53 protein-coding genes and 2 pseudogenes (2 of these 55 cut by a window edge) are annotated in these 57671 nt (G+C 39.9%); 37 read left to right on the top strand and 18 right to left on the bottom strand.

Annotated features, from left to right (window positions below; translation table 11 throughout):
- Window positions 1–98, bottom strand: the start of a protein-coding gene (locus FLK20_RS04655) for a YheC/YheD family protein (protein ID WP_152655396.1). Its footprint begins 2356 nt before the window's first position; only the first 98 of its 2454 coding nucleotides appear in the window; the start codon lies at window positions 96–98; its stop codon lies beyond the left edge, outside the window.
- Window positions 99–225: 127 nt separating this feature from the next.
- Here FLK20_RS04655 and FLK20_RS22370 point away from each other — a divergent pair, with 127 nt between their 5' ends.
- Both FLK20_RS22370 and FLK20_RS04650 read left to right on the top strand, forming a co-directional pair.
- Complete coding sequence (locus FLK20_RS22370; protein WP_483310476.1) at window positions 226–498, top strand: DUF6958 family protein; 273 nt, start codon at window positions 226–228, stop codon at window positions 496–498.
- A 392-nt stretch (window positions 499–890) separates the two neighbouring features.
- The gene (locus FLK20_RS04650) at window positions 891–1079 is read left to right on the top strand and encodes a hypothetical protein (RefSeq protein WP_152655395.1); all 189 of its coding nucleotides are present in this window, start codon (window positions 891–893) and stop codon (window positions 1077–1079) included.
- Between the two features lie 258 nt (window positions 1080–1337).
- On the opposite strand, the gene FLK20_RS04645 is transcribed toward FLK20_RS04650, so the two are convergent.
- Window positions 1338–2453, bottom strand: a complete 1116-nt coding sequence (locus FLK20_RS04645) for a nitric oxide synthase oxygenase (protein ID WP_152655394.1) — start codon at window positions 2451–2453, stop codon at window positions 1338–1340.
- A gap of 272 nt (window positions 2454–2725) precedes the next feature.
- Between FLK20_RS04645 and FLK20_RS04640 the strand changes: the two genes are divergently transcribed.
- On the top strand, window positions 2726–4735 hold the full coding sequence (locus FLK20_RS04640) for a putative bifunctional diguanylate cyclase/phosphodiesterase (RefSeq protein WP_194165519.1): 2010 nt from the start codon (window positions 2726–2728) through the stop codon (window positions 4733–4735).
- Between the two features lie 35 nt (window positions 4736–4770).
- Here FLK20_RS04640 and FLK20_RS04635 read toward each other — a convergent pair whose 3' ends face one another.
- Complete coding sequence (locus FLK20_RS04635) at window positions 4771–5073, bottom strand: GGDEF domain-containing protein (protein ID WP_227994853.1); 303 nt, start codon at window positions 5071–5073, stop codon at window positions 4771–4773.
- Window positions 5074–5228: 155 nt separating this feature from the next.
- On the opposite strand from FLK20_RS04635, the gene FLK20_RS04630 reads away from it, so the two are divergent.
- Both FLK20_RS04630 and FLK20_RS04625 read left to right on the top strand, forming a co-directional pair.
- On the top strand, window positions 5229–5390 hold the full coding sequence (locus FLK20_RS04630) for a YjfB family protein (RefSeq protein ID WP_227994846.1): 162 nt from the start codon (window positions 5229–5231) through the stop codon (window positions 5388–5390).
- A gap of 256 nt (window positions 5391–5646) precedes the next feature.
- The gene (locus tag FLK20_RS04625; RefSeq protein ID WP_152655390.1) at window positions 5647–9243 is read left to right on the top strand and encodes an AAA family ATPase; all 3597 of its coding nucleotides are present in this window, start codon (window positions 5647–5649) and stop codon (window positions 9241–9243) included.
- 102 nt (window positions 9244–9345) lie between these two features.
- Here the strand turns inward: FLK20_RS04625 and FLK20_RS04620 are convergent, their stop codons facing one another.
- The 4 genes from FLK20_RS04620 to FLK20_RS04605 are packed head-to-tail and all read right to left on the bottom strand — an operon-like array spanning window position 9346 to window position 13601.
- Window positions 9346–10515: a 2-methylaconitate cis-trans isomerase PrpF family protein gene (locus FLK20_RS04620; RefSeq protein ID WP_152655389.1), complete on the bottom strand. Its 1170-nt coding sequence runs from the start codon at window positions 10513–10515 to the stop codon at window positions 9346–9348.
- A gap of 17 nt (window positions 10516–10532) precedes the next feature.
- Window positions 10533–10976: a tripartite tricarboxylate transporter TctB family protein gene (locus FLK20_RS04615; RefSeq protein ID WP_194165518.1), complete on the bottom strand. Its 444-nt coding sequence runs from the start codon at window positions 10974–10976 to the stop codon at window positions 10533–10535.
- A gap of 1 nt (window position 10977) precedes the next feature.
- A complete protein-coding gene (locus FLK20_RS04610) occupies window positions 10978–12462 on the bottom strand; it encodes a tripartite tricarboxylate transporter permease (protein ID WP_152655387.1) in 1485 nt (494 codons plus the stop codon).
- A 14-nt stretch (window positions 12463–12476) separates the two neighbouring features.
- Window positions 12477–13601, bottom strand: coding sequence for a hypothetical protein (locus tag FLK20_RS04605; protein ID WP_370453160.1), 1125 nt, complete (start codon window positions 13599–13601; stop codon window positions 12477–12479).
- Between the two features lie 148 nt (window positions 13602–13749).
- On the opposite strand from FLK20_RS04605, the gene FLK20_RS04600 reads away from it, so the two are divergent.
- The 3 genes and pseudogenes from FLK20_RS04600 to FLK20_RS04590 all read left to right on the top strand — a co-directional run.
- Window positions 13750–14616 carry a LysR family transcriptional regulator gene (locus FLK20_RS04600; protein ID WP_152655385.1) on the top strand — a complete coding sequence of 289 codons (867 nt, stop codon included), beginning with the start codon at window positions 13750–13752 and terminating at the stop codon, window positions 14614–14616.
- Window positions 14617–14828: 212 nt separating this feature from the next.
- Complete coding sequence (gene tcuA, locus FLK20_RS04595) at window positions 14829–16334, top strand: FAD-dependent tricarballylate dehydrogenase TcuA (protein WP_152655384.1); 1506 nt, start codon at window positions 14829–14831, stop codon at window positions 16332–16334.
- A gap of 42 nt (window positions 16335–16376) precedes the next feature.
- Window positions 16377–16622: pseudogene (locus tag FLK20_RS04590) on the top strand (3-hydroxyacyl-CoA dehydrogenase family protein); the annotation flags it as partial.
- Window positions 16623–16662: 40 nt separating this feature from the next.
- On the opposite strand, the gene FLK20_RS04585 reads toward FLK20_RS04590, so the two are convergent.
- A complete protein-coding gene (locus FLK20_RS04585) occupies window positions 16663–17388 on the bottom strand; it encodes a DUF3784 domain-containing protein (RefSeq protein ID WP_152655382.1) in 726 nt (241 codons plus the stop codon).
- A 188-nt stretch (window positions 17389–17576) separates the two neighbouring features.
- Here FLK20_RS04585 and FLK20_RS04580 point away from each other — a divergent pair, with 188 nt between their 5' ends.
- Window positions 17577–17948: a fluoride efflux transporter FluC gene (locus FLK20_RS04580; RefSeq protein WP_152655381.1), complete on the top strand. Its 372-nt coding sequence runs from the start codon at window positions 17577–17579 to the stop codon at window positions 17946–17948.
- A 53-nt stretch (window positions 17949–18001) separates the two neighbouring features.
- Entirely contained in the window at window positions 18002–18367 is a 366-nt protein-coding gene (gene crcB / locus FLK20_RS04575) for a fluoride efflux transporter CrcB (protein WP_152655380.1), read from the top strand.
- A 198-nt stretch (window positions 18368–18565) separates the two neighbouring features.
- Here crcB and FLK20_RS04570 read toward each other — a convergent pair whose 3' ends face one another.
- From FLK20_RS04570 to ppx, 4 genes are all read right to left on the bottom strand, one after another.
- Entirely contained in the window at window positions 18566–19960 is a 1395-nt protein-coding gene (locus FLK20_RS04570; protein WP_152655379.1) for an L-cystine transporter, read from the bottom strand.
- A gap of 487 nt (window positions 19961–20447) precedes the next feature.
- A complete protein-coding gene (menC, locus tag FLK20_RS04565) occupies window positions 20448–21554 on the bottom strand; it encodes an o-succinylbenzoate synthase (protein ID WP_152655378.1) in 1107 nt (368 codons plus the stop codon).
- Window positions 21555–21741: 187 nt separating this feature from the next.
- Window positions 21742–23814 (bottom strand): RNA degradosome polyphosphate kinase, encoded by a 2073-nt coding sequence (locus tag FLK20_RS04560; protein ID WP_152655377.1) that lies wholly within the window; start codon window positions 23812–23814, stop codon window positions 21742–21744.
- 145 nt (window positions 23815–23959) lie between these two features.
- A complete protein-coding gene (gene ppx / locus FLK20_RS04555; protein ID WP_152655376.1) occupies window positions 23960–25489 on the bottom strand; it encodes an exopolyphosphatase in 1530 nt (509 codons plus the stop codon).
- 171 nt (window positions 25490–25660) lie between these two features.
- Here ppx and FLK20_RS04550 point away from each other — a divergent pair, with 171 nt between their 5' ends.
- The 11 genes from FLK20_RS04550 to FLK20_RS04500 all read left to right on the top strand — a co-directional run bounded on the left by FLK20_RS04550 (window position 25661) and on the right by FLK20_RS04500 (window position 34716).
- Complete coding sequence (locus tag FLK20_RS04550; RefSeq protein WP_152655375.1) at window positions 25661–25939, top strand: hypothetical protein; 279 nt, start codon at window positions 25661–25663, stop codon at window positions 25937–25939.
- 160 nt (window positions 25940–26099) lie between these two features.
- Window positions 26100–27104 (top strand): LacI family DNA-binding transcriptional regulator, encoded by a 1005-nt coding sequence (locus FLK20_RS04545; protein WP_152655374.1) that lies wholly within the window; start codon window positions 26100–26102, stop codon window positions 27102–27104.
- An 18-nt stretch (window positions 27105–27122) separates the two neighbouring features.
- Window positions 27123–27680 (top strand): 6-phospho-3-hexuloisomerase, encoded by a 558-nt coding sequence (gene hxlB, locus FLK20_RS04540; protein WP_152655373.1) that lies wholly within the window; start codon window positions 27123–27125, stop codon window positions 27678–27680.
- Window positions 27681–27691: 11 nt separating this feature from the next.
- Window positions 27692–28324 carry a bifunctional 4-hydroxy-2-oxoglutarate aldolase/2-dehydro-3-deoxy-phosphogluconate aldolase gene (locus tag FLK20_RS04535; RefSeq protein ID WP_152655372.1) on the top strand — a complete coding sequence of 211 codons (633 nt, stop codon included), beginning with the start codon at window positions 27692–27694 and terminating at the stop codon, window positions 28322–28324.
- Between the two features lie 108 nt (window positions 28325–28432).
- Window positions 28433–29464 carry a TRAP transporter substrate-binding protein gene (locus tag FLK20_RS04530; protein WP_370453159.1) on the top strand — a complete coding sequence of 344 codons (1032 nt, stop codon included), beginning with the start codon at window positions 28433–28435 and terminating at the stop codon, window positions 29462–29464.
- A 12-nt stretch (window positions 29465–29476) separates the two neighbouring features.
- Window positions 29477–29962 carry a TRAP transporter small permease gene (locus FLK20_RS04525; protein ID WP_152655370.1) on the top strand — a complete coding sequence of 162 codons (486 nt, stop codon included), beginning with the start codon at window positions 29477–29479 and terminating at the stop codon, window positions 29960–29962.
- The gene (locus FLK20_RS04520) at window positions 29962–31248 is read left to right on the top strand and encodes a TRAP transporter large permease (protein WP_152655369.1); all 1287 of its coding nucleotides are present in this window, start codon (window positions 29962–29964) and stop codon (window positions 31246–31248) included. The genes FLK20_RS04525 and FLK20_RS04520 overlap by 1 nt, the downstream gene beginning before the upstream one ends.
- Before the next feature lie 33 nt (window positions 31249–31281).
- Window positions 31282–31956: a ribose 5-phosphate isomerase A gene (gene rpiA, locus FLK20_RS04515; protein WP_152655368.1), complete on the top strand. Its 675-nt coding sequence runs from the start codon at window positions 31282–31284 to the stop codon at window positions 31954–31956.
- Window positions 31957–31982: 26 nt separating this feature from the next.
- On the top strand, window positions 31983–32933 hold the full coding sequence (locus FLK20_RS04510) for a sugar kinase (protein ID WP_152655367.1): 951 nt from the start codon (window positions 31983–31985) through the stop codon (window positions 32931–32933).
- Between the two features lie 12 nt (window positions 32934–32945).
- Window positions 32946–33560: a 3-hexulose-6-phosphate synthase gene (gene hxlA / locus FLK20_RS04505; RefSeq protein WP_152655366.1), complete on the top strand. Its 615-nt coding sequence runs from the start codon at window positions 32946–32948 to the stop codon at window positions 33558–33560.
- Between the two features lie 193 nt (window positions 33561–33753).
- On the top strand, window positions 33754–34716 hold the full coding sequence (locus FLK20_RS04500; RefSeq protein WP_152655365.1) for a Gfo/Idh/MocA family protein: 963 nt from the start codon (window positions 33754–33756) through the stop codon (window positions 34714–34716).
- Window positions 34717–34839: 123 nt separating this feature from the next.
- On the opposite strand, the gene FLK20_RS04495 is transcribed toward FLK20_RS04500, so the two are convergent.
- Window positions 34840–35310 carry an Hsp20/alpha crystallin family protein gene (locus FLK20_RS04495; protein ID WP_152655364.1) on the bottom strand — a complete coding sequence of 157 codons (471 nt, stop codon included), beginning with the start codon at window positions 35308–35310 and terminating at the stop codon, window positions 34840–34842.
- A gap of 495 nt (window positions 35311–35805) precedes the next feature.
- Between FLK20_RS04495 and FLK20_RS04490 the strand changes: the two genes are divergently transcribed.
- The 4 genes and pseudogenes from FLK20_RS04490 to purU all read left to right on the top strand — a co-directional run bounded on the left by FLK20_RS04490 (window position 35806) and on the right by purU (window position 39745).
- Window positions 35806–37659 (top strand): TcaA NTF2-like domain-containing protein, encoded by a 1854-nt coding sequence (locus tag FLK20_RS04490; RefSeq protein WP_194165517.1) that lies wholly within the window; start codon window positions 35806–35808, stop codon window positions 37657–37659.
- Window positions 37660–37864: 205 nt separating this feature from the next.
- Window positions 37865–38523, top strand: a pseudogene (locus FLK20_RS04485) (RNA-guided endonuclease TnpB family protein).
- A gap of 12 nt (window positions 38524–38535) precedes the next feature.
- Complete coding sequence (locus FLK20_RS22205) at window positions 38536–38733, top strand: zinc ribbon domain-containing protein (protein WP_370453158.1); 198 nt, start codon at window positions 38536–38538, stop codon at window positions 38731–38733.
- Window positions 38734–38851: 118 nt separating this feature from the next.
- The gene (gene purU, locus FLK20_RS04480) at window positions 38852–39745 is read left to right on the top strand and encodes a formyltetrahydrofolate deformylase (protein WP_194165525.1); all 894 of its coding nucleotides are present in this window, start codon (window positions 38852–38854) and stop codon (window positions 39743–39745) included.
- A gap of 557 nt (window positions 39746–40302) precedes the next feature.
- Here purU and FLK20_RS04475 read toward each other — a convergent pair.
- Window positions 40303–41718, bottom strand: a complete 1416-nt coding sequence (locus FLK20_RS04475) for an alanine/glycine:cation symporter family protein (RefSeq protein WP_152655361.1) — start codon at window positions 41716–41718, stop codon at window positions 40303–40305.
- A gap of 208 nt (window positions 41719–41926) precedes the next feature.
- The gene (gene pdxR, locus FLK20_RS04470) at window positions 41927–43330 is read right to left on the bottom strand and encodes a MocR-like pyridoxine biosynthesis transcription factor PdxR (RefSeq protein WP_152655360.1); all 1404 of its coding nucleotides are present in this window, start codon (window positions 43328–43330) and stop codon (window positions 41927–41929) included.
- A gap of 108 nt (window positions 43331–43438) precedes the next feature.
- Between pdxR and pdxS the strand changes: the two genes are divergently transcribed.
- The gene (gene pdxS / locus FLK20_RS04465; protein WP_152655359.1) at window positions 43439–44329 is read left to right on the top strand and encodes a pyridoxal 5'-phosphate synthase lyase subunit PdxS; all 891 of its coding nucleotides are present in this window, start codon (window positions 43439–43441) and stop codon (window positions 44327–44329) included.
- Window positions 44330–44355: 26 nt separating this feature from the next.
- Window positions 44356–44958, top strand: coding sequence for a pyridoxal 5'-phosphate synthase glutaminase subunit PdxT (pdxT, locus tag FLK20_RS04460; protein WP_152655358.1), 603 nt, complete (start codon window positions 44356–44358; stop codon window positions 44956–44958).
- A gap of 358 nt (window positions 44959–45316) precedes the next feature.
- Here the strand turns inward: pdxT and FLK20_RS04455 are convergent, their stop codons facing one another.
- From FLK20_RS04455 to coaW, 3 genes are read right to left on the bottom strand one after another with little or no spacing between them, the layout of a single operon-like run.
- Window positions 45317–45583, bottom strand: coding sequence for a DUF3006 domain-containing protein (locus tag FLK20_RS04455; RefSeq protein ID WP_152655357.1), 267 nt, complete (start codon window positions 45581–45583; stop codon window positions 45317–45319).
- 15 nt (window positions 45584–45598) lie between these two features.
- Window positions 45599–46645, bottom strand: coding sequence for an MBL fold metallo-hydrolase (locus tag FLK20_RS04450; protein WP_152655434.1), 1047 nt, complete (start codon window positions 46643–46645; stop codon window positions 45599–45601).
- A gap of 34 nt (window positions 46646–46679) precedes the next feature.
- Window positions 46680–47471 (bottom strand): type II pantothenate kinase, encoded by a 792-nt coding sequence (gene coaW / locus FLK20_RS04445; RefSeq protein WP_152655356.1) that lies wholly within the window; start codon window positions 47469–47471, stop codon window positions 46680–46682.
- Between the two features lie 457 nt (window positions 47472–47928).
- Between coaW and FLK20_RS04440 the strand changes: the two genes are divergently transcribed.
- From FLK20_RS04440 to FLK20_RS04395, 10 genes are all read left to right on the top strand, one after another.
- On the top strand, window positions 47929–48552 hold the full coding sequence (locus FLK20_RS04440) for a 5-bromo-4-chloroindolyl phosphate hydrolysis family protein (RefSeq protein ID WP_152655355.1): 624 nt from the start codon (window positions 47929–47931) through the stop codon (window positions 48550–48552).
- A 12-nt stretch (window positions 48553–48564) separates the two neighbouring features.
- Window positions 48565–49728, top strand: coding sequence for a toxic anion resistance protein (locus FLK20_RS04435; protein WP_152655354.1), 1164 nt, complete (start codon window positions 48565–48567; stop codon window positions 49726–49728).
- A 244-nt stretch (window positions 49729–49972) separates the two neighbouring features.
- Window positions 49973–50551 carry a TetR/AcrR family transcriptional regulator gene (locus tag FLK20_RS04430; protein WP_152655353.1) on the top strand — a complete coding sequence of 193 codons (579 nt, stop codon included), beginning with the start codon at window positions 49973–49975 and terminating at the stop codon, window positions 50549–50551.
- Between the two features lie 46 nt (window positions 50552–50597).
- Window positions 50598–51416 carry a purine-nucleoside phosphorylase gene (locus FLK20_RS04425; protein ID WP_152655352.1) on the top strand — a complete coding sequence of 273 codons (819 nt, stop codon included), beginning with the start codon at window positions 50598–50600 and terminating at the stop codon, window positions 51414–51416.
- A gap of 168 nt (window positions 51417–51584) precedes the next feature.
- The gene (locus tag FLK20_RS04420; protein ID WP_152655351.1) at window positions 51585–52808 is read left to right on the top strand and encodes a NupC/NupG family nucleoside CNT transporter; all 1224 of its coding nucleotides are present in this window, start codon (window positions 51585–51587) and stop codon (window positions 52806–52808) included.
- 224 nt (window positions 52809–53032) lie between these two features.
- Window positions 53033–53743 (top strand): 5-oxoprolinase subunit PxpB, encoded by a 711-nt coding sequence (gene pxpB, locus FLK20_RS04415; protein WP_152655350.1) that lies wholly within the window; start codon window positions 53033–53035, stop codon window positions 53741–53743.
- A gap of 20 nt (window positions 53744–53763) precedes the next feature.
- Window positions 53764–54534 carry a LamB/YcsF family protein gene (locus FLK20_RS04410; protein ID WP_152655349.1) on the top strand — a complete coding sequence of 257 codons (771 nt, stop codon included), beginning with the start codon at window positions 53764–53766 and terminating at the stop codon, window positions 54532–54534.
- Entirely contained in the window at window positions 54531–55484 is a 954-nt protein-coding gene (locus FLK20_RS04405; RefSeq protein ID WP_152655348.1) for a 5-oxoprolinase subunit C family protein, read from the top strand. The genes FLK20_RS04410 and FLK20_RS04405 overlap by 4 nt, the downstream gene beginning before the upstream one ends.
- Before the next feature lie 96 nt (window positions 55485–55580).
- The gene (locus FLK20_RS04400; RefSeq protein ID WP_152655347.1) at window positions 55581–56999 is read left to right on the top strand and encodes a hypothetical protein; all 1419 of its coding nucleotides are present in this window, start codon (window positions 55581–55583) and stop codon (window positions 56997–56999) included.
- A 461-nt stretch (window positions 57000–57460) separates the two neighbouring features.
- Window positions 57461–57671, top strand: the 5' portion of a protein-coding gene (locus FLK20_RS04395) for a thiolase family protein (RefSeq protein ID WP_152655346.1). 962 nt of this gene lie beyond the right edge of the window; the window shows 211 of its 1173 coding nt (coding positions 1–211); its start codon is at window positions 57461–57463; its stop codon lies beyond the right edge, outside the window.

Here is a 57671-nt window from a genome sequence, read left to right as displayed (position 1 = left end):
TTGTTCTTCACTAGCCCCTGAAAGTGTTCGGATGCTTCTATAATTGTATTTACGATGTTTAATGATTGAGTAATCTGTTTTTGATTCATTGTAGCCATTTTTGCACTCCTGACTTGAAATTGATGTTATGAATATGAAATGTAGTTGTATTTTATAAAATGAAAAGATTTCCTTCTATATTTATTATCGGTGTGTTTGGGGAAATACTGAAGAAAATATAATGAACTGTGTATATTAAATCCTGATCCTTCCAAAAAAGGTGCAGTAATAGATCATTATAAGTATGAAACAGTAAAAGAAGTCATACTAAACATTATCCATGAAAGAGGTACAATTACTTTTAAGGATCTAATGGGAGAAGTGAGACATCAATTATCCAATAATTTTGACGGTTCCCCATCCTGGTATTATACTGCGGTTAAATTGGATTTGGAGGCAAAGGGTATCATTAAACGTATGGAAGGCTCAAAACCACAAAAGCTTCAATTACCTGAGTAAAGTGATGTTTAGTCATGGAAATGGGATTAGAATATTTTTTATAGCGATTGTATACTCGGCGATTAGTGGTTTATGGTTTCAGCCGGGGCGTCTTAGGTATTTTCCTCAACATCATTTGAAAAGCAACAACAGCACGTATCGCACTGGTAATGACTTGCATAGCTTGTTGGGGAAAATATGGACGGGTAGGACAATATATCCAAACTTCTTCTAATAATCAAGTGTTTTTATAATAATCTAATATTATTACCATAAAACGAAAGCGCTTTACTTGATAGATCATAATTATCGGTTATTTTTATCATATTTCGAAATTGGGTTATCTATATTCTATTTCTCCTCGTTGATAAAATAAGCGTTATCAGAAGACTTCAATGAGGAGGGAGTGTGTGATGATGGAAGAGATGAAATCAAGAGAAGTAAAGCAATACAGAGGAACGGAATTAAATACAAAGGGCTGGATTCAGGAAGCAGCATTACGCATATGGAAGAGATATCAGCGTGTTTATATGGCAAAGAAAGATATAAGCAAGCTTTCAATAGGAGTATCTACAAATCAAGCATTGAAGGTATTAGAGTAATTACCATCTATTTTAAGTAAAATAGTATATTAAAAGAAAAACTCCGATCTCCTCTTGTAAGCAGCCTGCTTATTCAGTTGTTATCATTGAATGAATAGGTTGTGCAGAATTATTATGATGCTCTTATGGAGAAAGGATGGTATCAAATTAACAACGGATCTCCTATTAGCATACGCATGATAAATATAGAAAGATTTAATCCGTATTTTGACGGATGAAAAGCTACTTCAATACGAGGCAGTAAAGTAGCTTTTTGATTCAACGATGAAAGGGACACCTCTCCACCCGCGGATAAGCTTTATCTTGATAAAAGAAGTTCGGCTTTTTTAGCTCATTACTGTAGGGCTGATGCCAGACATGTGTGGTTGCTGGGGAAATTGGCGGAATAAGCCAGGTCCATTTTCCGGTTACTTCACGATCTGCCTTAGCCTCCTGCTTTTCAAAAATACGGAATTGTGCCGCAGCTGTGTGGTGATCTACTATTGATATACTCTGTTTCTTAAAGGAATGAAGAACCATTTCATTTAGCTCAATTAGTGCACGGTCCTGCCATAAATTACTGGCGTGTTTTGTATTTAAGCCCATAATTTTCGCCATTTTCGGAAGCAGATTATAGCGGTGCTCGTCTGCAAAATTTCTGGCACCAATTTCTGTACTCATATACCAGCCATTAAAAGGAGCAGATACATAATGCAGCCCGCCGATTTCCAGAAGCATGTCAGATATAATCGGGATAGCATACCATTTTAATTTCAAGTCTGCTACAGCATCGTATTCTGGATGCTCCATCTTGACTTCCGGAATATATGCTTCCGGGATGGTTTTCCAAACAGGAGGGCGGTCACCAATTTGAATCACAAGGGGCAGGATGTCGAAATGTGTTCCTTTACCTTCCCAACCGAGCTGCTCGCAAATTTTGGTGAATTCCAGCGAGTCTGAATCGCCAATAATCCCCTTCTCTGTTTTATAGCCTGCATAACGCAGCAGTTGATGGTTCCAGATCTTTACTGTTTTTTCTTTTGCAGAAATCGAAGGGAAAATGGTAATGTATGGCTTGATTTTTCCTAGATTGAAGGCGTTTTTTAAATGACTGAACAGGAATTCGAATACTATCTCTTCCGTTACTGCTCCTCTGGCATCGGCAACGTCGATACGCTCCCAGAATAATCTGCCGATACAGCGATTTGAGTTCCGCCAAGCCAGCTTTGCCCCGTAAACCAATTCTTCATAGGTTTGTGTATAAGTGCCGTGTGCTTTTATTTCCGTTGTTACTTCTTTGATTCGGTTAGCTAATTTTTCTTCAGGAGCAATCGTTTCCGCGTAGTACGTTTTCAAAAACTTTACTGCTTCCTGCTGTAATTCATCTGTATTCAATGGAATATACCTCCAGCTGTTAACAATGTATCGTATTTTTAATTCTATTGTAGCGAAGAAAATGATGAAATTCCATTGTAGCTGTTAAATAGGAAAAAGGGATCAGTACTCTTTTTTGTATTTCATTAAATTTTGTCAAATAATGAAAGGAATCCTAAAAAATAAATATAGCAAAAAATGTTTCATTTAGTCGAAATAAGTATGTTTTTAAATACCTTTACATGATATATTTATACTATATATTACAGGGGCAATGTAGGGAGGAAGTGGATTTGGCTCAGGCTGTGTTTAAGATTAAGAATAAGAAAATATATTTTACAAAACGGTTATCTGGAGATGTGCTGAATGAACCGAAAGATATAGTTTCTGGAGGAGACTATGAGAATGTACTCTCTTCTTATATTGGGCCTCATGGAGCGAAAGAGTTTACCAAACTTGTTAATGGCGAAGAAGAGCAAATTCATTTTAATGCAACTGGTAATAAAAAGAACGGAGAAATACAGTTTTTAAGTATTTTCGGCTATCAGATTATATTGGAGGATGGTATAGAGGTATTTGGTATTATTTCTGATGAGCAGGATACAAATAACCAATTAATGACGGCGCTGAAAGAGCTGTCAGATATTAAATATGCTTTGGATCAATCAGTGATTTTAGCAATTACGAATCGACAAGGTAAAATCACACATGCTAATAATCGATTCTGTGAAATATCCGGTTATTCCAATGACGAGTTAATTGGAAATACGCACCAGCTCATCAACTCAGGTTACCATTCACGAGAATTTTTTAAAGACATGTGGCGGACAATTGGCTTTGGCGGAGTATGGAGAGGTGAAATCAGGAATCGCAAAAAAGACGGTTCTTTTTATTGGGTAGACACGACCATTGTCCCGGTGAAGAATGAAAAAGGAAAGCCAACACATTATATTGCAATGCGTCATGACATAACCGATAAGAAAGCAAATCAAGAAAAGATTCGTATTATGGCTTTTTATGATCATTTAACAGGATTGGTTAATCGTCGGAAGTTTGATGACAATTTAATAAAAAAGATTGAATATGCCAAAAAAAGTAACGAGCAATTTGGTATTATGTTTGTTGATTTAGACGGTTTTAAATATGTAAATGATACGCTGGGACATACCATTGGTGATGAATTGCTTATCGCAGTTGCTGGTCGATTGAGTCAAATTATTGGTGAACAAGGGGTAGTTGCAAGGCTTAGTGGTGATGAATTTGCTATTCTGATTAATTCCATTGATACACCAGGAGACATGAAGTGCTTTGCAGAAGCAATTATTGCAACTTTTAAAGAACCCTTTGCTATTGAAGGCTACCAATTAAACATGACAGCGAGTATAGGAATATCGACCTATCCAGAGGCTGGTTCAGACGCCTCTACTATTATGAAGCATGCAGATTTGGCCATGTATCGTGTAAAAGGCTTATTTAAAAATGATTACAGTTTTTTTGACAGGGAAATGAAGATATCTAATCAAAGAGCATTTCAAATAACAAATGATTTTAGAATGGGCCTGGAAAAAAATCAATTTTATATGGTATATCAGCCAAAAATATCTCCACTCGAAGATGTAGTGACAAGCTGCGAGGCGCTGATCCGTTGGGAGCATCCGAAATTTGGCAACATACCTCCTTGTGAATTTATTCCGTTAGCTGAAGACTCAGGAATGATCAATGAAATTGGTGATTGGGTCATCGAAAATGTTTGTAAGCAGCTGCAGCAATGGAAATCAAAAGGATGGGAGCCGCTCCCTGTATCAGTAAATTTATCATCGGGTCAGCTCATGCAGGCAGATTTTGTAGATAAATTCTGGTCGTATCTTCATAGGTATCAGGTTGAACCTGCGTGGATTCAAATTGAAATTACGGAGAGCCTTTATATTAATAATGATAAATATGTACAGCATATTCTAAAAATAATGAAGGAACAAGGGATCAAATTTGCCTTAGATGATTTTGGGACAGGGTATTCTTCTTTAGCTTACTTGCAAAAGCTCGATTTAGATATTTTAAAAATTGACCGTTCCCTCATTAGCGGAATTTCCGATTGGTCCACGAAGCGGGAAATTGCAGCAACTATTGTGCATCTTGGGAAGAGCCTTGGTATGAAAGTGATTGCTGAAGGTGTGGAGACCAAGGAAGAGCTGGATATTTTATGCGAACATGATATTGATGAAATACAGGGTTACTATTATAGCAAACCGCTTGCTGAGACAGATATGTTCCAAGTAATGAAGACTAAAAAACTAAGTAAGTAACAAAATCAAAAAACGTCATCCCCGGAAAGTTGTTATTATTCCCTTGGGGATGACGTTTTAGCAGGGTATACTTGATTTTTCCTGAATGCTTTGCTATATAGCGCTTTATCTGCCTGATGAATCATTTGCTGATGATTGCTACCAGGATACGTTGCTGGACCAGTTAGATGAATGCGCCGCTTTTTAGAAATTTGAAAAGGATATACTTCTACTTCTTTCTGCATTCTGTCTGCAACCTCCAATGCAGCGGAAACACTGCAATTTGGCAGAGTAATTGAAAATTCATCTTTGTCGTTTCGGAAAGCCATATCAAATGAACGGATGCTATAAGATAAAATCTCACTAGATTGCTATAAAATTTGATCGCCTGCAGAGTGCCCGCATGTATCATTCAATAGAAATATATACATCATTTTGCAGGCAGCTGTGTTAAAATAAAAATAATTAATAAATCTTTTAAAGAGGGGTGAATGTATAAGTGGATGTTGGAAAAATGTCAATGATAATGAGTCAGGCTAATTTACAGACACAGGTGTCCTTTAGCTTAATGGGAAAAGTCATGGACCATGCAGAAGCGCAAAATGCAGAGCTGATCAGGATGCTGGATCAGCCGCAGCACCCTAACTTAGGACATTCCATCGATGTGAAGGCTTAACAGCTTTAGTCTGTGTGGAATGGAAAGAAACATACAAGCAGAGTCCCCCGCTTCAATGGAGAGAAGAAGTAGGGGGTTTTGCTATACTTAGCTTATTTATCGCAGAGCAACTGGCTGTAAGGCTCCCGCTTCAAGAATTTGAGGGGATCCTAAAATTCTAAGTGAGGTCAGGTCCAGGTTGTCAAGCTTCAATTTATCTGCTCTAAAAAACGATATATGATAGAAGGATAGTATTTTTCATCATAGACAAAGGGGCGTGGATGTTATTTCAAATACTAGAGACAGAGCCCAAATTCTGCAAGAAGAATTAATTGAATTATTAAAAAGAGATTTAATCAGTATGGAAGATTATAAACGCATATTAACTGCTCATCAGGAATATGCAAAGCAAGTAGATAAAAGTATGGATGGGGCAGCAAGCGGGCAATCGGTAAAGAATGATGAAGCAGAGAATGCAGCTAAAGAGATGTATCTGGCTGCAGAGCAGGTCGAGCCTGATGAGAAAGAGCAATCTTATTCAAAATCGGGGGATGCATCTGCTCAAAAAACATTCACTCGCCTGATACAGGGGAATAAAGATAAAAAAGACTGGCTGAAGACTCAGAAGGAGCAGGAAGCAGCAAAGCAGAAGAAAGAAAAACCAGTGCGTGTGCCAAAAACAGCAGAGCAGATTAGAGAAAGGAATATTACCTGGCTGCTTATTTTAGGGGTTTCATTTCTGTTAATCAGCGGTCTTGTTGTGGCAACAAGCACATGGGATCAGATGGGAGCCTTGTTAAAGGTTGCGACATTGCTTGGAGTATCGATTTTCTTTTTAGCGTTAAGCGGTTTGTCCTCCCGGTTTCTTAAAATTGAAAAGACAGCTTTTGCATTTTTGACGCTGGGAAGTCTGTTATTACCAATTGCGATGATTGGGATTGGTTTTTTCGGGTTATTTGGAGATTACCTAACGTTAACAGGAGAAGGGCGTTACTGGCTGGGAATTCTGTGCACGCTTGTTCCGTTGCCTTTATACGCCCGGAATGCATATAAGACAGAAGCTAAATTGTTTGTATGGATTTTTTACTTATTTTTATCCTTTTTGATAGGATTTTTCCTGGCCGCGCTGCAAGTCCCGATGGATATGTTCTTTTTCCTGATTATGCTGTATAACGCTGCTTTATTAGCTGTGTATCATCGTTTTCGGAAAAAGAACAAACAAGTATTTCATATCTTTTTAAAAGAGCTGCCTGCTTATGCACAGTTAAACCTGATTGTTTCCACGTTATTAATGCTGTTTGTCTATAATCAGGCCGTATTTTATAGCTTTAATGTTCTTTTAACTGCTTTTCTATACATGGCGATGGTATTTGTTTATCAGACAAAAGGCTATCAATTTGTGTTTGTAGCTCTATTTGCTTACGGGATTTATCAGCTGACAGAGAATTCCATCTTGTACACAGCCGACTCTCTGATTTATGCATTAATGGGAGCTGCGTATTTGGGCTTTGCTTATGTCATGCGGAAAGACAGCTTTGCAAGTAAGATTTTTTACTATACGAGTGGAGTCATTTCGGGCTTTGCTTTTCTTTATATCAGCTTTCAAGGCTTAATTATCCGGGCAGACGGAAATTCCTGGTTTATGCTGCTTGCTTATATCGTCATTGCAGGAACCTATGTTTATCTGGCAGAAGTCACAAAGCGTGGTGTTTTTCGCTGGATCGCTCCGGCATTCTTCCTTGCTGTTGGCATTCAGCTCTGGTCGTTAATGATTCGTCCGTATTTTCCGGAAAGTATTCTTAACTTTATGTTCTTCTATACGACAGTCTTATTTCTGTTTATTGGCTTTCAAAATCGGATTCCATTTATGCAGTCTGTACAGAAAAGTGTGTATTTCTGGTCTATACCGGTAATTGGAATCATTATCCTTGTTCAGCTTTTACTGCTGGAGTTTGTAGAGATTGCGGTCATGTTTGCCTTGCTTGGTGCCATTGCGCTGTATATGACTTCTGTATCCAAAAAAACATTAGAGAAGCGCATTGCTGCTTGGGCTGTTCCAATAAATTGGCTGTCAGCAATGTTTATTCTGTATTTTGAATTTGCGAAAGAGTCCTATGTTTACCGTAATCAGCTGGACGCTCCTTTTCAACTGGCAGCAGCAGGGTTGATATTGCTTGGTATCAGTCTTATCTGGAAGCAAAGAAAGCAGCAGGAATTGACCCGGGCCACATTTTATACGGGACAGGGAAGCTATTTATTAGCGATGGTCCTTCTGTTTACAGATTTTACAGGGGATGAAATGTATGTAAGACCTATAATTTTATTTGTAGGAATTGGTGTCATGTACTGGCTTGTCCGTTTTACAGGAAAGCCTGTCATTTGGAGTGCTGTTGCGACTGCCAGTGCAGGATTTTATGTGTCGTTACTGAATACATTTCTGATTGACACGTTCGAAGGTTTTGTTTGGTTTATGCTTGGTTTGCCAATTTTATTCTTGGCAGTGGAGCATTATTTAGGAAAATTGGACGCTGACTTAAAACCGTATTTCTTTTATTTTGCACAAGCGGTACTGCTGTATCTTGTTTTCATAATAACAGGGGATAGTATCGTGGAACCAGTCCTTTATCCGGCGGTATGGCTTGTTCCGCTGGCAGCTTATACGTATACGGCACTGACAAGAGAGAAGGAATGGCAGATAAAAACCTCTTTATATATGGGACTAATGGTGCTTGTAGGAGCCGTAACCTCTTTTATTTCTTATAATGAATTATTGCCGGACATCTCATTTATCTATTCCTGGCTGCTTGCCGGAATCATTATGATCGCTGTCTGGTTAGCGGTACCCACAGTGTGGAAACGCCGGATAGACTGGTTTTTTATTCCGTATATGAATCTGGTTTTAGGTATGGGCGTGTTTTTAGCCGTTGTACAAGAGCTTTGGCAGCTCATCAGCTTTGCTGGACTGGTTATACTGAATTTATATTTCCTGCATAGACGAAAATGGCTATTATATCTTTTCATGCCTTTATTTTTCTCGATTTATTTATGGCAAATGCAGGGGATATTTAAGGAAGCGATGGATTTATGGCTGATTTACAGTGTAGGTTTTGTTGTTTTAACAGCAGCTGGAAGATACCTGTTTACAAAGCTGTATATCTCTAAAGAGGGAAGCTTGCAAGCTGTGGATTGGTATTCCCTGGTGGCAGTTATCTGTCTCGTTTTTGCATTAAGCACGGCAGGAGAACTGGATAATATTTGGCTGATAGTTATTCCTCTTGTATTGTTTGCTGCCTGGTTTTTCTTGCAGGTGGATCGTGTGGGGAACCCGATGCTGCAGAAAATATTTATTACCCTTGGCGGTGTTGCCTGCTTACCGCCGTATTATCTGGTACTTGACCATTATATTGATACGATTCCAGAAGTGATTTACGCCGAACTGCAAGGGCTGCCGGTGCTTGCTTTGGCTATTATTTTTACAAAGAAAACATGGCATGAGTATAAATCGCTTATGCGGCATATACAGACAGTGCTATTGATTCTTGTCACAGTGTATTTTATTGCTGATGCGATTCAAAGCGCAACTATTTTAGACGCATTAATTATTGGTGTCTTATCTATTATTTCCTTACTCGCCGGGATGCGCTATCAATTGAAATCGTATTTCTTTGTCGGGATCGGAACGCTTTTGTTTAATGTTATTTATCAAACCCGGCCTTATTGGGGCAATCTTCCTTGGTGGGCGTACCTTTTGATTGCCGGAATATTGTTTATCAGCATCGCCAGCTATAATGAATGGAAAAAACAGCGGGAAGGAGAAGGGAAGCTGGAAAAGAAGCTGAAGCAGATGCTTGCCCGGTTTAAAGAATGGAATTGAATAAAGTAGTTTAAAGCTGTTAAATGGTGTAGCAGCTTTAAACTGCGTTTCATTTGAATAATAAGAAAGGACCGGGAAAACTCTGCCCAGTCCTTTTCTTATCTATACACCAAACGCTGATTCAATCCCATTCCAATATAATTCTTTTGGTACATAGCTATAACCTTCCATCAGACGACGGGACGTCCTTGCGACAGCAGTTTTTTCGAATTGAACATCATTATCTGTATCCTTGCAGCTGATGGAAAATTCCATCGAACCGGAGGGGTGACCAATGATGATTTCATCTCGGCCAGGATAAGCAGAGCAATCGTGAACGACAGTACCCTGCAATCTTGCAGCAGCGGCCGTGCAGAGTCCACCTGTAACAGGAAATGTCTTATGCATTTTCTGCATGGACATCGCCCGGGCTGTCAAATGAACCGATGTAGCATCTACTGTCTCGCCGTGCATAGTTGAATATGTCTGAGAAGGAGAAACCATGATAATTTTAGGGCTGGAAGGTGTCACTTTTGTGGCATCCTCCGTATTAGCAACAAAACCAATTTTTTGTGCAGCATGTGAACGTATATTTTCAAGTGTCCAAAGATGTTTTTCAGTGAGCTGTGCAGAAAGCTCGGTTCCTGTCAGACCTAATTGATTTGCCTGGACAAATACTACTGGTGCTGCCAAATCAACTATACTAACATCAAAGTTGCCCGCATCTGTAATCAGCGTTTCCTTCCTTTGTCGGGTGGGAAAAAGCCTCCCGGTTTTTGCGCCGGAAGCATTTTTAAAATCTAAAATAATTTTTGCTCCTTTTCCAGGTACGCCATCAATGGTGTAATCTCCTGTAGATATTGATTTTCCTGCTTCGACAGGAACGGCAGCCTCGATAATTGTATTCGTATTTGTATTAAATATCCGAACCTTTGTGCAGGGTGTTTGTACGGGGACAAGTCCTTCATCAATTGCAAAAGGCCCAACGCCGCTTAATATATTTCCGCAATTTGAATGGTAGTCAATTTTCCCTGTGCCGATGCCAACTTGACCAAAAGTAAAATCAATATCGGCATCAGGTCTGGCTGATACGCTTACGATTGCTAATTTACTTGTCAACGAGTCAGCTCCTCCTAAACCATCAATCTGCCTTTCATCTGTCCCGCCATAGATGGAAAGAATCACTTTATCTCTGGTCTCTGGGTCGGCAGGCAGGTCATTTTTTAAAATGAAGACACCTTTGCTTGTTCCTCCGCGAATGATCGCGGAACGTATTTTTTCATAATCTCTCATAAATTTTCCTCCTTCACTTAAAGCCCAAGCAGGTTTGTCGGCCAATATATATCAAGAGCTGAACTTAACAGAGAAACAGCGATGAGAACACAGATAACGGAAATTCCTGCCGAAACAAACTTCATTTTTGATTCGAAAATCAGAAATAAAATTAAGAAAATTGCTGTTGCTGCCATTAGTCCGCCAATATAAATAAGTAATAAGTAACCTAAAATCCATCCGATATATTTAAGAGGCTGCCATAATGGGATTTTTATTTCGTTTCCCTCTCTTTTCTTTTGCTTATAGATGATTAATAGCTGATTGAGAAGATAAATAAAGGTTAAAATAGAGCCGGCGATAGAAATATAGAGCGGAAAAAACTGCCCCAATTTACTAAATGTCAATGCCTCTATCCAAGCAAGTGTAAATAATATAAATAGGAAACCACTGAAAATGAGATTAAGATAATCCTTGTTCAATTTAAACCCCTCCCGTGTTCTCATAATCTTTGCTAAATCGTTTCATGATGGTTCCGCCTGTCAGGAGGACGATAATAACACATGCCAATACAATAACGATTGGATTGGTAATCCACTCCCATCCATATCTTTCAATGGAAATCCAATAGTATCTTTCGGCAGGCAGTGCAAGTACAAAACCAATAAGTAATGGCGGGCGGGGCCAGTCCAAAATAGTCATGACATATCCAAGCAGCCCGATAATAACAAAAACGATCAAGTCCCCCCAGGACATTGTGCTCTGATATGCACCGACTACCAGTAAAATCAGCAGAAATGGAACAATTTTTTCTCCGGGAACCAAACTGATTTTAGAGATAGGCCGTACTAAAATCATACATAGCAATGCTCCGAAAACATTGGCGAATACGAGCGTCCATACAATAGACAGGGTTACGGAAAGATCAGCTGACAACATTTTTGGTCCGGCTTCCAGGCCCATTAATGTTAAGCCGCCGAGTAATATGGCGGTAGTTCCGCTTCCGGGAATACCAAATAGTAAAGTTGGAACTAAAGATCCTCCTTCTTTGGCGTTGTTGGCACTTTCTGGTGCAATCACTCCCCGAATATCTCCTTTACCGAAATAATTATCTTTCACTGTTTTTTGTCCAGCGCCATAAGCAATCCAATCGACAACACTCCCACCCAGCCCCGGAATAAATCCAATTAACACCCCAATCACGGCACTGCGAAATACTAAAAATTTGTTTCTTAGCGCATCCATGACGCCCTTGAGAATTCCGGACTGCAGCTTTGCATGGCTGGAAACACTTCCTTTGTCTGTCAACATGGTAATAATAATCGGGAAAGCAAAGATAGCCATAGCTACTACTGGTAATGAAACCCCTTGTGTTAAATATAGTGTGTCAAAAGTATATCTATACTCGGGAACCGCTGGAGCACTCCCGACAGCACCGATCAGTAATCCGAGAATCCCGGAGATAATGCCTTTTAGTGGCGATTTACCCGCTAATAATCCTGCCATGCTGAGTCCCAGCATGGTTAACATAAATAATTCGGGCGAACTAAAAGAAGTTATCAATGGTCTGGCAAAAGGAATCGTTAAATAAAGAGCAATTCCGCCAATGACGCCGCCAACCATAGAACAGAAAAAGGCTGCTCCCATTGCACGGGAGGCTTCTCCTTTTTTGGATAGCGGAAACCCGTCCATGATCGTGGCTTGAGAACCGGATGTTCCGGGTATGCCTAATAGGATAGAAGGGAAGGTATCTCCGGTATGAATTACTGCAATCATCCCAATCAGAAGCGCCATGCCAACATATGGCTCGAGTCCAAAAACGAAGGGCAGCATTAATGACATACCTACTGTCCCGCTTAATCCGGGCAGTAAGCCGACAACAACTCCGATACAAATTCCTAAGAACATATAGATTAGTCTCGAGGGATCTAATACTATAAATAAAGCTTCCACTGCACTTTCAATCATAAAATTTCCTCCCTCTAGAGCTTTTTAATATCAATGTCAAAATGATGCTGTAAATAGTCAATAATCCATTTCTTAGTTTCAGGTGAAATCGAGAAGGATTGCTCGATATATTTGTTTAATTCATCGCCAATGTACGTGTCGTATCCTTCTAAGATTTCTTCAGAGTCAGCTGAGAAATTAGAATCTTTAATCAGTTTTTCCATGCCATTTCTCAGTAATTCCTTCGAATTTTCGGGTGCATCATCATGCACCCAAATAACTTTATTTAAGGTGTAGGAAGCAGCGACTGTTTGTTTATAAGCATCCCATGCTGCTCCACTTGGCTCTTCTCCATAGATATCCATATAAATTTCTTCAATGGTAGGAAGGTCGGGAAATTGCGGGTCACGGATAAGATCTCCATTTTCATCGATTTGTCCTAAGCTGTACAAAGGTACAGCCCTGCCTTCTTCAACAAGGTCTTCTACGCTGCTTTTGTAAGCAGATGTTGTTTGAAAATCAATGTTACTCTCCCCCTGCTCAAATGCAACACGCGATGGACCTCGTCCCTCGTAACCCAGTACCGCTTTCACATCCATTTCTAAAACCTCAAAAGATAGCAATGTTACCAGATCCAGCCCGGTAGGTGATATCCCTGCATAAAATAGTTCATTTTCTAAGGAGAGAAAGTTTTCCATTCCTTCTGCTGCCAGTTCCGCTTTGGTATAGACAACCCCGCCAGACGGAACACCAATTAATGGAGTGAAATTATCCAGGTTATAGTCCACAGAGGATTGCTCAAGCATAAATGGTACATGTGATGAAGCACTGGATGTAAGGATATTAAGTCCATTTGAAGGACGAGAATTGGCATATTCATTTGTTCCGGTAATACTTGCGCCTCCAGGAATATTTTCAACCTGAACTCTTGGTTCCCCTTCTATATGCTTGGAAAAATAAGGAGTCATAAACCTGGCAAACACGTCTGTACCGCCTCCTGCTTGAAAAGGAACAATAAAGGAGATTGTCTCTCCATGATAAGAGTGGCCTTCTTTATTTCCTTGATCAGTTCCTGTAGCTTCTAAGGTGTTACAGCCTAAAAGAAAAAAGCATGTAAAGATCAGTACGAAATAAACATAAAATGTTTTCAAAAGATTCATCCCTTTCCAACTATTGATTATTTACATAGTAAACGCTTCCAAGAGATAAGTAAAATAATGATATTTTATTTATCTTCATAAAAAAACTTGATAATCGAAAGCGTTTTCTTTCATAATAGGGTTAAATCAAATGATGAGGAGGAGCACCATGGATCAGAAAGATTGGGTATTATTGAAAACGCTTTATGAGGAAAGGAATATGACTCGTACTGCTGCAAAGCTCTACGTATCCCAGCCATCTTTAAGCTATCGCTTGAAAAATTTAGAAGCGGATTTAGGGGTAGCCTTATTCTTTAAAACAAACAAAGGTATCGAATTTACTTCGGAAGGGGAGTATTTAGTCCAATATTCCATCGAAATGCTTAAACAATTTCAATTTATGAAGGATACAATGAGCAATATGGAAGAAGATGTATCGGGTACATTAAGAATCGGAGTTTCCAGTAATTTTGCGCAATATCTCCTTCCAAGAATGTTAAAAGACTTCTCTAAAAACTATCCCAATGTCCGGTTTAATGTCCAGACTGGCTGGAGTACCCAGGTTATTGAATTCTTGAATAACTCAAGTGTTCATGTAGGGATTTTACGAAATATCCGGGAGTGGCACGGAGAAAAAATCTTAATAAAAAAAGAGCCGCTTTACTTGATTTCTAAGAAAAAAGTAAAAATGGAACATTTACCGGAGTATCGCTTAATTAACTATAATACAGACAGCTCATTGAAAGAGAGCATAACAACCTGGTGGGCAGATCAGTTTGCGGAGCCTGCTAATATCGAAATGGAAGTAGATCGGCTTGAAACTTGTAAGGAAATGGTGAAAAATGATTTTGGTTTTGCCATTGTACCGGGAATTTGTCTGGAGAAAGAGGATGATTTGTATCAGCAGGCAATTTATCTTAAAGACGGCACACCTGTTATCAGAGAAACCTGGCTTGTGTTTAATCCATCATTTGAAAAATTGACTGTAGTGAATCAGTTTGTAAACTACATGAAAAAATGGAAGGAGAATGATTAAATTTATTTACTCTGAATGTATTCGGAGTAAGCCTGGAGTTAGCAATTCAAGAGGAATAAGTATGATAAAAGGAAAATGGAGGATAAGTAATTTTTGAATCCCTTTTATAAATAATATTTATCATATGTGCTAAAAAAACAGTATTTTATTTATATGTGATCAACAGCTATACTCAAAGTAGAAAAAGAAAATACAGCAAGGGAGGATATAGGATGGGAAATCAAAGCAAGACATTTGATTTAATCGTAGTTGGTGCTGGCAATGCGGCACTTTGTTCTGCGATTGCAGCAAAGGAGAACGGTGCGGATGTACTTGTCTTAGAGCGTGGATCAAAACAGAAAAGAGGTGGGAATTCCTTTTTTACAGATGGAGCAATGCGTTTTGCTTATCAAAATAAGAATGCGTTGAAGCCTATTTTACCGCAATTATCATCGGAAGATTTTGAGAAAATTGATATGCCGGAGTATCAGGCGTCAGATTATCTTCAGGATATGATGAAAGTAACGGAAGGAAAGAGTGCCCCTGAATTAGCTGAACAGCTTGTTGAAAAATCCTACGAGACAATTCAATGGATGCAGAAGCAGGGAGTAAAATTTGAGCTGAACGAGAACCAGTCATTTCTTAAAGATAGGGTACAGCAATTTTGGGGAGGTCTGCCAGTTAAGACACAGGGTAAAGGCATTGGGCTTGTTGAAGCGTTATTTAATAAGCTGGCATCTCTGGGTGTAGATATTCGTTATCATACAAGAGCCGTTCAAATAGAAATGACAAACAATAAAGTAAGCGGTATCATTGTCGAAGAACAAGGAGAAATAAAAGTAATTCCGACGAAATCGATTGTGCTGGCATGCGGTGGTTTTGAAGCAAATAAAGAGAAGCGGATCAAATATCTTGGAGAAGAATGGGGGGGAGCAATCGTACGGGGAAGTGAATTTAATACCGGCGATGGTCTGGATATGGCTGTCGAAGCGGGAGCACAGCCTTATGGTGACTGGTCAAGCTGTCATGCACATACAACAGATTTTCAAGCCCCGGAGGTCGGAGATTATAAGAAACCTGGAGATATTTACAAAAAATCCTCTTATCCACTTGGTTTGATTGTCAATATGAGAGGGGAACGTTTTGTTGATGAGGGGGCCGACTTCAGAAATTATACGTATGCAAAATACGGAAAAGAAACATTAAAACAGCCAGAGCAAAAGGCATTCCAATTATTTGATGAACGGGTTCGTCCTTTATTACGGACAGAATATAATTTAGAAGAGGCAACTTGTCTCCAGGCTGATTCGATAGAAGCGCTCGTTGAAAAAATGGGTGTTGACAGGAAGCGTTTTTTAGAGACGATCAGTCAGTATAATGAGGCCGTTCAAGAAGGGGAATATAATCCGTCTGTAAAAGATGGAAAGGGAACATCTGGGATAGTACCGCCAAAAAGTAATTGGGCACTCCCTTTTGACCGGGCTCCATTCTATGCGTATCCAGTAACCTGCGGAATAACCTTTACATTTGGGGGAATACAGGCTAATAAAAATAGTGAAGTATTGGATAAGAACCAAGCCCCTATACCAGGATTATTTGCGGCAGGAGAAATGATTGGCGGACTATTTTACAGAAACTATCCAGGTGGTTCCGGATTAATGTCCGGAGCCGTCTTTGGAAGAACAGCCGGTGAATCTGCTGCCAAATATATTCATCAAATTTCTGAAAAAATGTATTAAATGATTCGGTTAATCAAATCATAAAATGAAACTTCATTTGGCGATAAAACATGGATGGTAGCTACAGGCGCTCCTAAAGGTCCGTTTGCTACGCTAGATGTTATTGGTATCCGCACACCATATAACTTATCTGTTGCAAAGGCAGAAGCTGGCGATAAAAAAGCTGAAAAAGTAGCAACGTTTTTAAAAGAAGCTTACTTAGATAAAGGAAAATTTGGTATTGAATCTGGTGAAGGCTTTTACAAATATCCTGATCCGGCATTTGAAGATCCGGATTTCTTGAAATAAGTTAAATAACGAAAAAAGCTGTCCAACGTGGGCAGCTTTTTTAATCATGTGTATTTGGCTGATAGGCTTGCAGCAGCTGATCGTAGGATGCTGTAGTCTTACCAGGCTCATCTTCATTCATAATGACAAAGCTATCCTGCGTACGAATAACGATAAATGGAGCTTCATCCGAACGAAGAAATAGTTTTCCTGCTCCTAACTCCTCCATACGATAATTGCCGATCCGTTTTCCAAACAAGGAAATGCCATTTGTGCGAAGCGTAATTTCAGGAAGTTCATCATACAGGGAGATATCCTCAATATTAGAGAACGCCCATTCTTCTCCATACAATCCAGTTATCTTAAAGGAATCCTCGTTTATTTCCAATGTATTTGGCATAAAGGGGAGGGCAAAAACGACAATGACTAACATTAGAGAAAGTATCAGGGCGGTTTTGTTTATCTTTTGTGATTTCCTTTTCCCTTTTTTCGTTATTAAAAAGGATTCGACAAATAAAACAATCAGCATAACAACATAAGATCCCTCAATCGCATAAGGGACATGCAGGAGCTGCAGCAGAAATCCGATTGTTAAAATAATGGCTATATGCAGCAGCATCTTTCCGACAGCACGCGGGTAGCCTGCTTTCATCATCCTTTGCTGTTCCTCAGGTGTGCTTGTATGGAATCCGCTGACTAAATAATAGTTTTTACGAATTAAAACGAGGTAGCTGAAAAAGAAAAAGATAAGGATTAAAAAGGTTTGAATTGCGTATAAATATCCCATCAGGTGAGCCTCCCATAATTTATCTGCATTATACTACGAGGAAAAGGATTGAAAAGTTTCAACGGTATGAGCCGAAATAAACGGTTTTATGATAAATGGGAATGGTTTATTCAAAAATACTTGCTTTCTCTGCGGGTTAGGATTAAATTGTGATATAAATGGTGTATGTGTAAAGGTCAGGTGGTTAGATGAATTATTTGCTTGTGATGATGGGAGCCTTTTTGGGAGCGATGACCCGATATGAAATCAGTCTATGGTTTGGCGGGCAGTTATTTCCTATGGATACAGTAACGGTAAATGTGACAGGCTGTTTCTTTTTAGGATTTTTACTCACATTGGTTTCACTTTCCAAAAGGGATCGGCAAGTATGGGCATTAACTTTTGGCACTGGTTTTCTTGGGGCTTTTACGACGTTTTCCACCTTTGCATTGGATGTGCTGCTTCTTGATCTGCCAATGGCTCTTCTTTATATTGGAATAAGCATGGCTCTGGGAATTGCTTTTGCAGGGTTAGGTGTCTGGATAGCTGGAGCTGTTTATTCACGCTTAAGGAAAACCTGAACAACCTCTTTTAGGAGCAAGGCAGAAAGAGCGTATAAAGGAGTGTTATTTTTGTGGTTTTTGTAGGGATCGGCGGTGCAGTCGGCGCATTATTACGTTATATCATCAGTGAATATATGAAGTCATTAAAGACGGAAAAAGGGACCGTTTTTCCAATTGCAACCTGGCTGGTTAATATATCCGGCTCATTTCTGCTTGGGGTTTTATATGGACTTGATTTGCCTTTACAGCTTTGGCTTCTTTTAGGAGTGGGCTTTTGTGGCGGATACACCACATTTTCTACTTTTGGAAAGGAAGTGATTGACTTGCTGATAGATAATCAGTGGCTAGCGGCTTTCAGGTATGTCATCACATCTTCTCTGTTGAGTATTACAGCGGCATGGACCGGGATAACAATGGTTTCTTTTTTTCTTAACTAATTATCTATATAAAGTGAATTTAAGATTTAAACCTGCCGCACCAACGGTTTTCATAGGGGAGTATTCTTAGGCCCCGGTAAAACGCTTCGTTTGTACATGGAGCATTATATAATGTTGGTCCAGGCAGATTAGATTAATCGTAAAAAACAAGCAGCTATCCCTATTTCCTGGAGATAGCTGCTTATCTTTTGACAAAGTTTAGATGCCTGTATTTTCAACAACGGCATTTTTATTATTAAATTTCTTCTCATCCAAATTACCAAGCACCTTGGAAGTGACCGTACCCGAAACCATGCTGCCGTTGACATTAACAGCAGTACGACCCATATCAATAAGCGGCTCAACGGTAATAAGCAGCCCGGCAAGAGCGATTGGCAGCCCCATAGAAGATAAGACGATAATCGCTGCAAAGGTTGCTCCGCCGCCGACACCGGCAACACCGAATGAGCTGATTGCTGTAATTAATACAAGCTGTATAATAAAGTCAATAGACAGTGGATCGATTCCGACAGTTGGTGCAATCATAACAGCAAGCATGGCAGGATAAATACCTGCACAGGCATTTTGCCCCATTGTAGCACCAAATGATGCTGACATATTGGCCGCTCCATCATCAACACCTAATGCATTTTTCTGAGCAGTGATGTTTAGTGGAATCGTACCTGCACTGGATCGTGATGTAAAGGCGAATCCCAGTACCGGAAAGACTTTTTTCATAAAAGTAATCGGGTTTAATCGAAATCCGCTGATAATTAACATATGGATTAGAACCATGACAATCATCGCTGCGTAAGATGCTATGACAAATTTCCCGAGCTGGACAATACCAGCAAAGTTTGTTGTCGCAACCATATTCGTCATTAGTGCTAATACGCCAAATGGCGTTAAGCGTAAAATTAATGTGACAAGGCGCATGACAATGGCAAATACAGCGTTAACCATTTTCGTAAACCGCTCTGCCTGCTCCGGCTGTTTCCTGCTCACCCCGAGAGTGGCTATCCCGACGAGAACAGAGAAAATAACGACCGCAATAACGGAGGTGGAACGTTCTCCTGTCATATCCAAGAAGATATTATTTGGAATAAAGTTAATAATCCGCTGCGGTGTAGTTTGTTCTGCCATCGATTCAAAGCTTTCCTCCATCGAAGCCCCGCGTTCTGCCTCTGCCTGACCTGCTTCGATTTGTTCAGCATTTAAATCAAAGACGAGGGAAGTGGCAATCCCGAGCGTTGCGGCAACAAGTGTTGTTGAAATAAGTACACCAATGACCCAGCCGGCCATTTTTCCAAGCTGTTTTGTTTCATTTAAATTGATAATGGCACGAATAATGGATACCATCACGAGCGGAACAACGATTAGCATTAAGAAGCGAATATATCCACTGCCGACAATACTGTACCAGTCCAGCGTTCCTGTAAGAATCGCTGATCCCTCTCCATAAATCATCTGGAAAAGAGCTCCTAAAACAATTCCAAGCCCCATCCCTGTAAATACGCGTTTGGCAAATGACACATGTTTTTTCTGCATATAGATTAATAAACCAATTAATGCAAGTAACACAATAATATTTATTACTATAAACCAATTATCCATTTGGTGTGAGCCTCCTTATAAAATGTTTCTTATAAATCCAATGAAAATAATACGGATTAAACTATACATTGATTCTGTTATGATTTCAAGAGAGTTGCTTGAGATGTTTTGCTTATTTTTTAATCATATGCAGATAGTAGGGTATTGGCTATTCCTTCCGCCGGATTACAGTCCACTAAAGCATGCTAGTAAATAACGTATTATATATATTATGTACTATCTTTGAAATAACATTTAAGAGGATGTTCAAAAAGTCACCGAATGATAAGCGGCGAATCTCTGCGTTGACGGGATTTTTCCGATACTCACGTATTTAAAAGCATACGCTCCGTTCGTAAAAATCCCGTCGCCTTGATCTTCTTGCTTCTAATTCGGCACCTTTTTGAATACGCATTTTAAGTAAGAACAAGAAAAAGAAGAGCTGTTTAGATTGTTTGTCCTTTTTAAAAAGGGAAACATCTTTTTAACTCTTCTCTTATGGATTTTATTATTTAAAAGTTTTTTTCTCGACAGTATATCTTGCTAATTTCTCACGGTTGACTTCATATCCGATTCCAGGAGAAGCTGGGACCTGTACGATGCCATCTTTGACATATACTTCAGGGTCGATAATATCCTCATCCCAATAGCGTGAGGAAGCAGCAGTATCTCCAGGCAGTGTAAATGCAGAAAGCGAGGTAATTGCAATATTATGTGCACGTCCTACACCGGATTCAAGCATACCGCCGCACCACATGGGGATATTCGCTTCTTTACATAGCTCATGAATTCGTTTCATTGTAGTGATTCCACCGACACGTCCAACCTTCATATTGATAATCTTCCCGCTGCCGATTTGGATTGCCTGCCGTGCATCCTCATAGGAATGAATGCTTTCATCCAGGCAAATTGGCGTTTTAATATGCTTTTGCAGCTCGGCATGATCAATTAAATCTCCAGCTGTTAACGGCTGCTCAATCATCATAAGATTGTATGGATCCAGTTTTTTCAATGTTTCTATATCGTCCAATGTATAGGCCGAGTTAGCATCGACCATCAGTGGGATGTCCGGGAAATGCTCACGGATTTCTTTGACAACCTCCACGTCTTTTCCAGGCTTAATTTTAACTTTAATCCGCTTATAGCCCTCCTCTGTTTTCTCTTTAATGTTGTTAAGAAGCCGTTCCATATTATCTTCAATCCCGAGGCTGACACCGACTTCAATTTCCGTTCTGCATCCGCCGATAGCCTGCGCGAGAGAGATACCCTGCTGTTTTGCATGAATATCCCAGGCAGCTGCATCTATAGCTGCTTTTGCTATGTTATTGCGTTTGAACGGCTTGAATAAATCAGTCAGCTCATCCGGATGGCTGATTTCACGGCCGAGGGTAAGTGGAATTAAATATTCTTCCAGCATGACCCAGGCAGCTTTTGTAAATTCCTCAATATAAAGAGGGGATTCCGAAGTAACACATTCTCCCCAGCCAATCGTGCCATCTTCATCTTTCGCTTCTAAAATGATAAATTCACGGTCCTGTTCTGTTCCAAAGCTTGTCGTGAACGGATTTTTCATTCGCATATTCATCAAATGCATTGTTATTTCTGTAATTTTCATAAGAAGGACTCCTTTTGTTGTTCATTGCTAGTTATTTTATCATAATTATGATTCAAATAGCCTGCCTTTTCAAATTAATTATTCTTGCAAAATGTCTGGATCCATCTAATAATATTCCTATATAAATGAAAACATCAAAACCTCAACATGCTGCCGAAAGCAGATGTTGAGGTTTTGATGATATATTTTAAGAAAAAACGTTCATTGCCTGTTCAAATAACCTTAATTGACTATTTAATGCAGTATCAGATTGTACATGAGAATACGTACCATCATTTGCCTGCTGTCTTGCTTTTTTAGAATCACGGAGCATGAGATTAAGGATATCGTAAATACGCTCCTTTATCCGGTTTTCATAGACTGGAAACATAAGCTCCACGCGTTTAATCATATTGCGGGTCATTAAATCTGCAGAGGATAAGAAAATATTTACTTCACCATTATGATGGAAAAGATAAATACGGCTATGCTCTAAAAACCGGCCGACAATGCTGAGTACTCGAATATTCTCGCTTACATTTGGAATACCGGGACGCAGGCAGCAGATACCACGCACAATTAAATCAATTTGAACACCGGCCTGGGAGGCTTCATAAAGCTTTTTGATTAATGGCTTATCTGTTAAAGAGTTCATTTTAGCAATAATTCGCCCATTGTTGTATTGTTTATGGAACGTAATTTCCCGGTCGATGTATTCGATTAAATCATTACGAATATCGAATGGAGCCATGGATAGATGATGAAAATCAGGTTTCTCTGTATAACCGCTTAAATAATTAAAGAAGTTTGTCGCATCTATGCCGTATTTTCTTTTCGTTGTTAAATAAGACATGTCTGTATAAAATTTAGCGGTCTGATCATTATAATTACCAGTTCCCAGATGAACAACACGTTCAATCCGGTTATCATGCTTCCGGACAATCAATGTGATCTTACTATGTGTTTTTAAAGAGATCATTCCATAGATCACATGACAGCCGGCAATTTCTAACTGCTTGGCCCATTCTACATTATTTGCTTCATCAAATCGTGCTTTTAACTCTACTAAGACCGTTACTTGTTTTCCATTTTCCGCTGCGCGCTTTAAACTGGCAATAATCGGTGAATCGCCACTGACACGATAGAGCGTCTGCTTAATCGCCAGCACTTCCGGATCATCGGCAGCTTCACGCATCAAATCGACAATTGGCTCAAACGACTCATAAGGATGATGCAGAAAGAGATCTCTTTTCCGGACTGCCTGAAAGACCGTCTCATCCTCATGAATATCCTGTGCCGGCTGCGGGATGAATGTTTCATAAATAAGATGCTCAAAGTCATGCTTTACTTGGCTGTAGAAATCATTTAAACAAGTTAAATCCAGCGGTCCATCCACAATGTACAGATCCTTTTCATGAATTTCCAGCTCGTGAAGCAAAAAGGACGTGATTGTAGCGTCCTGCTCTATGGTGTTCATTTCCAAACGGACAGCTGCTCCAAATTTTCGCTTTTTTAACTCTTTTTCAATTTCCTTTAATAGGTCATGTGCGCTATCTTCGTGAATAGTCATGTCTGCATTTCTGGTAATCCGAAAAGTGCTTGATGAAATCACCCGATATCCTTTAAAGAGTTTATAAATAAAATAGCGGATAACATCTTCTAATAGCACATAATGATGTTTTTCACCAATCTGGATAAACCGGTCTAATAAGGCAGGAACCTGGACAATTGCCGTTTTTTTATGATGCTGCTCTTGTTCATACTCATCCTCTAACTGAACAGCAAGATTTAACGATTTATTTAGCAGCATCGGAAAAGCGCGGTAGGCATCAATGGCCATCGGTGTAAGAATCGGATAGATTTGCTCATCAAAATATTGCTCCAGTTCATACAATGCTTCTGCTGATAAATTGGCCATTTGAAAAAGATGGATATCCTGCGCTTTTAATTCGTTTTGTACTTGTTTAAATAAGCTATACTGCTGCTCCACTAAGTCGTGATTAAAGGTTGCAATAGCAGAGAGCTGCTGCTTTGGCGTCAGATTTGATTTGTCATCCGGACGGTTAAAGCCCGCTTTTACCTGATCTTTTAATCCAGCTACCCGTACCATAAAGAATTCATCCAGGTTTGATGAAAAAATAGATAAAAACCGCAGCCTTTCAAGCAGGGGATTGCTTACATCAGCTGCTTCTTCTAATACACGCTTATTAAATGAGAGCCAGCTCAGCTCCCTGTTATTATAGGAGGCAGATGAGTTGGCATTTTTTATTTGTTTGTCCATGTCACACCATCCCTTTTAAAGTCCTATATATATCATAATCCTTTTCTTCATAAAGTATGTTAAAGAGGTGTAAAGTTTGTGTGAACAATCTGTTTTAGCAGGATGAGTTTTTTAATAAGCACCTTCTGTCGAGTTTATCTTCTTATTATCGCAAAGTAATAAATTCCAGCTCTAACTCTTTTCCAATCGCTTTTTCGAGATGCTTTTTCTGCTTCTCTGCCTGATATTCTTCCGGCATGGCATTTGCATTTGTGTATATACGGATAATAGCCTTCTTTTTCTTTAAGTGAAAATCTATCTTCTCCACAATTTGTCTTTTAGTAGCATCCAGACAGTAAGTGAATTTCAATAATGCTCCAAGGTCTAAAAGCTTCTGGCGCTCTTCCTTTAAGAACCATGATTTATATGGCTGGATAAATTGCTTAAAGACCGTTTTGTTTTTATAAGAAGCAACGAGTGCAAGCTTCAAACGCTCCCGATGCTCCAAGCCGTCGATCGTACGGTTGGCAAGAAGGTAGAAGGTATGCTGCGAACTTGATTCAGAATCAATATATTCTCCAAGGTTAAATAAAAAGCTCGACATTTTAAGCAGCTTCCGGTCCTGCCTGTCTAAACGGATCAGTCCATTATCCTTGCAAAAATCAAATAATTGCTCCGTTAAATTTTGGACATGCCTAATATGCTCCCGATTTAAGTCATAGTCATTGACGAGCTCCCGGATGCTTTCCTCCAAAACATGTGGAAAGAGTGAAGAATCAGACTCTTTCGCTAAATGTTCATATAGCACGCCATCCCGGAGTCCTTTCCGGCTTAAAACAAAGCTTTCCGCTTGAACTGTCTGATAGAGGCAGTGAAAAACTTCAATTGCTGGAATAATAATATCTGCCCGATCTTTAGACAGGCCGTCCACTTTTGTCAGCTTATCTGGCTTTATCGAGGTTAAATAATGACTTACCTCCATAATATCCTTTTGAAACATTTGATACTCATGCAGACCTGCCAGAGGATAAGACTTCAAATTTTGATGAACCTGTGCCAGATTTCGCGCACTTCCTCCAATGGCTATCAATTTTACTTCCTTATTCTCGAGCCAGGGAAGTGTTGCGAATTGTTCCTTTAGATATTGGCGCAGCTTGGTGAGTTCTTCTGTTGTTGGAACAGTTCTGGCGAAAAAATCTTTTAAGGTAAGTGCACCGAAAGGGAAGCTATGTGATTCCTTCAGTTCACGCCCCTTGAAATAGGTAACCTCCGTACTTCCTCCACCAATATCTACGGTAATTCCTTCCGTTAATGAAGTTGAGTGGATAACGGCTAAGTAACCATAGTATGCCTCTTCTTCTTCACTTAAAATGCGGATGTTTAAGCCCGTTTTTTCTACAATTTGCGTTTCGATTTCCTGTTTATTTTCTGCTTGCCGAATAGCGGCTGTGGCAGCGCAGATAGTGTCTTGCAGTGTATAGGTAGCTAAAACTTCCTGAAAGCTTTTTAATGTATCAATCAACCGGTCAATTCCTGCCTGGTTTAAGGTATTATCCTCTTCTAAGAAGGTCCGGAGCCTGGAGGAGGCTTTTACGTTTTCTATTTCTTTCAGCCGGTTCCCCTTTGTTTTTTCATAAATTACCAAACGGATTGTGTTGGAGCCAATATCAATAATGGCATAGTTTTGCTTCTTCATTTCTTTCGCCTCCTGTTTTCGTCTTATCTTTTTCTTTTAGTTTATCATATTTTTTTAAGAAAGAAGTTGTAAAGCTGACAGCATGTATGGTAATAGAACGGGCTTGATTAGCAATTTTTTGGGTCGCTGCATATCTTAATAGGGAGTAATGGAGAGAGGGGTATTAAAAGTATGAATGAAATAAATGTCCATTCCGGAAATCAGCAAAGTATGTTTCCTCATGCATATTATCAGGATGTCGGATATAACAATCATATATATAACCAGGAAGTAAGACGGCCATATCACCACGGTCCCTTTTATGGAAACCCTGTTTTTGGATTTGGCGTACCGTTTTTAGGAGGATTGGCAGCAGGATTATTACTGGATGGTATAGGTGGACCGCCGCCATTTTATCCATACCCTCCTTATTATCCATATCCGCCGTATGGCTTTTATCCTTATGGCTAAAAATGTGAACGAATAGGATTATAGAAAGGGTAAGCAATTTGGTTGCTTGCCTTTTAGTATGGAAAAAAAAGACTTGTTAAACGCTTTCTTTTCATTTATACTACTACTAAACCGATTTACTAAATCGATTTATCAAACAAAATTGATATAGGTGAAGCAGATGAAAAGAATAACGATGGCAGATGTGGCTGAATATGCGGGAGTCTCGAAAAGTACTATATCTCAATATTTAAATGGCCGCTTTGACTATATGAGTGAAGAGACACGTGTGAAGATAGCCCAAGCTGTAAAAGACTTAAACTATCGCCCGAATATGGTAGCCCGAAGCTTAAAGCAAAAATCTTCCACAACGATAGGAGTGATTGTAGCAAATATTCTTCATGTATTTTCAACACAAGTAATCCGGGCAATTGAGGACTTCTGCCACCAAAAAGGATTTCATGTGATTGTGTGCAATGCAGATGATCAGCCGGAGAAGGAAAAAAAATATATTGAAATGCTGAAAGCAAAGCAGGTGGATGGGATTATTGCTTTTCCTACTGGCGACAATGTGGACCTTTATCAGCAGCTCCTGGACGAGGGATATCCTTTAGTATTTATGGATCGAATTGTAAAAGAATTGAAGGTAGATACGATCATTTTGGATAATCAGGAAGCAGCGAGACTGGCTGCTGAAGCTTTAATACAAGGAGACTATCAGCACATTGCGATGGTGAGTCCGCCTTTAATTGAACAGGTAACACCCAGAGTGGAACGTGTAAATGCTTTTCAGGAATTTGTTCAGCAGACAGATGCAGAGGCTCCCAGGGTTTCTTTGATCGCCGGCAGGATTCATACGATATACGAAAAGCTGGATGCATTTTTTCAAAATGAAGCGCACCCGGATGCTATTTTTGCTATTAATGACCGTGTACTGCATGAGGTGCTGTCTTTTTTTAGCAGGAACAATATACGGATACCGGATGATGTGGCGGTTATTAACGTCGATGATGTATCGTTCGCAGATTTTTATAATCCTCCGCTTACAACCATTTCTCAGCCTGCTTTCGAAATGGGGAAAAAAGCAGCAGAAATCTTATTTGCAAATATGTTAAAAGGAAAAACGGACAAGCATGCGGAAATATTGCGGTTCAAACCAATTTTAGTAAGAAGAAAATCATGTTAAAAGGTGGGGAGAAGTAAGATGAAAGAAATATTAAATACAGTAGCTGGAGAAATGCAGGAGGTACTGTCACAGGTTAATGAAAATCAAACGGTAGAACTGGCAGAGAAAATACAAACAGCAAACCGGATATTTATTGCAGGAACAGGGAGATCCGGATTGGCGGGCAAGATGTTTGCTATGCGGTTAATGCACAGCGGTTATCAGGTGTACGTAGTTGGAGAGACGATTACCCCGAGTCTTGAATCAGATGATTTGTTACTATTAATCTCGGGATCTGGAGGAACTGCTTCTCTTTTAAATTATGCCAAAAAAGCAAAAGACATTGGAGCGTCTGTTGCACTGGTTACAACCAATCCCCAATCTGCTATTGGTGCATTCAGCAGTCAGCTTGTCCGGATTCCAGCCGCTACGAAAAAGCGGTTAGAAACGGAACCTGCAACCATCCAGCCGCTTGGAAGTCAATTTGATCAATCTGCACATTTGGTTTTAGACAGTATTGTTGTGTACTTACTGCGGACATATCCGGGAAATCGTAATGAGGAAAGCTTGAACCAAAAACATACTAATTTAGAATAGGAGACTTTGACATGACAATTATTGAAGGTATCAAGAAAGAAAAAGTAGTAGCAGTTATTCGAAAATCTAATGAGGAAAATATTATAGGAATTCTGGAAGCTTTGGCAGAGGGCGGGATTCATCATGTTGAAATTACAGCAGAAACACCAAATGTCAATGCGATTATCGAAAAAGCAGTAGCAAATGTAGATGAATCGATTAAGGTAGGTGCTGGTACTGTACTGGACCCGGAAACAGCACGTTCTGTTATTTTAGCCGGAGCTGCATTTGTTGTTGCACCGACATGGAACTTAGAAACATTACAGCTTTGTCAGCGCTATGGTATAGAGCATATCCCAGGTGTTTTAACGCCTACTGAAATAACAACGGCGTATGAGCATGGTGCCCGCATGGTAAAGGTATTCCCCGCTGATGCAGTCGGTCCAAAGTATATAAAAAATATCCGCGGTCCACTTCCACATGTAACAGCAATGGTGACAGGCGGGATTACCAGGGATAACTTGAGAGAATATCTGGATAATGGCAGTGCTGCTGTTGGATTAGGCAGTAATCTGGTTGATGCTTCTAAGTTAAAAACAGAAGCAGACTATCAAGCACTGACAGCACGTGCAAAGGAATTTATTGAATTGGCAAAGGGAGAATAGAAACAGGATTAATATAAGGAATGAGCGTCAGTAGTGATTCTTCCCGGCGCTTGTTCCTGAAAAAAGAATGTGTCTCATTTTTTAGATATGAAAAAGGAGGTTCTTACTATGAGAATGAATAAATGCGTATTCATTTTCAGCATATTTGTTTGTGCTTGTCTCCTCTTGACAGCCTGCGGGAATGATGAGCTGGAAGTTGAGGATGATGGAACGTTGAAAATTATTGCCGCACACAACCAAACGTCGCCAGATAACCCTTATCAAGCCGGGCTCTTAACATTTAAAGAAGTCGTAGAAGAAGAATCAGATGGTAAGATAGAGGTAGAGGTTCATGCCGGGACGATTGGAACAGAGGAATCAGAGCTTGTAGAAAAGCTTCAGCTTGGGGCAGCTGATGTTGTCGTTGTTTCCCCCGGTTTTATGACACAGACAGGCATTCGGGAGGTTGATTTGTTTTCTGCTCCATACTTATTTACAGATTATGAGCATTGGCTAAGAACTGTGGATGGAGAAGTGGGAGAAGAGATGGCACAAATTATCAATGAAAAATCAGATAATTCTTTTAGACTTCTAGGCTATTGGTCTGCGGGAACAAGGCATTATTATGGGAAAAGACCAGTTGAAACAATAGAGGATATGCGGGGATTATCATTCCGGACACAGACATCCGGAGTCGTATCGGATTTCTGGACAAACGTTGGTGCCATTCCGTCTGGTATTTCATGGGGAGAGCTGTATCAAGGGTTGCAGCAGGATGTTGTAGATTCTTCTGAAAACGCATACCCATTCTTTGTGCAGCAATCGCATCATACGACCCCAAACGGAAAATTTATCAGTGAGACGGCTCATGATTTTACAACACGTTTTCTTTTAATCAATGGAGAGAGGTTTGATAATTTAAATGAAGAGCAGCAGCAAATCATTTTAGATGCTGCCGAGGCCTCTGTAGAAGCAGAACGTGAAGTGACGTTAGAACAGGATGAGGAATATAAGCAGCAGGCATTGGACGATGGAGCTGAAGTCAATGAAGTAGACCGGGAGCCATTTATTGAAGCGGCACAGCCTATTTTAGATGAATTTGCAGAAGAGATTGAAGTAGAAGCTATGCTTGAGAAAATCCGCACGCTGGCAGAGGAGTAAGGGGGAGATGACATGCAAAAATTAGTGCAGGCGTTGGAGAAAGCTCAAATTGTTATTGGAGTTCTTTTTCTATGTGTTTTCTTTTGCGTCATTGTTTTACAAATTGTGACGAGACACCTAGGCGTATCTGTTATCTGGACAGAGGAAGCAGCAAATTATTCCTTTATTTGGGCAGTGTTTATGGGAGCGGCGATTATGGTGAATCGCCGGGAGCATTTTAATTTTGATTTCCTGCAGCAGAAGCTTCAAGGAAAAAAACGACTTTATTTAAGTTTGTTTAATGACAGCGTTTTAATTATTTTTAATGTATGTATCTTTTTGCTGGGCTTACAGATTGTCAGTGAATTTTGGAATTACACGTGGTCCACGCTTCCAGATATGAAGATGGGCTATGTCTGGATTGCAATACCGATTATGGCAGGTACGATGCTGATTTATACACTGTCACATATGGTGCAGCACGTGCAGCAGCTAAAAGCAAGGGAGGTGCATGAATAATGGGATTCCTGCTTGTAGGTTTATTTTTAGTCTTAATGCTTATTGGGGTACCAATCGCTTTTGTTATCGGAATTATTGCTTTAATTGGTATTTTTGGTATTCCTTATACACCGGAAGCAACAGTAGCTATGAAAATGGTAAATGGTCTCGATTCCTTTGTTCTATTAGCAGTTCCATTATTTATTCTGGCAGCGAATTTGATGAATTCCGGGAAGGTTTCCGAAAAACTGATTGATTTCGCATTAGCAATTGTCGGACCAATTCGCGGTGGTTTGGCGCATGCGAACATTCTCGTTTCGATGATGTTTGCAGGTGTGTCCGGAGCAGCTCAGGCTGATACAGCTGGTGTAGGAAAAATCCTTATTCCCAGTATGCTGCGCAAAGGCTATGATAAAGAAACATCCGTTGGTGTTACAGCAGCTTCTTCCACAGTTGGTGTAGTGATTCCACCGAGTATTCCAATGATTATTTTTGCGGGACTGACAAATGCTTCTATTGGAGCGTTGTTTCTAGGTGGTATTATTCCCGGAATTTTAATTGGTTTGGGGATGATGGTTTTAATCTATGTACTAGCAGTGAAAAAGAATTATCCAAGGGATAAACGTGTAGAAATGAAAAGGCTGTTTCGATTATTTCTGGATGCGTTTCCGGCGTTATTAACACCTGTCATTATTATTGGCGGTATTATCACTGGATTTTTCACAGCGACAGAGGCTGCGGCGGTAGCATCCATATATACAGCAATTGTTTGTATGTTTTATTATAAAACATTAAAAGTAAAGGATTTTCCTAAAATTTTATTTGATACGCTGGCACTCAGTTCTTTATCTTTATTTGCGCTTGCAGCGGCCAGTGCGCTTGGAGAGCTGATGAGCTATTATCAGCTGGGAGCAGCAGCACAGGAGTTCTTTGATAATAATATTGGTTCACGCTGGTTATTTATTCTGATTGTTATTGCTTTCTTCTTATTTGTCGGGACATTTATGGATGCGATTCCAGCGATGATTTTATTTGTACCGATTATTTTACCGACGGCTTTAGAATTTGGAATGGATCCAGTACATTTAGGATTAATCGTAGTAATTACACTTGCTATCGGGCTGATTACACCACCGTATGGACTCTGTCTATTACTGGCAGCGAAGATAGGGGGAATGTCAATAGAACGATCCTTCGTGGCTGTCATTCCATACATTGCAATTATTCTAATTGTTCTCTTGTTCGTCGCTTTCTTCCCGAATATTGCTTTTTATATTCCAGAATTAATCAATCCAAGTCTGTTTTAATCGAGGGTTTGAAGGGGAAGAGGTGTTAACATAATGGAAATATCCGATAAGCAGCATGCTGCAGAAAGAGCAGTCGAGTATATTAAAAATGGTATGATTCTGGGCATCGGATCTGGTTCAACGGTAAACTATATGCTGAAACAGCTTGCCAGACGTATAGAAGTGGAAGGGATTCAGATTAAAGGAATTCCTGCTTCCAAAAAATCGGAGAAATTAGCCAATGAACTTGGTATTCCGCTGACGACCTTTGCGGAGCACAGCCATATAGATCTGGCAATCGATGGGGCTGATGAGATTGATGAGCAGCTCCATTTATCTAAAGGTGGCGGCGGATCACTGGTTCGTGAAAAAATGGTAGATAGTATTGCCGATTATTTTATTGTGATTGCAGGTGCGGACAAGCTCGTGAAAAAGCTAGGAGCATTTCCTTTGCCCGTTGAGGTCGTTCCCTTTGGCTGGGAAGTAACAGAGAAGAGGCTTCAAAAGCTTGGCTGCAAAACAAGCTTGCGATATCAAGAGGATAAAACATTTATATCGGATAATGGCAATTATATTATCGATTGTCAATTTGAAACGATTGCGGAACCAGAAAAACTGCATCAGGAGATAAAGTCACTGCTCGGTGTAGTAGAAACAGGAATATTTGCCAATATGGCAGATGAAGTAATTATTTCCGAGCAAGGAAATTTACGATCAATGAAACGATAGAAATACATTTTGGAGGGAATAGCAGGATGAACGATGTGATAACTTTAGGAGAAGCAATGATAGTCTTTAACCCGGAGGCAACAGGTCCGATGAAATTTGTCAACGGTTTTAAAAAGCATATTGGAGGTGCGGAGCTTAATGTTGCTGTCGGCTGTTCCAGACTCGGTTTGAAAACGGGGTATATCAGCCGGCTCGGTAATGATGAATTTGGCAAGACGATTCTTACCTTTGCAAGAGGCGAAGGGGTCGACGTGAAAGAAGTAAATCTAGCTAATGGCTACCCTACATCATTAAACTTTAAAGAAATCATGGAGGATGGCAGTGTTAAAGTCTTCTTTTATCGTGATAAGTCACCTACATTAACCATGCAGCCGGAAGAATTAAATGAAGCGTATATTAAAAATGCGCGGGTACTGCATTTGACAGGCATTTTCCCAGCTATTGGCGGAGATAATCTGGAGGTCATGATGGAAGCCATTCGACTGGCGAAAAAGCATGGTGTGAAAATTTCCTTTGACCCAAATATTCGTCTTAAAATGTGGACCAAAGAAGAAGCAAGGGAAGTACTATTGCGTATCCTTCCGCATGTAGATATTTTACTCACCGGTGAGGATGAAATGGATATTATTATTGGAGAGAGTGATCCGGAAGCAATTATTGAGAAAACAAAGGAATTTGATATTCCAACCGTGATTATTAAACGCGGAGAACTTGGCTCTGTCGGCTATCATCAAGGAAAAACAATCAATGCAGATCCTGTGAAAGCTGCCAAAGTTGTTGATACAGTCGGTGCAGGGGACGGATTTGATGCCGGATTTCTCTACGGTTATTTAAATGATTGGGAGTTAGAACGCTGCTTACACTTTGCTAATACCATTGGTTCGATGGTTGTCGGTATTGCCGGAGATAATGAGGGTCTTCCATACTATGAGGATGTTCAGGAAAGACTGGGAGAAGTAGAGCGTATTGAACGTTAAGGAGGAAATACATTGAGGCTGCAACTGGCTTTGGATAGATTATCAAGAGCAAGGTGTATTCGTCTGACAGAGGATACAAAGGAATATATCGATATTATTGAAATTGGTACAGGAGTTATTAAAGAGTATGGCATGTCGATTGTCCGTGAAATGCGTGAGCTTTTCCCGGATAAAACGATTTTGGCAGATATGAAAACCTGTGATGCAGCAAAGCATGAGGTAAAACAGGCGTTAGAGGCAGGAGCAGATATAACGACAGTGATGGCTTTCTCAGCAGACGCATCCATTAAAGATGCCTTGGCGGAAGCAGAAAAGCTTGGCGGGCAAATTATGATTGATTTATTAGGGGTTCCATCAAGGCAGCGTGTAGAAGAATTAGCAGCGTTAGGAGGAAAGCTGGTAAGTCTCCATGTTGGAAAGGATCAGCAAAGTACAGGAGCTTTTCATAAAGATTTATTCGGGTTGACAGAAGGAACGAATTTAATGGTAGCCGTTGCCGGAGGGATTAATGAAGATTCAATGCCAGACATCGTGGAGAAAAATCCGGATATTATTATTGTCGGCAGTGCCATAACAGGGCAGGAAAACCCGCAAGTGATCGCAAGGAAATTAAAAGCTTATCTGTAAAATATTTTCCGAAGAATAACACAGGCTGTGGAAACCTGTGTTATTCTTATATTAACGAATAGGATAGTGAGCTTCTTATTCTGGTTCATCTACTACAATCTACTGCCCTTTTTAAATTTTAGCGAGTTTTAGTATAATGGAATAAATAGGTGAGCTTCAAAAAGTTATTAAACCACAAGAAAGGTTGATTCGTATGAGACTAGGTACAATAGGATCAGGCAAAATTGTCAAAGAGATGCTGCGGGCAATTGAACCGATTGAAGAAGTAACCTGTGTTGCTGCATATTCCAGAAAGCAGGAAACAGCAGATGCATTAGCCGGAGAGTTTCAAATTCCGAAAACCTATACATCTTTGGAAGAATTTTTTGCTGATGAAGACATGGATGCAGTATATATTGCTTCGCCAAATAAACTGCACACGGAGCAAGCGCTGCAGGCTTTAGCAAGTAAAAAGCATGTTATTTGTGAAAAACCATTTACACCAACCGCAGATGATGCCAGAAAATTAAAAGAAGCGGCAAAACAAAATAATGTGTTTGTGTTCGAGGCAGTACCGACATTATTTTTACCTAATTTCCTGGAGCTGTCTAATCATATTGAGCGACTAGGACCAATTCGGTTAATTCAATGTAATTATAGTCAATATTCCAGCCGTTACGATCAATTAAAAGCTGGAGAAGTGACCAATATTTTTGACCCTGCATTTGCTGGCGGGGCATTAGCAGATATCAATGTTTATAATTTGCATTTCGTATTGCGTTTATTTGGCAAACCGTCAGAGGTTGTCTATAAAGCAAATTTATTTGAAAATGGCGTGGATACGTCAGGGATTGCTTTACTCTCTTATCCGGGCTTTCAGGCCAGCTGTGTAGGAGCGAAGGATACGACTGGTGAAAATTTTGTCTCTATTCAGGGAGAAAAGGGGTATATGTACATTAAGCCCGGTGCAAATGGCGCGAAAAACGTGAAAATCACGATTGATGGAAAAACAAAGGATATCTCTGTTAAGCAGGATCGTGCACGGCTTGCTTATGAATTCATTCATTTCCATCGAATTATCAGTCAAAATGAGGAAAAAACATTTGAAGGATTAATTGATCATACGATTACAGTTGCTGAAGTGCTAGAGGATGCACGCAGCCAGGTCGGATTATAGAATGAGCTTTATCGCCGTATCCAGTGTGATACGGCGTTTTTTGCGTTTAGAAAGAAATCATTTTAATAGAGGAACAATCAATGGGAAAAGAGTGAACCTGCTTATGGCATGCTCTGTTTCAAGTTAGTCTTCAATATCTACAATATGAGATGAAATGGCTTGCTTTGGGATAGTTATGATTAAAATTCCATTTTCAAGGGTTGCTGTTATACTATTTTTTGGTATATTAAAAGGGAGAGTGATAATACGCTCTTTCCGCTCGATGGATTTTTTATTTATATCTTCTTTTTCTGTCTGTAATGATAGGCTTTCGTCTTTATTTAATGTTATTTTTAGTTGATTTCCTATTATTTCAATTTGAATATCTTGCCGGCGGTATCCAGGAACTTCTGCTTTTACATAAATGCTCTTCTCTTCTTCGATTACTTCTGCGGGAAAATCATTAAGTATCTGCCCCTGGAAAGATTTAAAGGAACGGGAAAACAAATTATCCATTCGATCAACAAACTCTTGAAAGGGGGTAAAATCAATATTCCAGTTCTCAGGGAATACTTTTTTCTTATCAGAACGGGGATTATGCTTATCGGAATCCATCAAAAAACCTCCTTACGATGATGTTTGATCTTTGTTTCATGTTAGAAAGCCCATACATGATGCTGGTCTAAGTTTGTATGGAACTGTTTTTTTATTAATATTGATAGACTATTCTATGCAGCTGGTATCAAAGCTGTGCGAAGAAGTATGATTAGAACTAATGTTGGAATTTTCTGTACATATGAAGTTATAAAAACCAAATTTTTAGGGGGAGAATTTAATTGCCGAACTTGCGTTGAGGCAATCAGGAGAAGCAGCGACCTTTTTTCCTTCATACAAATAAAAGATCTTTAACAAAATATAATATAGAGGAATTAGGGACACTCTTGCTGTGATACAGCGAACCTTGATTTAGAGGGTGATTTTCCCGATAAATCTTAGTTGAACGAATCAGGAGAAGAAGGGTCCGTTTTCCCTCATATAAATAAATCATTATTAGCAAAGTGTAAATAGAGGGATTTACGGACACTTGTGATAAAAAGGGGAGAAGATAGATTGAGTAAATTTTGTAGAGAATGTGGCAAACCAATTGCAGATGAAGCTCAGTTTTGCAAGCATTGCGGAACAAAGGTAAACAAAGAAGCTGCCGAAAAAAAAGCTCCGCTGCCTGCAGAGATGGAAAAAGGTTCTGCTGGTAATAAGGAAGAGGATATGAAAAGCGGGCATCCATCCAGACAGGCAAGTAAAGAAAAGAAGCCTATGTCCAAAAAGAAAAAAATACTGACCGGGATAATTGGTCTGCTTATATTATGCGGCATAGGTTTAGGTGTTTGGGGAAATGCTTATTATTCCGGAGAAAACACTGCCAAGCGCTTTGCCAATGCATTAGCTGAGGGAGATGCAGATGCAATCCAAAATATTGTAAGTATGGATGGCAAGGAGCTTTCTGATGCGGAAGCACAGGCAATAGCAGGTATGAGGGAAGAAGATGATTTTGCTTTTATAAATGACGCCGATCCAGATGGGGTATTTGCTGAGCTTCCCATTTTTGAGATAGAAGAATCGGACGATAAGGCATTTTTGTTCTTTACACAATATCATGTAGAAGCTGAGCCGCAATATGTTACGGTTTTTTCCAGTGTGGAGGGTGTAAAGACAACGTTTAATGGAGAAGCATTTGCAGAGAATGCTATATCCTCTGATTCTATAGCATATGGTCCTTTGGCTCCTGGTGTTTATGAGGCAGCAAGCCATTTTGCAACCGATTATGGAGAAGCGGAAAAGAGTCAGAGCGTTCTTTTAATACATGAGAATAACCGCTATGATTCTGAATTAGAAGTGGGTAAGGTTACTTTTGAAACATCCAGCAATTACAATTTACCTTATCATTCGCTGCAATTGCTGATTAATGAAGAACCATTGGATATAGAAATGAATGAAGAACTGGTAGAGGCGGGTCCGTTATTACTTGATGGTTCGATGGAAGTAACAGGTATGGTGGAAACAGGCTGGGGAGATATACAAATTGATCCAATCGCTATTACAGACCAGCATCAGGAGATAGCTATCGACTTACTAAATGATCAGCTGAAGGAGGAAATATCTCCAGTAATCATCTCCTTTAGTGAGGATTATGTAGAAGCTCTAGCTAAACAGGATGCATCCGTCATTGAAAATATTTCGAAAGCATTGCAGGAAACATTGGAGTATGACCTTTTCAGTAATTCTGATGGGAATGGATTTAGTGGCAGGCTGGATGAAGTAGGCATCAGTTTTACAGATATGACAAATGTAGAAGAAGCTGTGTATGAAATGCCTGCCCAAATCAAGATGACAGGAACATACGATCAAGACGGGGACCCAAAGGAGATTGTGAAGGATGCAGCCTTCCAGCTTCAATATAATGAAGATGATGCAGAGTGGGAAATATTTTATTTTAATGAAAATTATTATAGGAGCGGATCTGAATTAGAATTTTATGATGTATCCGGTGAAGAATTTGAGGGTGTTGTTTCTGAGGATGCAGATCAGGATGAAAATAGTGACAGTTCAGAGGATGCGGATATTGCTGATATAGAATCACTTGTTGAAAATTATGTATATGATTTAGTTGACGCAATTAATACAGGTGATTATGGTCAGGTGGCAGGGAGTATTGCCTCTGGAAGTGATTTTGAGGCAATGCAGCAGGATTTGGTTGAACGATTATACGATAATGATTTGACGCAGGAGGTAATATCCATGTCTGTAGAAGGTGTGGAAGAGCTTGATTCGGAGACATGGATGGTGACAACAAGTGAAACGATTGAATTAACCTATGCCAGCGGCAGCACAGAAACAGAAGATTATCAGTGGACGTATACAGTAGAATTAACCAATGAGGGCTTTCAAATAACAAATTTGGAATAATCGATACGGCCAGGGAAAACTCCTGGCTGTATTTATAATTATAAAAATACTTGACTTGGCATCCACTTATCCGATAGTCTATACTTTATCACAAACAAGAGAGAAAATTCCCTCTTCAAGCGCATGAAGGACATAACTCAAGGCGGTAAGCCTAAGGACAAGGGCTGGTTTTTGCTATCTCTATTGTCTGAAAAGATTCGAACAAGTGTTCCTTTTTTGTGGTTTCATTTGGTATAATGGACAGGAGGAGGTGAGAAGTCATGAAAGTAAAAAAAACATTTCATTTTCGGGTCTATCCAAACAAAAACCATATGCCAATGGAAATATTGCCATCTTGGATAAACATATCAAACTGCCCAAGCTCGGACTTGTTCGTTTAGCCAAAAGTCGTAAAGTGGAAGGCCGACTTATAAATGTAACTGTCAGGCGTAACCCATCAGGTAAATATTTTGTTTCGATACTAGTTGAAACGGAAGTCGGGCACCATGAAAAAACAGGTTCATCGGTAGGCATCGATGTAGGATTAACCAATTTTGCAACCCTTTCAGATGGAACCGTGTATGAAAACCCGCGATTTTTCCGGACATTAGAAAAGAAGCTGGCAAAAGCGCAGGTGATTCTGTCAAGACGACAAATTGGCATAAACAAAAAAGAAAAGTGGCTCGAATTCACGAAAAGATTGCGAATGCAAGAAAAGATATGTTGGATAAAATCTCTACTGATATTGTCAAAAACCACGACATTATTGGTATAGAAGATTTGTCTATCAAAAATATGCTCAAAAATCATCATTTTGCGAAAGCCATTAGCGAAGTATCATGGTCAGCATTCAGAAAGATGCTTGAATATAAAGCTGACTGGTAAGGTAAGCGGGTTGTGGCGGTTGCGAAAAACTATCCATCCAGTCAGCTATGCTCCCATTGTGGACACAAAAACAAAGACGTTAAACATCTCGCTTTGCGTGCATGGACGTGTGAAATATGTAAGTGCCATCACCAGAGAGATCTTAACGCAAGTATCAATCTTCGTAAGGAAGCATTGCGATTAACCGCAGGGACTGCGGGGATAGCCTAATCCATAACTGACCGATTGGTTGGTGTTCTTAGGAATCCTCCACTTCAAGCAACCCTTAAGGTTGATAAGTGGGAGTAGTTCAAGAATATAAATGAAGTGAGGAAATTAGACAGTGAATATGTATACAGATAAACGGGCAGATTTTTATAAAGACCGTTATGAAAATAGAGCAAGATTAATTATTAAATGTCCTGATCAGCCGGGAATTGTGTCTGCAATCTCTACATTTTTATGGAACCAGCAGGCAAATATTGTATCCTCTAATCAATATACGGCAAATCCAAAAGGTGGCGAATTCTTTATGCGCCTTGACTTTGAATATCAACCGGGGACAGATATGGAAAAGGTAAAGCAGGAATTTCAGGAGGTTGCAGGTCGTTTTCAAATGGAATGGCGCTTAAGTCTTGTCCATGAGCTGAAAAATATTGCAATTTTTGTTTCCAAGGAGCCGCATTGCTTATTAGAGCTGTTATGGGAATGGCAAAGCGGTGATTTAATGGCAAATATTCCAGTGGTTATCAGCAATCATGAAAATTCTAAGGAAATGGTGGAAGCTTTAGGAATTGATTTTTACTATCTGCCGATTACGAAAGAAACAAAGCTGGAGGTCGAAGCGAAGCAAAAGGAAATCTTGGAGGATTACGATATTGATTTAATTATTTTGGCAAGATACATGCAAATTCTCTCCCCGACATTTGTGGAAGTGTTTAAAAACAGAATTATAAATATCCATCATTCTTTCTTACCGGCATTTATCGGGGCAAAGCCGTATGAACGTGCTTTTGAAAGAGGCGTGAAAATGATAGGTGCGACTTCACATTATGTCACAAATGATTTGGATGAAGGACCAATTATTGAGCAGGGAACAGAGCCGGTCGGTCATGAGCATAATGTCGATGATTTGAAAAAGATCGGGCAGTCGATTGAACGCCGGGTGCTGGCACAGGCTGTTAAATGGCATCTGGAAGACCGGATTATTGTTTATGGAAATAAAACGATTGTATTTGAATGATGGGAAAAAGGGAATGCTGCTAAAATAATAAACAGCATTCCCTTTTCTTTTTTTAAAGAATAAGAAAGCATATAAAAAATGCTGAAGATAGCCGCTCCAGAAATACACGCCGCTTTCCGTGGGCCCCGAGCTCATCTCCTTGAAAAAAAGAAGTGCACTTTTTTCCTGCGGAGGCATACAGGATGTATGTCAGTTCGGTGTTGCGACAGGACGTCGCGAACTTAACCGAACTTCCTTTTTTCCGTTCTGCGCATTCCCACAGGAGTCTCCGTGTATTTCTTCTGGGACTGCGATTACTCGCCCCATCAAAAAGAGTCGCTAGAATTAGTTTGAATTCTTTGTAAGAAAGCAAAAGAAACATATTTCTTCAAAGATGGGAGCGAAGGGAAGTCGACCCCTGCGGGAAAAGCAACAGGTGAAGACCCCGCAGGAAGTGTTCTTCTTCCGAGGAGGCTGAGGCGTTGCCCGCGGAAAGCGACTTCCCGTAGCGGACATCTCCATGGCAGGAACACCAGTGTTTTAAAGACCAAGTGATTTTCTTGGTTTTTCTTATTCTTTTATTGCTTTTCTGTTTCCCGTTTCCAGCATTCGATCCCAGTTTGGTCATCCAGCGTATCTTTATAGAAGACAGGGTCTTTGCCTTCTTTTCGCTGTTTTACATAATCCTGTAATAAAATATTAGCTTTCTTAAACAGAACCGTAATCGCAAAGAGGTTAAGCAGCGCGAGCATTGCCATGAAGATATCTGCTAATAACCAAACAAGATCGAAGGATGCCAATGTACCGAAAATAACCATTAGTATTGCAGCGATTCGGTACAGGAATATCATTACTTTGGAATTTTTAATATAAGCCAGGTTGTTTTCTCCGTAGTAATAATTTCCAAGAATAGACGTAAAAGCAAATAAGAAAACAGAGATAGCAACAAATACACCAGCCCAATTTCCTAACATTTGAGTGAAGGCTGCTTGTGTTAAAGCAATTCCATCTGCCTCACTTCCTGCAAAACCGCCGGCAGACAGAATAACTAAACCCGTTGCGGTACATACAAGCAATGTATCAAAGAAAACGCCCAATGCCTGCACTAATCCTTGCTTCACCGGATGACTTACATCTGCGGTTGCTGCAGCATTTGGTGCTGCCCCCATTCCAGCTTCATTGGAGAAAAGTCCGCGGCGGATACCGAGCATAATTGCAGCTCCAAAGCCACCACCGGCAACTTCACGAATACCAAATGCATTTTCAAAAATGAGTACAAACATATCTGGAATGGCAGTGATATTTAATGCAACAATAATCAGGGCGAGCCCGACATAGATAATTGCCATGAAGGGAACAATAATTTGTGATACATTGGCAATACTTTTTAAACCGCCAAAAATAACTGCTGCTGTAAGAATTGGCAGGATAATTGCAATCCAAACCGGGTTGACATTAAACTGTGAGTCAAATGCGATACTTATCGTGTTGGATTGAACGGAGCTGAAAACAAATCCATACGTAAAGGTAATCATGATTGCAAAAAGAATACCGAGCCAGCGTTTATTCATTCCTTTTTCCATATAATAAGCAGGACCGCCGCGATATTGATTATTATCTTTTTCTTTGTACAGCTGTGCCAGTGTACTTTCGACAAAGCCGGATGCTGCACCGATAATCGCAATAACCCACATCCAAAATAAAGCACCGGGTCCTCCTAATGCGACAGCAGTTGCTACACCCGCCATATTACCAGTACCTACCCGGGAAGCGGCGCTAATTGCAAATGCTTGGAAAGAACTCGTCCCCTTTGCTCCGGATGCATCATAAGAGCGTTTATCGAATACGACACGAAACATTTCCGGCAGTAAACGGAACTGAACGAATCTAGTCCTGACAGTAAAATAAATACCTAACCCGATTAACACAACAATCAGGATATAGGTCCATATAAAATCATTAAAATGATTTAAGAGCGTTTGAATGGAATCCATTATCATTTTCCTTTCTAATTAAAAATCACTTCTTGACTCTGTGATGATATATACAAAGACAATATATTATAGCATAGATTTATGATGATTCCATTATTGTTTAAAAAATGAAATAATTATAAGTGAATCTTGAATAAGGGTATTTTCCATTCGAAAATAACTTCTTATTCCATAGGAAGATGCTTTCTATGAAATAAGAAGTTTTCCATTATAGCTGGAAGATGGTAATAACATGCTTCACTGCCTCTTCTATTTCTTCTTCTCTCATTCCTGCGAAGCCAATCACGAATTGAGGGTGGGAGACAATCACATTTTTGGAGGCATAATAAGAAATAGGATAAAGCTTGATTCTCTCCTGTTCTGCCCGCCGGAGGATTTCTTTTTCTGTTAATCCATTGCGTACCTCACAGACGACATGCAGTCCAGACTGCTCTCCCAGGAGCTGAATTGAAGGCTTATAAGGTTCAAAAAGCTGGTGGATAAACTCAAATTTTCTTCTGTATATTTTCCGCATCCGATTAAGATGCTTTTCAAAATGCCCAGTTTGAATAAAGCGGGCAAGTATATGCTGATCGATTCGCGATACCGTAGACTGCTGAAAGGTGAGCCTGTTCCGATATTGCTCCAATAATTTTTTCGGCAGAATCATATAGCTGATTCGCAGTGATGGAATGAGAGACTTGGAAAAGGAGCCTAAGTAGATAACATGGCCGCTTGCATCCATTTTTTTCATTGGAGGAATTGTTTTTCCGGTATAGCGAAATTCACTATCGTAATCATCTTCAATAATATAACGGTCCTCGCCTTCATTTGCCCATTGCAGCAGCTGGCTGCGCCGATTAATCGAGGTAACTGTTCCATATGGGAAATGGTTAGAAGGGGTGACATAGATATAATCAGGCTCCAGGAGGCGGACTGCTTCAATGGAAACTCCTTCTTCATTCATATCTAACGGGCGGCCTAAGAAGCCAAAATGTGTGATTAATTTTACCATCAACTGATAACCGGGATCCTCGATACCAAATATGGTAGAACGGGGGAGCAGGGAAAGAAGCTGCTGCATTAAAACCTCAATTCCTGCTCCGACCACGATAGTGTCCGGATCACAGTCAATCCCGCGGGCATGATAAACATAATGTGCAATAGCTGCACGCAGCTGTCTGTCTCCTTGACCGTCACCAAGTAAGAGTAAATCATGATGTGATTCATCAATCACTTGCCGGTTCAAACTTCGCCACACAGAAAAGGGAAATGCCTCCGTATCAATTTTATTTGGAGAGAAATCAAATAGAATAGACGGTTCTTCATCGGCTTTGGATATCTGCTTTTCAGGTGCGGATGCGTGCTCTACAAATTCCAAATCTCCATGTGCAAGCACATAAAATCCCATTCTGGGCCGGGATGTAAGATAACCTTCTGCAATAAGCTGTTCAAAAGCAGTTTCTACCGTATTTTGACTTACCTCTAAATGATTGGCGAGCTTTCGCTTAGAGGGGAGCTTCTGTCCATATGGAAGACGCTCCTGTATAATTTCCTGCTTAATAAATTCATAGAGCTGTTCGTATAAAGGGGTGTCTATTGTTTTATCTAAATGAACGGATAATAGATCCATTTTTAGCCTCCTCTGACCTCGTTAAATGATAAGAAATTGGCACTTTCATTCATGTCATGTTCTTTTTATAATAATAAAAAATAGCAAAAGAAGCTAGGGGGAAATAAAATGACAGAACGATTAACTGGTACAGAACGCGTAAAAAGAGGAATGGCACAGATGCAAAAAGGCGGCGTCATTATGGATGTTGTGAATAAAGAGCAGGCGAAAATTGCTGAAGAAGCGGGTGCTGTTGCAGTAATGGCGTTAGAGAAGGTTCCATCTGATATCCGTGCGGCAGGCGGTGTGGCAAGAATGGCTGATGTCAGTATTGTGGAAGAGGTCAGGGATGCGGTATCAATTCCAGTCATGGCGAAAGGACGTATTGGACATATTGTTGAGGCGCGCGTATTGGAAGCATTAGGTGTCGACTATATTGATGAAAGTGAAGTACTTACACCGGCAGATGATATATTCCATTTGGATAAGAAACCATTTACTGTTCCATTTGTTTGCGGCTGCCGTGACCTTGGAGAAGCAGCCCGCAGAATTGGTGAGGGAGCTTCGATGTTGCGGACAAAAGGAGAGCCTGGAACGGGAAATATTGTTGAAGCAGTTCGCCATTTACGTGAGGTACAATCACAGGTAAGAAAAGTTGTACATATGAACGAAGATGAGCTGATGACAGAAGCTAAAAATCTCGGTGCGCCGTTTGAAGTATTATTACAAATTAAAGAAGCAGGCAGATTACCAGTTGTAAACTTTGCCGCTGGCGGTGTTGCAACCCCGGCAGACGCTGCCTTGATGATGGAGCTGGGAGCAGATGGCGTATTTGTCGGTTCTGGTATCTTTAAATCAAATAATCCGGCGGAATTTGCCCGTGCTATTGTGGAAGCAACAACAAATTATCAAGACTATGAAAAAATTGCAGCACTTTCTAAAGGCTTGGGAGAAGCAATGAAAGGGATTGATATGAAAACATTACGTCCTGAAGAAAGAATGCAGGATCGCAGTTTTTAAGTCTGTTTGATAGAGGAGTATGCAGAATGAGTAAGCAAAAGTATAGAATAGGGATTCTTGGTATGCAGGGTGCAATAGCAGAGCATGCTGATCACTTACACCATCTGGGTCATGAGTCCGTGCTGATAAAAAATAAAGAGATGCTGGAAGAGATAGACGCTTTAATTATTCCAGGGGGAGAAAGTACAGCTATTTGGCGTTTAATGCGGAAAAATAATCTTATCGAAGCTGTTCAGCAATTTGCGCACTCCCAAAAGCCGATTTTCGGAACCTGTGCAGGGCTTGTTTTACTTGGAAAAGATCAGGCTGAAGCAGAGGAATCAACAAAGCTTGGGCTGATGGATATTCAAATTAAAAGAAATGGATTTGGCAGGCAAAAGGATAGTTTTGAGGCAGATCTAACTGTTAAGGGAATGGAAGAGCCGTATCCGGCAATATTTATACGTGCGCCATATATTGAAGCAGCTGGTGAAAATGTAGCAGTTTTAGCGACATATGACAATAAAATAGTGGCTGCGAGAGAAGATAATCTACTCGTAGCGGCTTTTCATCCGGAATTGACAGATGATACCAGGTTTTTAGAGTTATTTCTTGAGATGGTGGAGGAGAAGACGGTATCTCCAGTTTAATAAAGAAAGCTTGGTAAACCAAGCCTGAAAAGGCGCAGGTTTACCTTAGCTGGGACTGGGGCTGCGATTATTCGTCCTACCGAAAAAAACATTGCACTTTCATCGACTAAGTACAGTCACGTCGTGTGACCAATGTAAATACCTGGATATCGTGTCCGTCGTACTTTATTCCTTAAATTCTTTATACTTAAAGTGTGAAAAAAGCAGTACTCCTGTTTTATACAGGGGTGCTGCTTTTTTAGATGAAGAACATATTATATAGATTCTTTTTATTCAGGAAGAATCACATCCAGCATATAGATCAAACTCTAGAAGTTTGTGCTGTCACTCCTAATGCCAGCTTGATTCACAAGCATAGCTATTTCCTCCTTTTCAGCTTACTCCCTTTTTTCCGGTTTAGTAAAGCCTTGCGAAGGTCGTTTGATTTTTGCTTATTCTGATGATCACTATCCGGGTCAAGGGAAACCTCTGAATGTGTATTTTCCTCTGAAGCTTTTATATTTACCATTGATTTTACTGTACATTCTTCAGGAAGCTTATTCGCTGGTATGTGGATTTCCCGATTTTCAGCTTCGATTAAAATAACAGCTATATCTCCTTCGAAACGGTCGATGATTCCTTTCATTGCTATCCAACTCCTTTAAAAGCTGCAAACGAGACCTTCTGATTTTATATCTGCAAGCCTGCTTGGGCCCAAGCCATTTATATCTTCAAGTGCATCAAAATGATTAAATGGGCGTTCATCTATAATTTGCTCTGCCCGTTCGTCGCCAATATGAATAATTTCCGTTAATTCCTCTTTAGAAGCACTATTGATATCAATACAGCTGTCTTTTACAGGCTCCTGATCTGTATCAATCGAATAGGTTTCGCCATCTGTTATTACAACAATTGTGCCATCAACGTCTGTTCCATACCACTCTATATTTTGATCATTTAATAAGGTAATAACCTCCGGGCTTGGATGGCCATAAGAATTTCCCTCACCGGCACTATATATCGCAATTTGCGGCTGAACAGCGTCTAAAAAGGCGGGATCGGTTGAAGTTTTAGATCCATGGTGTCCCAAATGTAAAAAGGTGCTTCTAAGGGAAAAAGTCTCCAGCATCTCTTTTTCTTCCTTTACGCCAGCATCTCCAGTAAGTACAAAAGAAACCTGACCGTAAGCTAAACGAATGCTAACTGACTCTTCATTTGCTTTTCCGGATATATCTGTAGGGTACAATACTTCTAATTCGATTGGCCCCAATTCATATTCTTCTCCAGTGCGTGGTTCATGATACCCAATGCCCTTGGATAAAATTTTCTCCATCGCTGTTTGATATGTATTAGATGTACTTTCATTACCAGACATCCAAACCTCATCGACAGCAAAGTGATCCAGTACATTGGAAAGCTGACCAATATGATCGGCATCCGGATGACTGATGATAATCAGATCAATGGCAGTGATTCCCTGAGCTTCTAAATAAGGAACCACTTCATTACCCTGCCAGTCCCCCGTGTCAAAGAGAATAACCGTTTTTTCGTCATCCTCCTCCAGTATGAATAAGGTAGAATCACCCTGCCCAACATCAATAAAATGTGCTGTGAAATCACCTTCTGCTGCATCAGATTGAGCAGCGGCACCTGGCTCTGTGTTACAGCCTGCCAGGATAAATATCATTATTAAACTAACATAAATCATTCTTTTCAAAACGCTATTCTCCTTTGTGTTTGTTCTATTTTCTATAATATAATGCGCCTATTGCACCAGCATGACTGCCTTTTTCTAAAAAAGTCAAGTTAAAATCCAGCATGCTTTCAAAGGAAGCGATGACTTTCTTTAACAGGGAATTTCCAGATAAAGCGCCACCGATCATAACAACTTCTTTTGTTCCGATAGATTTTGCTGCTGCGACGGCGAGTAATACGATTGTTTCGCCAATCAGCTGTGTTAAAGCTGCCAGCTGGTCTCCGGGCGAAATGGAATTATCGAGCTGATCCTTTCCAAAATTCGCTGCTGTCAAGGAGGCATCAATAGGAGAACTGCTGAATGGATAGATATCTGAAACCATTAAATCACTTTTTGTCCGGTCTCCTTTAGAGGCTAAATCTACTAAGGTATGGTAATCAGCAGTATTTGCAATAATTGCCCCCAGTCCGGTAAACATACCGCCCCCGACTCCTGTTCCGGATAAGCGTTCTTTTTTATGAAAAAAAGAGGTGCCTGTACCGATATTTACTAAAAGATAATTCACGTCAGGCAGCTTGTTTTCTTCCATTAATAAGTAATTTGTTCCTTCTATCACACATTCAAATTCCTTGAAGATAGAGAAGGAAGGCTGATATTTTTTTAAAGCCTCGGCTCTGCCGCCAGTTACTTGAAGTGCTGTTTCCGGAGCAAGCGTCTTTAACCATGGAATAAGCTGATCCATTTGATTGGAAGGATATGTTTTTAAACGGAGTCTGCTGCCTTCCTCATATGCAATTTTTAGTAAAGAACCGCCAGCATCGATACCAATTTGTTTCATTAAACTGCCCTCCAATAAGTGAATTTACTAAAGTCTTTATGCTATTATATCATCTTACGAAAGAGAACAACTGTTTCTGTATGCTGATTTCTATTTTAAATAGAAAAAATATATGGAAATAATTGTTTTATACCGGAATAAAAAGAAATTGAAACTTTTAAAACACTCATTCGTAATAGTATAATAAGAGTAAGGAAATAAAAAATCACATTTAAAATGGATTACACGCTATTTTACACTTTAAGAGGATGTTCAAAAAGTCCAATAAAAGTGACCCGGCGAATTTCTGCGTCACCTTGAACTTCTTGATCCTTTTTATCAAACTTTTTAAACACGAACTTTAAGAAATTATAGAGAACTTAAGGAATAAAGTATAAGCGTAACCAGGGCAATCCTGTGCCTTTCAGGCTTGGCTTGCCAAGTTTTCTTTACAATGATTAATTATAGAGGTGAGAATATGAGAGCGATATTGCAATTTTTAATGCAAAGCTTTGTTGGGGCTGCCAGCCTGACAGCTATATGGCTTATAAGCTTTTTTATATATGGACAGACGGTATTGTTAACAAGTCTTTTTGCTGCGATTGGCGGTGTATTGACCTATGCGGCGGCAAAACAGATTATGGATTATCGATTTGTTAAAAGTCAGGGATTGACCAAAAAAGAATATAAATTTATTGATACGAACTTAAAAGAAGCAAGAGGCAAAATATCACGCATGCAAAAAGCTCTGTTCAAAGTAAGATCTTTTCAGCATGCAAGAGAAAATTTAGCGATTGTAAGGACGGCACAAAAAATATATAACAATGCAAGAAGAGAGCCGGCACGATTTTATCAGGCAGAAAGTTTTTTCTATAATCATCTGGACTCACTTGTAGAATTATCAGAGCGTTACGCTTATCTTTCCAGTCAGCCCTCTCCATCGATTGAGATGCAAAAATCGTTGAAGGAGACCAGACAGACTCTGAATGCCTTTAGCCGGACGATAAAAAAAGATCTGCAAATAATGCTGCGGGATGATTTAGAAACGTTAGACTTTGAACTGGATGTAGCAAAGCAGACGCTGCGCCGCTCTAAAAAATAAGGAGGATTCTATATGACTGCAAAAGACCATTCTAATGATTCTATAAATGATTTATTAAACGATCCATTTGGTGAGAGAACAGGGGTTTCTGCGGATACTTCAAAACAGGATATAGAGAGTACGGGAGCGCCTAAGCTCGTTGACAGGCTTCCTGGTGAGCACCGTAAAAAAGCAGAGCAATTAGCGATGCAGATTGATACAAACAATCAACAGTCTTTAGTGAAATATGGTGTGGAAGCGCAAGCTAAGCTGCATCAATTTTCCCATGAGATGTTAGAGCATGTTCAAAAACAGGATGTCAGCCAAATTGGCTCAATTCTAACAGAGCTGATGAAAAAGCTCGAGGACATCGATCCGTCTGAATTACAGGAAGAAAAAACTGGATTTTTATCCCGTCTGTTTGGAAAACTGTCGAAATCAGTCAATGAGGTTTTATCACGTTATCAAAAGACGAGCTCACAGATTGACCGTATCAGTGTACGACTGGATCGTAATAAAGACTTACTATTGTCAGATAACCAAATGCTCGATAAATTATTTTCAACAAACCGGGATTACTACGATGCGTTGAATATTTACATTGCAGCCGGGGAATTGAAGGCGGAGGAAATTAATAACGAAATTATCCCGCAGCTTCGCCAAAAAGCCGAAGCAAGCGGGAGTCAGATGGATGTCCAGGAAGTAAATGATATGCTTCAATTTGTGGACCGGCTTGAAAAGCGGACGCATGATCTCCGGTTAAGCCGGCAAATAACGATGCAAAGTGCTCCGCAAATCCGTCTTATTCAAAATACGAATCAGGCACTGGTTGAAAAAATTCAATCATCTGTTTTAACGGCTATTCCTTTATGGAAAAACCAGGTAGCCATAGCCTTAACTTTGCTAAGACAACGACATGCAATGGAAGCGCAAAAGCAGGTATCACAGACAACCAATGATTTATTATTAAAAAATGCGGATATGCTGAAAGAAAATACAGTGGAAACAGCGAAAGAAAATGAACGTGGTCTGGTGGATATTGATACGCTGAAGCAGACACAGGAGAAATTAATGTCTACGATTGAAGAAACATTACAGATTCAATCTGATGGACGCAAAAAACGTAATGAGGCAGAAAAAGAGCTAATCAGCATGGAAGAGGAATTAAAAAATAAAATGCTGGAGTTTAAAGAATAGCGATAAAAACCAGATGAAATAGTCTGGTTTTTTATATTCTGTAAAATAAGGTTTCTTTTGTTTTACTAATAAAAGAACTTAAAAAATTGCATGATGTAAACGTTTAAATGTAATTGACAGCTCCACATGAATCACTTACTATTATTATGTAGACCGATTGGTTTATTTTTTATAAGCTTTAATGCTTTAAGATGATCGTATAAGAAGGACGAATACTTTCTAAAAAGGTAGATGTTTCTGTTCAATGAGAAAGAATACAAAAGATGACATCATTCGAGCAACTGCCTTGTTAATACAAGAAAAAGGCTATGTAGGTACAGGGCTGAAAGAGATTATAGAGCAGAGCGGAGCACCACGTGGTTCTATCTATTATCATTTTCCTAAGGGAAAGGAACAAATTGCTTTGGAGGCAGTTATATGGACAAAAGAAGTTGTCAGGTCTTTTATTCAGGAGGAGCTTGCTAAGCATGATGACGCATTGATAGCAATACAAGCATTTGTGTTAGACAGTGCAGATCGTTTTGAAGAAAATCGTTATTTTGTCGGAGTGCCGATTTCTGCGCTTATTTTAGAAACTGCTTCGACGAGTGAAAAACTGCGGAGATCTTGTGAGAAAGCTTTTGAAGCATGGTCTCAGGAATTTATGAAAAAACTCCAGGCAAACGGATATGAAACAGCGGCAGCTGAAAAGCTGGGGACGGTGATAAATACAATGATTCAGGGAGCCCTGGTAACAGCCTTGGCAAATAAACATGCTGCATCATTGCGTACCGTTGCAGAGATGCTGCCGTTTATTTTCAAGCAGCTGTTACCGCAGAAATAAATACTGCAGAGCTGTTGCACAATACATTTTAAGGAGGAGCTTTTAAATGCATCAGACACATCAAATTAAAGAAGCACGTGAATTTATTCAAGGTAAAACAGGATTAGTTCCAGAAATAGGCTTGATTCTTGGTTCTGGATTAGGCGGCTTGGCAGACGAATTAGAGGATGCCGTTGTGATTCCGTATGAAGAAATTCCTTATTTTTCAAAATCAGCAGCTGTTGGACATGCCAACCAGCTTGTTATCGGTACGTTAAAAGGAAAACGTATTGTAGCGATGAAGGGGCGTTACCATTACTATGAAGGATATTCATTAGATGAAGTAACTTTTCCGGTACGTGTTATCCAGGCGCTGGGTGCAGATAAACTGATTATTACCAATGCCTGTGGTGCGATAAATACGGATTTCAACCCGGGAGATTTAATGCTGATTACAGATCACATTAACCTGACTGGAACCAATCCATTAATTGGACCAAATAATGATGATTTGGGAACACGTTTCCCGGATGCTTCAGAAGTATATAATCGTGAGCTTCGTGATCTGGCAAAAAGCATCGCAAAAGAAAATGATATTACTTTACGGGAAGGTGTATACAGCTGGTGGAGCGGTCCAGTTTATGAGACACCGGCAGAAATTCGTATGATTCGGGTGCTGGGAGGCGATGCAGTCGGAATGTCTACTGTACCTGAGGCAATCGTTGCTGTACATGGCGGCTTAAAAGTACTTGGAGTCTCCTGTTTAACAAATATGGCGTGTGGCATCCTAGATCAGCCGTTAAGCCATGATGAAGTGATTGAGGTTGCTGCACAATCACGCAGTAAATTTGTCCAGCTTATTGAAGAAGTTATTCATCAAATGTAAGTTATGAAAAAGGAATTTATCGCAGTGTATCAAATTTTACAGTTGTAAAATAAATAAAGCTGGCAGGGGAAGATTAACTCTCATTTCAGGTATAAGAAATGAGAGTTAATCTCTATTGTTTAAGAAAGTTAAATTATCTTATCTAACAAACTACAAAGAGGTGTATTTGTGAATATTTTATGGGGCTTAGCAGGCTGTAGTGTTATTATTCTTATCTCATTTTTATTATCTGAAAAGAAAAAAAGTATTAATATATATACTGTCACCATAGGCTTTATTCTTCAAGTTATCTTTGGATATCTTGTTTTACAATGGGATTTTGGAAAAAGGGCGCTTGTAGCTATTTCCAATGCAATTAACGATATTATTAATTATGGTCAGGAAGGATTGAAATTTGTTTTCGGTCCGCTAGCAGGAAGTGGAGAAATTGCCATCTTTGCAGTAAATGTGCTGGGCATGATTATCTTCTTAACTGTGTTAATTGCCCTTTTATATCATTTTGGAATAATGCAGTATTTTGTCCGTTTTATCGGCGGATTGATTTCAAAAATGATGAAGACCTCCTATTCCGAATCTGCTGTTGCAGCTGCAAATATTTTTGTAGGGAACACGCAGGCTCCTCTCGTTATTAAACCATACATAGCCAATATGACGAGATCGCAAATATTTTCTTTAATGGTCAGCGGACTTGCTTCTGTGTCCGGAGCAGTAATGATTAGTTTAGCAGCTATGGGAATTCCATTAGAATATTTATTATCAGCAGCAATTATGTCAGCTCCTGCAGGAATTATGATTGCTAAATTTATGATTCCTGAAACAGATGAATTGAATCCAGATGAATGGAAAATTGCCCAGGAGTCCAAGAATTCGGGTAACGAAAGGACAAATATCATTGACGTTATTTTCACAAGCTCCCGTGAAGGGCTTCAGTTTGCCATCAATGTCGGTTTAATGCTAATGGCGTTTATCGGATTATTAGCTTTAATTAATGGTATTCTGGGCTGGGGCGGCTCTCTGGTCGGTTTTGAAAATCTTTCATTGGAGTTTATCTTGGGCTATTTATTTGCTCCAATTGCTTTCGTTATAGGAATTCCGTGGAATGAAGCTGTACAAGCTGGAAATTTATTGGCACAAAAATTTCTGCTTAACGAGTTTGTGGCATTTTCACAGCTTTCTTCCATGCTGGAGTCATTTTCAGATAGAACGGTTGCTATTTTAACGTTTGCGCTAAGTGGATTCGCCAATTTTGGTGCTGCCGGCAGTATTGTCGGAATGCTGTCCAACGTAGTACCACAGCGGAAGCATGAAATTCAGAAGCTCATGATGAAGGCGCTGATTGGGGCAACCCTGGCTAATTTACTGAATGGTGCTATCGTAACAATGTTTTTATAAAACAAACCTCCTTTATCATCCTGCTGCAAACGGCGCAAGCCTGGCAAACGAACTTGTTATATCTGCAAAAAATAATGCAAAAGACGGCTTGATATTCATTTTTGAATGTCGGAGCTGTCTTTTTTATGTGCTTTTTTTCAGCTCAAATCATTCGTTTCTGCAAAAAAATAGGTGTACAATAGAATTACAGAAAGTTCAGAAATGAAAAAGATGGGTGATGACTAATGTATTCCGTTCAAACATATGGCGACCGAGGTGTGCGTATCCAATTTGGTAATACCATTGACAGGCAGATAAATGAAAAGGTTCATCGCTTTGGAAGCCTGTTAGAGAAATATCCGATCGAGGGAGTTTGGGAGTGGATTCCAGCGTACACCACTATCACGATTTATTATAATCCAAGTGAAATTACGTTTGCAGCACTTGAAAAAAAGCTTATTCATTTACAAAAAATGCTGGCGGAAACAGAGCCTCCCGTTACTAGAAAAATAACGATTCCAGTATGCTATGATGGAGAGTTTGCTTTAGATATGGAGGAGGTTACTGCCTATTTAAACCTTTCTGCTCAAGAGATTATCCGCCTTCATACGAAGCCGGTCTATCATGTTTATATGATGGGATTTATGCCTGGGTTCCCATACTTAGGCGGTTTGTCTGAAAAGCTGTATATACCAAGGCTGGAGAACCCGAGAAAAATGGTCAAGCAGGGAGCAGTGGGGATTGCTGATAAGCAGACGGGGATTTATCCGCTGGATGCACCTGGAGGCTGGCGAATTATCGGAAAGACTCCCGTGCCTCTTTATGGTGCTAAAAAGGAACAAAAAATGTTAATTCGTGCTGGAGATAGGCTGCAATTCAAAGCAGTTGATGCAGCAGCTTATTATGAAATAGAGGAAGCGGTGCAAAATGGAGACTATCAGCCGGAGATAGGCTAAAAGAAGGGAGATAATCCATTATGAGTTTACACGTAGATTTGAATTGTGATTTAGGAGAAAGCTTTGGCGCATACCGCATTGGACAGGATGATATGGTAATGAAATGGATTACCTCTGCTAATATCGCCTGTGGCTATCATGCAGGTGATCATAATGTGATACGGAAAACGGTTGAAAAAGCTGTGAAAAACAATGTTGCTGTTGGGGCACATCCCGGATTTTTAGATTTGCAGGGGTTTGGCCGGCGTATGATACAGGTAACACCGGAAGAAGTTTTTAATTTAGTCGTTTATCAGATTGGTGCAATAAGCAGTTTTGCAACAATTTATGGAACTCGAATAAGGCATGTAAAACCGCATGGTGCACTGTACACCATGGCTGCAAAGGATAGAGCATTAGCGGCTGCAATTGCAGATGCCGTCTATCAGATTGATAAACGGATGATTTTATTTGGATTAGCCAATTCAGAGCTCGTCAAAGAAGGAAGAAAAAGAGGGCTTTCCGTGGCAGAAGAAGTGTTCGCAGACAGAACCTATCAGTCTGATGGAACGTTAACACCAAGAACTGCACCAAATGCATTGATTCATGATGTCGATACAAGTATTCGCCGGGTTATTCGAATGGTGAAGGAAAAGAAAGTGGAGGCAGCAGATGGGATGGATGTAGCTATACAGGCTGATACGGTTTGTGTCCATGGAGATGGGGCACAGGCGGCTGTTTTTGTAGAAAAGCTGGCTCAAGAATTAACAAATCAATATATTCAGATACGTGCGGCAGGTGATCCAAGTTGAAAGAAATCTTAGAAGTTATGAAGCCTGGATTGGCCACAAGTATGCAAGATTTGGGGAGGGTCGGGTATCAAAAATATGGTATACCGACATCAGGAGCAATGGATGCCTTTGCACATCGTATCGCTAATCTGCTTGTAGGCAATGCAGAAGAAGAAGCAACCCTGGAGATGATCCTGATGGGTTCACAGTTAAAAATTTTGCGAGATACAGTCATTGCTATTGGCGGTGCCGACTTATCTGCAGCAATTGACGGAAATCCCATCTATCCATGGAAGTCTTACCGCGTTTATGCAGGGCAGATTATGTCATTCGGCAAACCGGTTCATGGAACATATGCTTATCTTGCAGTCAGCGGCGGTTTCGTTACAGAGGAAGTAATGGGAAGTAAGTCAACTTATGTACAAGCAGGCATTGGCGGTTTCGAAGGCAGGGTATTGCAAAAAGGAGACAGGCTATCTGCTAAGGATATGGACACGTCTTCTATTCGGGCAGGAAAATATTTGAAAAAGATAGATATACCCAATTATGAACAGCACCGTCCCATCCGAATTATTGCCGGGCCGGATTTATCAGCTTTCTCCAACGAAGCTTATCAGCAATTTTGTCAGGAGAGCTACCGTATTACAGAACAATCCAATCGTATGGGCTACCGTTTAGCAGGAAAGGCATTGCCTCATGTGGAGAAAGCTGATATTATATCAGATGCTGTGCTTCCGGGTACGATTCAGGTTCCGGCAAATGGACAGCCGATTGTGCTCTTATCTGATCGACAAACAACGGGAGGATACGCCCGGATTGCTACGGTTATCACAACAGATATTCCTCAGCTTGTGCAAAAAAGAATGGGATCAGAGGTGCAGTTTCTATCTGTTTCTTTGGAAAAGGCACAGGCGGATTATCTGGCACAGCAGCGTTATTTTAAAATGCTGCGGACAGCTTTGCGGCAATAAAGCTTCCTTTAGAAGGAACAATCTTCCGTAAGGGCTTATGCCAATCATTTGAGATGGCAAAGTATAGATAACAAAATTAAATAGGAGTAGTAAATTATGAGTAAACAATTCATCAGCCCGGCATTAGTTACCTGTATCATCGGTTTTACAATCATACATTTCATTACGTATTTTTTCCCGGCTGATCTGCTTTTGATGGTGCTGATATTCTTTGGATTTGGAATTATTCTATTTGGTACATTTTATTATGGCCCGCTGCATTTAAAGATGCCTCTTGGTTTGTTTTTAACGGGTGTAATTATTTTTCTTTCTGTTGATACGTCATTTTTTGCGGGAATGCGTGAAGGTCTTTTACAAATGCGGAACATGGTTGGGCTATTAGTAGTGATACCTATGGTCAGTTGGGTTTTACGGGAGGAAGCATTTTTAGAATCTGCCATCAGCTACGCACATGATTTTGTGGATACGAGTAAGAAGTTTTACTTTGGTATGGTTTCTTTCACACAGATTATCGCTTATTTCCTGCTATTTGGTGCAATTCCAATGCTGTATCAATTTGTAACGATGATTCTAAAGGATGAGAAAGGAGAGGCTTGGGAGAGATATAAAGGCACAGCAATACTGCGCGGCTTTGCATTGTCTGTTCTTTGGGTTGTGAGTATCCCGAGCTTTGCCTATGTGGTAGAAGTCATGGATGCTTCCTTATGGAAGGCAATTGTGCAGGGCTTAGGGGTAGCTGTGATGGGGACAATCGCAGCTATTCTGTTCTTTCCCGTAGAGAATCGAAAGTATCATGTTAATTTTACGAGAGGTCTGCAGCATGAGATTGATGAGATTATGCAGCATACAAGAAATAAACGGGAGACAAAGCGAATTGTCCGTGAGTTTATCATCTTATTTATCTCGCTTTTTGGTTCCATTTTTATTCTGAGTGCATTCATTGACATGGAATTGCTTATCCTGATACCATTAACCATCTTCGTGTGGATACTTAGCTATTATATTGTGAAAAAACGTCTCTATAAATTAACACATATTGCAGCGTTGTATATAAAAGAGGAGATGGCAAGCAAATCTTATCAGCTTTGTGTTATGATCGGCGCCGGTTTGCTGATTGCTGGATTGACTAAAACAGGCTTTGCCAATTGGGTTGTGAATAGTCTCTATGCGCTGGAAGCAATTGCTCCATTTATCAATTTATTATATTTACTGCCATTTATGGTGATTATATTAGGCTTTGCCGGTCTTGGTCCATTGACAGTGATGGTATTGGTGGCTGGTATTCTGCAAACGATTCATCTGCCATACCCGCCCGAGTTAATTGTTCTTGCAGTGACATTAGGAAGCTCCATATCGATTTTATTATCTCCTTTGATTATGCCAATTATTGTATTAAGTGATTCGAACGGTTTAAGCGGCTTTAAAAATGGTTTTCAGTTTAATGGTGTATTTGCTGCTGTGCTATATATTCTGGTGATGACATATATTCAGATAATGGCGTATGTGGCGGGGTAATTTTATCACATGACAGAAAATTATTTACAGTGAAGATCAAATAAAGCTTCATGCACTGGAAAGGACGATGCACTGTTCTTTACGCTGGGGCTGGTAGTCGCAATCGTCTTCGGGGGACGAGTAAATGTAGTCCCAGTACCAGTCCCGGCGAAAATCGTTATTACTTTTTTACATACGCATTTTTACAAGGAAAAAGAGGCTTTTGCAGGTTCTTGTGAAAATACGAATTTTGGTATGCTGTAAAAGGGTTTTTCTTCATAATTGAACATTTATTTCCTGCTTGACATTCCATTTTGAAGAACATAAAATTAATTGTGAAAGCGTTTGCTTTATTAGGAATAATGGATAGAATCGATAAATTTCTTATTATAGAAATGAAAAAATCCTGTATGTTTTCAGGGATAATTGAACTTTTAATAATAACAGATTTATACCCTTTCAAAACAAAAAGGAGGATCATTATGCGGAATGCTGTGATTGTTGAGGCAGTACGTACACCGATTGGAAAACGGAATGGTTTTCTGAGTGAGATAAGGGCGGAAGAGCTGGCGGCAGCCCCTTTACAGGAATTAATACGCCGGACCAATTTAGATGCAGCGCTGATTGACGATGTTATTATGGGGTGTGTGACGCAAACTGGAGAGCAGGCAGTTAACATTGCAAGGCAGGCAG

Source organism: Oceanobacillus sp. CFH 90083 (assembly GCF_009389585.1).
Taxonomy (GTDB): Bacteria; Bacillota; Bacilli; order Bacillales; family Amphibacillaceae; genus Oceanobacillus.
The sequence above is the reverse complement of the archived record's forward strand: the minus strand, read 5'-3'. Positions and strand labels throughout refer to the sequence as shown.

Coding starts and splice junctions, on each gene's coding strand:
- FLK20_RS04650 (WP_152655395.1), top strand. CDS start 891: ATGATGGAAGAGATGAAATCAAGAGAAGTAAAGCAATACAGAGGAACG.
- FLK20_RS04630 (WP_227994846.1), top strand. CDS start 5,229: ATGTCAATGATAATGAGTCAGGCTAATTTACAGACACAGGTGTCCTTT.
- FLK20_RS04620 (WP_152655389.1), bottom strand. CDS start 10,515: ATGAGAGATTATGAAAAAATACGTTCCGCGATCATTCGCGGAGGAACA.
- FLK20_RS04610 (WP_152655387.1), bottom strand. CDS start 12,462: ATGATTGAAAGTGCAGTGGAAGCTTTATTTATAGTATTAGATCCCTCG.
- FLK20_RS04605 (WP_370453160.1), bottom strand. CDS start 13,601: ATGAATCTTTTGAAAACATTTTATGTTTATTTCGTACTGATCTTTACA.
- FLK20_RS04600 (WP_152655385.1), top strand. CDS start 13,750: ATGGATCAGAAAGATTGGGTATTATTGAAAACGCTTTATGAGGAAAGG.
- tcuA (WP_152655384.1), top strand. CDS start 14,829: ATGGGAAATCAAAGCAAGACATTTGATTTAATCGTAGTTGGTGCTGGC.
- FLK20_RS04585 (WP_152655382.1), bottom strand. CDS start 17,388: ATGGGATATTTATACGCAATTCAAACCTTTTTAATCCTTATCTTTTTC.
- FLK20_RS04580 (WP_152655381.1), top strand. CDS start 17,577: ATGAATTATTTGCTTGTGATGATGGGAGCCTTTTTGGGAGCGATGACC.
- FLK20_RS04570 (WP_152655379.1), bottom strand. CDS start 19,960: ATGGATAATTGGTTTATAGTAATAAATATTATTGTGTTACTTGCATTA.
- menC (WP_152655378.1), bottom strand. CDS start 21,554: ATGAAAATTACAGAAATAACAATGCATTTGATGAATATGCGAATGAAA.
- FLK20_RS04560 (WP_152655377.1), bottom strand. CDS start 23,814: ATGGACAAACAAATAAAAAATGCCAACTCATCTGCCTCCTATAATAAC.
- ppx (WP_152655376.1), bottom strand. CDS start 25,489: ATGAAGAAGCAAAACTATGCCATTATTGATATTGGCTCCAACACAATC.
- FLK20_RS04550 (WP_152655375.1), top strand. CDS start 25,661: ATGAATGAAATAAATGTCCATTCCGGAAATCAGCAAAGTATGTTTCCT.
- FLK20_RS04545 (WP_152655374.1), top strand. CDS start 26,100: ATGAAAAGAATAACGATGGCAGATGTGGCTGAATATGCGGGAGTCTCG.
- hxlB (WP_152655373.1), top strand. CDS start 27,123: ATGAAAGAAATATTAAATACAGTAGCTGGAGAAATGCAGGAGGTACTG.
- FLK20_RS04535 (WP_152655372.1), top strand. CDS start 27,692: ATGACAATTATTGAAGGTATCAAGAAAGAAAAAGTAGTAGCAGTTATT.
- FLK20_RS04530 (WP_370453159.1), top strand. CDS start 28,433: ATGAGAATGAATAAATGCGTATTCATTTTCAGCATATTTGTTTGTGCT.
- FLK20_RS04525 (WP_152655370.1), top strand. CDS start 29,477: ATGCAAAAATTAGTGCAGGCGTTGGAGAAAGCTCAAATTGTTATTGGA.
- FLK20_RS04520 (WP_152655369.1), top strand. CDS start 29,962: ATGGGATTCCTGCTTGTAGGTTTATTTTTAGTCTTAATGCTTATTGGG.
- rpiA (WP_152655368.1), top strand. CDS start 31,282: ATGGAAATATCCGATAAGCAGCATGCTGCAGAAAGAGCAGTCGAGTAT.
- FLK20_RS04510 (WP_152655367.1), top strand. CDS start 31,983: ATGAACGATGTGATAACTTTAGGAGAAGCAATGATAGTCTTTAACCCG.
- FLK20_RS04500 (WP_152655365.1), top strand. CDS start 33,754: ATGAGACTAGGTACAATAGGATCAGGCAAAATTGTCAAAGAGATGCTG.
- FLK20_RS04495 (WP_152655364.1), bottom strand. CDS start 35,310: ATGGATTCCGATAAGCATAATCCCCGTTCTGATAAGAAAAAAGTATTC.
- purU (WP_194165525.1), top strand. CDS start 38,852: ATGTATACAGATAAACGGGCAGATTTTTATAAAGACCGTTATGAAAAT.
- FLK20_RS04475 (WP_152655361.1), bottom strand. CDS start 41,718: ATGGATTCCATTCAAACGCTCTTAAATCATTTTAATGATTTTATATGG.
- pdxR (WP_152655360.1), bottom strand. CDS start 43,330: ATGGATCTATTATCCGTTCATTTAGATAAAACAATAGACACCCCTTTA.
- pdxS (WP_152655359.1), top strand. CDS start 43,439: ATGACAGAACGATTAACTGGTACAGAACGCGTAAAAAGAGGAATGGCA.
- pdxT (WP_152655358.1), top strand. CDS start 44,356: ATGAGTAAGCAAAAGTATAGAATAGGGATTCTTGGTATGCAGGGTGCA.
- FLK20_RS04455 (WP_152655357.1), bottom strand. CDS start 45,583: ATGAAAGGAATCATCGACCGTTTCGAAGGAGATATAGCTGTTATTTTA.
- FLK20_RS04450 (WP_152655434.1), bottom strand. CDS start 46,645: ATGATTTATGTTAGTTTAATAATGATATTTATCCTGGCAGGCTGTAAC.
- coaW (WP_152655356.1), bottom strand. CDS start 47,471: ATGAAACAAATTGGTATCGATGCTGGCGGTTCTTTACTAAAAATTGCA.
- FLK20_RS04440 (WP_152655355.1), top strand. CDS start 47,929: ATGAGAGCGATATTGCAATTTTTAATGCAAAGCTTTGTTGGGGCTGCC.
- FLK20_RS04435 (WP_152655354.1), top strand. CDS start 48,565: ATGACTGCAAAAGACCATTCTAATGATTCTATAAATGATTTATTAAAC.
- FLK20_RS04430 (WP_152655353.1), top strand. CDS start 49,973: ATGAGAAAGAATACAAAAGATGACATCATTCGAGCAACTGCCTTGTTA.
- FLK20_RS04425 (WP_152655352.1), top strand. CDS start 50,598: ATGCATCAGACACATCAAATTAAAGAAGCACGTGAATTTATTCAAGGT.
- pxpB (WP_152655350.1), top strand. CDS start 53,033: ATGTATTCCGTTCAAACATATGGCGACCGAGGTGTGCGTATCCAATTT.
- FLK20_RS04410 (WP_152655349.1), top strand. CDS start 53,764: ATGAGTTTACACGTAGATTTGAATTGTGATTTAGGAGAAAGCTTTGGC.
- FLK20_RS04400 (WP_152655347.1), top strand. CDS start 55,581: ATGAGTAAACAATTCATCAGCCCGGCATTAGTTACCTGTATCATCGGT.